Origin of the sequence: Ferroacidibacillus organovorans, from assembly GCF_001642725.1 — a bacterium.
GTDB classification, from domain to species: Bacteria; Bacillota; Bacilli; order Alicyclobacillales; family SLC66; genus Ferroacidibacillus; species Ferroacidibacillus organovorans.
Genome location: NZ_LSUQ01000012.1, coordinates 1 through 56,849, shown reverse-complemented (window position 1 = coordinate 56,849; position 56,849 = coordinate 1). Strand labels below are relative to the sequence as shown.

General features: G+C 51.5%; 67 protein-coding genes and 2 riboswitches (1 of these 69 running past the window's edge). Of the genes, 58 read left to right on the top strand and 9 right to left on the bottom strand.

What is annotated here, in order from left to right:
• From minD to zapE, 19 genes are all read left to right on the top strand, one after another.
• Nucleotides 1-653 carry the 3' portion of a septum site-determining protein MinD gene (minD, locus tag AYW79_RS06260; RefSeq protein WP_067563302.1) on the top strand. The gene continues 142 nt to the left of window position 1, outside the view, so 653 of the gene's 795 nt are visible here — the last part of the coding sequence; its start codon lies off the left edge, out of view; its stop codon occupies nt 651-653.
• Between the two features lie 113 nt (nt 654-766).
• Entirely contained in the window at nt 767-1,555 is a 789-nt protein-coding gene (locus tag AYW79_RS06255; protein WP_197460960.1) for a M23 family metallopeptidase, read from the top strand.
• Nucleotides 1,552-2,418 carry a M50 family metallopeptidase gene (locus AYW79_RS06250; protein ID WP_067563296.1) on the top strand — a complete coding sequence of 289 codons (867 nt, stop codon included), beginning with the start codon at nt 1,552-1,554 and terminating at the stop codon, nt 2,416-2,418. The genes AYW79_RS06255 and AYW79_RS06250 overlap by 4 nt, the downstream gene beginning before the upstream one ends.
• 123 nt (nt 2,419-2,541) lie before the next feature.
• Nucleotides 2,542-2,853 (top strand): 50S ribosomal protein L21, encoded by a 312-nt coding sequence (rplU, locus tag AYW79_RS06245; RefSeq protein WP_067563293.1) that lies wholly within the window; start codon nt 2,542-2,544, stop codon nt 2,851-2,853.
• Between the two features lie 5 nt (nt 2,854-2,858).
• On the top strand, nt 2,859-3,179 hold the full coding sequence (locus AYW79_RS06240) for a ribosomal-processing cysteine protease Prp (RefSeq protein ID WP_067563290.1): 321 nt from the start codon (nt 2,859-2,861) through the stop codon (nt 3,177-3,179).
• A 20-nt stretch (nt 3,180-3,199) separates the two neighbouring features.
• On the top strand, nt 3,200-3,502 hold the full coding sequence (gene rpmA, locus AYW79_RS06235) for a 50S ribosomal protein L27 (RefSeq protein WP_067563286.1): 303 nt from the start codon (nt 3,200-3,202) through the stop codon (nt 3,500-3,502).
• A 79-nt stretch (nt 3,503-3,581) separates the two neighbouring features.
• Nucleotides 3,582-4,859 (top strand): GTPase ObgE, encoded by a 1,278-nt coding sequence (obgE, locus tag AYW79_RS06230; protein WP_067563284.1) that lies wholly within the window; start codon nt 3,582-3,584, stop codon nt 4,857-4,859.
• 27 nt (nt 4,860-4,886) lie between these two features.
• Nucleotides 4,887-5,360: an NUDIX hydrolase gene (locus tag AYW79_RS06225; RefSeq protein WP_067563282.1), complete on the top strand. Its 474-nt coding sequence runs from the start codon at nt 4,887-4,889 to the stop codon at nt 5,358-5,360.
• Complete coding sequence (locus AYW79_RS06220; RefSeq protein ID WP_067563280.1) at nt 5,357-5,851, top strand: M67 family metallopeptidase; 495 nt, start codon at nt 5,357-5,359, stop codon at nt 5,849-5,851. Before AYW79_RS06225 ends, AYW79_RS06220 begins: the two co-directional genes overlap by 4 nt.
• Before the next feature lie 103 nt (nt 5,852-5,954).
• Nucleotides 5,955-7,037, top strand: coding sequence for a GspE/PulE family protein (locus AYW79_RS06215; protein ID WP_067563277.1), 1,083 nt, complete (start codon nt 5,955-5,957; stop codon nt 7,035-7,037).
• Nucleotides 7,009-8,007, top strand: coding sequence for a type II secretion system F family protein (locus AYW79_RS06210; RefSeq protein ID WP_067563273.1), 999 nt, complete (start codon nt 7,009-7,011; stop codon nt 8,005-8,007). Before AYW79_RS06215 ends, AYW79_RS06210 begins: the two co-directional genes overlap by 29 nt.
• A 20-nt stretch (nt 8,008-8,027) precedes the next feature.
• Entirely contained in the window at nt 8,028-8,411 is a 384-nt protein-coding gene (locus AYW79_RS06205) for a competence type IV pilus major pilin ComGC (RefSeq protein ID WP_067563270.1), read from the top strand.
• Nucleotides 8,389-8,880 (top strand): pilus assembly FimT family protein, encoded by a 492-nt coding sequence (locus AYW79_RS06200; RefSeq protein ID WP_179123058.1) that lies wholly within the window; start codon nt 8,389-8,391, stop codon nt 8,878-8,880. The genes AYW79_RS06205 and AYW79_RS06200 overlap by 23 nt, the downstream gene beginning before the upstream one ends.
• 45 nt (nt 8,881-8,925) lie before the next feature.
• A complete protein-coding gene (locus tag AYW79_RS06195; RefSeq protein WP_067563263.1) occupies nt 8,926-9,270 on the top strand; it encodes a hypothetical protein in 345 nt (114 codons plus the stop codon).
• Nucleotides 9,271-9,313: 43 nt separating this feature from the next.
• A complete protein-coding gene (locus tag AYW79_RS06190) occupies nt 9,314-9,748 on the top strand; it encodes a hypothetical protein (protein ID WP_143216154.1) in 435 nt (144 codons plus the stop codon).
• Nucleotides 9,732-10,118, top strand: a complete 387-nt coding sequence (locus AYW79_RS06185) for a hypothetical protein (RefSeq protein WP_067563254.1) — start codon at nt 9,732-9,734, stop codon at nt 10,116-10,118. The genes AYW79_RS06190 and AYW79_RS06185 overlap by 17 nt, the downstream gene beginning before the upstream one ends.
• 88 nt (nt 10,119-10,206) lie before the next feature.
• Nucleotides 10,207-10,722 carry a shikimate kinase gene (locus AYW79_RS06180; RefSeq protein ID WP_067563251.1) on the top strand — a complete coding sequence of 172 codons (516 nt, stop codon included), beginning with the start codon at nt 10,207-10,209 and terminating at the stop codon, nt 10,720-10,722.
• Nucleotides 10,723-10,750: 28 nt separating this feature from the next.
• Complete coding sequence (gene asnB / locus AYW79_RS06175; RefSeq protein WP_067563248.1) at nt 10,751-12,664, top strand: asparagine synthase (glutamine-hydrolyzing); 1,914 nt, start codon at nt 10,751-10,753, stop codon at nt 12,662-12,664.
• A 14-nt stretch (nt 12,665-12,678) separates the two neighbouring features.
• Nucleotides 12,679-13,605, top strand: coding sequence for an AFG1/ZapE family ATPase (gene zapE / locus AYW79_RS06170; RefSeq protein WP_067953067.1), 927 nt, complete (start codon nt 12,679-12,681; stop codon nt 13,603-13,605).
• A gap of 103 nt (nt 13,606-13,708) precedes the next feature.
• Here the strand turns inward: zapE and AYW79_RS06165 are convergent, their stop codons facing one another.
• Together AYW79_RS06165 and AYW79_RS06160 are read right to left on the bottom strand one after the other, a co-directional pair.
• Nucleotides 13,709-14,539 (bottom strand): YqhG family protein, encoded by an 831-nt coding sequence (locus tag AYW79_RS06165; protein ID WP_067563245.1) that lies wholly within the window; start codon nt 14,537-14,539, stop codon nt 13,709-13,711.
• A 14-nt stretch (nt 14,540-14,553) separates the two neighbouring features.
• On the bottom strand, nt 14,554-16,218 hold the full coding sequence (locus AYW79_RS06160; protein ID WP_067563244.1) for a DEAD/DEAH box helicase: 1,665 nt from the start codon (nt 16,216-16,218) through the stop codon (nt 14,554-14,556).
• A 175-nt stretch (nt 16,219-16,393) separates the two neighbouring features.
• Nucleotides 16,394-16,499: riboswitch (glycine riboswitch) on the top strand.
• Between the two features lie 3 nt (nt 16,500-16,502).
• Nucleotides 16,503-16,583, top strand: a riboswitch (glycine riboswitch).
• A gap of 93 nt (nt 16,584-16,676) precedes the next feature.
• Between AYW79_RS06160 and gcvT the strand changes: the two genes are divergently transcribed.
• Genes gcvT through efp form a run of 5 tightly spaced genes read left to right on the top strand, consistent with a single transcriptional unit; the run spans nt 16,677 to nt 21,706 of the window.
• Nucleotides 16,677-17,777, top strand: coding sequence for a glycine cleavage system aminomethyltransferase GcvT (gcvT, locus tag AYW79_RS06155; RefSeq protein ID WP_067563240.1), 1,101 nt, complete (start codon nt 16,677-16,679; stop codon nt 17,775-17,777).
• A 33-nt stretch (nt 17,778-17,810) separates the two neighbouring features.
• Entirely contained in the window at nt 17,811-19,157 is a 1,347-nt protein-coding gene (gcvPA, locus tag AYW79_RS06150) for an aminomethyl-transferring glycine dehydrogenase subunit GcvPA (protein ID WP_067563237.1), read from the top strand.
• Nucleotides 19,154-20,629: an aminomethyl-transferring glycine dehydrogenase subunit GcvPB gene (gene gcvPB, locus AYW79_RS06145; protein ID WP_067563235.1), complete on the top strand. Its 1,476-nt coding sequence runs from the start codon at nt 19,154-19,156 to the stop codon at nt 20,627-20,629. Before gcvPA ends, gcvPB begins: the two co-directional genes overlap by 4 nt.
• A 33-nt stretch (nt 20,630-20,662) precedes the next feature.
• Nucleotides 20,663-21,100: a type II 3-dehydroquinate dehydratase gene (gene aroQ / locus AYW79_RS06140; protein WP_067563231.1), complete on the top strand. Its 438-nt coding sequence runs from the start codon at nt 20,663-20,665 to the stop codon at nt 21,098-21,100.
• A gap of 48 nt (nt 21,101-21,148) precedes the next feature.
• Nucleotides 21,149-21,706, top strand: coding sequence for an elongation factor P (gene efp / locus AYW79_RS06135; RefSeq protein ID WP_067563228.1), 558 nt, complete (start codon nt 21,149-21,151; stop codon nt 21,704-21,706).
• A gap of 61 nt (nt 21,707-21,767) precedes the next feature.
• On the opposite strand, the gene AYW79_RS16255 is transcribed toward efp, so the two are convergent.
• On the bottom strand, nt 21,768-21,896 hold the full coding sequence (locus AYW79_RS16255) for a hypothetical protein (protein WP_269449049.1): 129 nt from the start codon (nt 21,894-21,896) through the stop codon (nt 21,768-21,770).
• 172 nt (nt 21,897-22,068) lie between these two features.
• Between AYW79_RS16255 and AYW79_RS06130 the strand changes: the two genes are divergently transcribed.
• The 29 genes from AYW79_RS06130 (at nt 22,069) to AYW79_RS05990 (ending at nt 45,740) form a co-directional block, all read left to right on the top strand.
• Nucleotides 22,069-23,076 (top strand): AAA family ATPase, encoded by a 1,008-nt coding sequence (locus tag AYW79_RS06130; protein WP_067563225.1) that lies wholly within the window; start codon nt 22,069-22,071, stop codon nt 23,074-23,076.
• Nucleotides 23,016-23,546 (top strand): stage III sporulation protein AB, encoded by a 531-nt coding sequence (locus AYW79_RS06125; RefSeq protein ID WP_067563222.1) that lies wholly within the window; start codon nt 23,016-23,018, stop codon nt 23,544-23,546. Before AYW79_RS06130 ends, AYW79_RS06125 begins: the two co-directional genes overlap by 61 nt.
• A gap of 29 nt (nt 23,547-23,575) precedes the next feature.
• A complete protein-coding gene (gene spoIIIAC / locus AYW79_RS06120; protein WP_067563219.1) occupies nt 23,576-23,779 on the top strand; it encodes a stage III sporulation protein AC in 204 nt (67 codons plus the stop codon).
• Nucleotides 23,780-23,785: 6 nt separating this feature from the next.
• The gene (gene spoIIIAD, locus AYW79_RS06115) at nt 23,786-24,172 is read left to right on the top strand and encodes a stage III sporulation protein AD (RefSeq protein WP_067563216.1); all 387 of its coding nucleotides are present in this window, start codon (nt 23,786-23,788) and stop codon (nt 24,170-24,172) included.
• 42 nt (nt 24,173-24,214) lie between these two features.
• Complete coding sequence (spoIIIAE, locus tag AYW79_RS06110) at nt 24,215-25,477, top strand: stage III sporulation protein AE (RefSeq protein ID WP_067952918.1); 1,263 nt, start codon at nt 24,215-24,217, stop codon at nt 25,475-25,477.
• A gap of 6 nt (nt 25,478-25,483) precedes the next feature.
• A complete protein-coding gene (locus tag AYW79_RS06105; protein ID WP_067563212.1) occupies nt 25,484-25,975 on the top strand; it encodes a stage III sporulation protein AF in 492 nt (163 codons plus the stop codon).
• A 20-nt stretch (nt 25,976-25,995) separates the two neighbouring features.
• Nucleotides 25,996-26,604 carry a hypothetical protein gene (locus tag AYW79_RS06100; RefSeq protein WP_067563208.1) on the top strand — a complete coding sequence of 203 codons (609 nt, stop codon included), beginning with the start codon at nt 25,996-25,998 and terminating at the stop codon, nt 26,602-26,604.
• A 34-nt stretch (nt 26,605-26,638) separates the two neighbouring features.
• Nucleotides 26,639-27,235: a SpoIIIAH-like family protein gene (locus AYW79_RS06095; RefSeq protein WP_067563205.1), complete on the top strand. Its 597-nt coding sequence runs from the start codon at nt 26,639-26,641 to the stop codon at nt 27,233-27,235.
• Nucleotides 27,236-27,387: 152 nt separating this feature from the next.
• On the top strand, nt 27,388-27,885 hold the full coding sequence (accB, locus tag AYW79_RS06090; protein ID WP_067563202.1) for an acetyl-CoA carboxylase biotin carboxyl carrier protein: 498 nt from the start codon (nt 27,388-27,390) through the stop codon (nt 27,883-27,885).
• A gap of 38 nt (nt 27,886-27,923) precedes the next feature.
• The gene (accC, locus tag AYW79_RS06085) at nt 27,924-29,264 is read left to right on the top strand and encodes an acetyl-CoA carboxylase biotin carboxylase subunit (RefSeq protein WP_067563199.1); all 1,341 of its coding nucleotides are present in this window, start codon (nt 27,924-27,926) and stop codon (nt 29,262-29,264) included.
• A gap of 16 nt (nt 29,265-29,280) precedes the next feature.
• Nucleotides 29,281-29,700 carry an Asp23/Gls24 family envelope stress response protein gene (locus tag AYW79_RS06080; RefSeq protein WP_067563195.1) on the top strand — a complete coding sequence of 140 codons (420 nt, stop codon included), beginning with the start codon at nt 29,281-29,283 and terminating at the stop codon, nt 29,698-29,700.
• 73 nt (nt 29,701-29,773) lie between these two features.
• Entirely contained in the window at nt 29,774-30,283 is a 510-nt protein-coding gene (locus AYW79_RS06075) for an Asp23/Gls24 family envelope stress response protein (RefSeq protein ID WP_067563192.1), read from the top strand.
• Between the two features lie 17 nt (nt 30,284-30,300).
• Entirely contained in the window at nt 30,301-30,531 is a 231-nt protein-coding gene (locus tag AYW79_RS06070) for a DUF2273 domain-containing protein (protein ID WP_067563189.1), read from the top strand.
• Nucleotides 30,532-30,568: 37 nt separating this feature from the next.
• Nucleotides 30,569-31,009 carry a transcription antitermination factor NusB gene (gene nusB / locus AYW79_RS06065; protein ID WP_067563186.1) on the top strand — a complete coding sequence of 147 codons (441 nt, stop codon included), beginning with the start codon at nt 30,569-30,571 and terminating at the stop codon, nt 31,007-31,009.
• Nucleotides 31,006-31,992 (top strand): tRNA (adenosine(37)-N6)-threonylcarbamoyltransferase complex transferase subunit TsaD, encoded by a 987-nt coding sequence (locus tag AYW79_RS06060; protein WP_067563183.1) that lies wholly within the window; start codon nt 31,006-31,008, stop codon nt 31,990-31,992. Before nusB ends, AYW79_RS06060 begins: the two co-directional genes overlap by 4 nt.
• A gap of 118 nt (nt 31,993-32,110) precedes the next feature.
• Nucleotides 32,111-33,127: an NAD(P)/FAD-dependent oxidoreductase gene (locus tag AYW79_RS06055; protein ID WP_143216156.1), complete on the top strand. Its 1,017-nt coding sequence runs from the start codon at nt 32,111-32,113 to the stop codon at nt 33,125-33,127.
• Nucleotides 33,128-33,181: 54 nt separating this feature from the next.
• Nucleotides 33,182-34,030: a bifunctional 5,10-methylenetetrahydrofolate dehydrogenase/5,10-methenyltetrahydrofolate cyclohydrolase gene (locus AYW79_RS06050; RefSeq protein WP_067563180.1), complete on the top strand. Its 849-nt coding sequence runs from the start codon at nt 33,182-33,184 to the stop codon at nt 34,028-34,030.
• Between the two features lie 13 nt (nt 34,031-34,043).
• On the top strand, nt 34,044-35,408 hold the full coding sequence (xseA, locus tag AYW79_RS06045; protein WP_067563178.1) for an exodeoxyribonuclease VII large subunit: 1,365 nt from the start codon (nt 34,044-34,046) through the stop codon (nt 35,406-35,408).
• Nucleotides 35,383-35,667, top strand: a complete 285-nt coding sequence (gene xseB, locus AYW79_RS06040; RefSeq protein WP_067563175.1) for an exodeoxyribonuclease VII small subunit — start codon at nt 35,383-35,385, stop codon at nt 35,665-35,667. The genes xseA and xseB overlap by 26 nt, the downstream gene beginning before the upstream one ends.
• Nucleotides 35,664-36,554: a polyprenyl synthetase family protein gene (locus AYW79_RS06035; RefSeq protein ID WP_156481812.1), complete on the top strand. Its 891-nt coding sequence runs from the start codon at nt 35,664-35,666 to the stop codon at nt 36,552-36,554. The genes xseB and AYW79_RS06035 overlap by 4 nt, the downstream gene beginning before the upstream one ends.
• Before the next feature lie 161 nt (nt 36,555-36,715).
• On the top strand, nt 36,716-38,626 hold the full coding sequence (gene dxs, locus AYW79_RS06030; RefSeq protein WP_067563172.1) for a 1-deoxy-D-xylulose-5-phosphate synthase: 1,911 nt from the start codon (nt 36,716-36,718) through the stop codon (nt 38,624-38,626).
• Complete coding sequence (locus tag AYW79_RS06025; protein WP_067563169.1) at nt 38,626-39,438, top strand: TlyA family RNA methyltransferase; 813 nt, start codon at nt 38,626-38,628, stop codon at nt 39,436-39,438. Before dxs ends, AYW79_RS06025 begins: the two co-directional genes overlap by 1 nt.
• Nucleotides 39,439-39,504: 66 nt before the next feature.
• Nucleotides 39,505-40,014, top strand: coding sequence for a hypothetical protein (locus AYW79_RS06020; RefSeq protein WP_067563166.1), 510 nt, complete (start codon nt 39,505-39,507; stop codon nt 40,012-40,014).
• 113 nt (nt 40,015-40,127) lie between these two features.
• Complete coding sequence (locus tag AYW79_RS06015) at nt 40,128-40,982, top strand: NAD(+)/NADH kinase (RefSeq protein WP_067563163.1); 855 nt, start codon at nt 40,128-40,130, stop codon at nt 40,980-40,982.
• A gap of 38 nt (nt 40,983-41,020) precedes the next feature.
• A complete protein-coding gene (ahrC, locus tag AYW79_RS06010) occupies nt 41,021-41,470 on the top strand; it encodes a transcriptional regulator AhrC/ArgR (protein ID WP_067563160.1) in 450 nt (149 codons plus the stop codon).
• A 15-nt stretch (nt 41,471-41,485) separates the two neighbouring features.
• Nucleotides 41,486-43,171, top strand: a complete 1,686-nt coding sequence (recN, locus tag AYW79_RS06005) for a DNA repair protein RecN (RefSeq protein WP_067563158.1) — start codon at nt 41,486-41,488, stop codon at nt 43,169-43,171.
• Nucleotides 43,172-43,327: 156 nt separating this feature from the next.
• Nucleotides 43,328-44,443: a SpoIVB peptidase gene (spoIVB, locus tag AYW79_RS06000; protein WP_067563154.1), complete on the top strand. Its 1,116-nt coding sequence runs from the start codon at nt 43,328-43,330 to the stop codon at nt 44,441-44,443.
• A 151-nt stretch (nt 44,444-44,594) separates the two neighbouring features.
• Nucleotides 44,595-45,404, top strand: a complete 810-nt coding sequence (spo0A, locus tag AYW79_RS05995; RefSeq protein WP_067563151.1) for a sporulation transcription factor Spo0A — start codon at nt 44,595-44,597, stop codon at nt 45,402-45,404.
• Between the two features lie 141 nt (nt 45,405-45,545).
• Nucleotides 45,546-45,740 (top strand): hypothetical protein, encoded by a 195-nt coding sequence (locus AYW79_RS05990; RefSeq protein WP_067952908.1) that lies wholly within the window; start codon nt 45,546-45,548, stop codon nt 45,738-45,740.
• A gap of 72 nt (nt 45,741-45,812) precedes the next feature.
• Here AYW79_RS05990 and AYW79_RS05985 read toward each other — a convergent pair whose 3' ends face one another.
• Both AYW79_RS05985 and AYW79_RS05980 read right to left on the bottom strand, forming a co-directional pair.
• Nucleotides 45,813-46,709 (bottom strand): PhzF family phenazine biosynthesis protein, encoded by an 897-nt coding sequence (locus tag AYW79_RS05985; RefSeq protein WP_067952910.1) that lies wholly within the window; start codon nt 46,707-46,709, stop codon nt 45,813-45,815.
• Nucleotides 46,706-47,710 (bottom strand): NAD(P)H-quinone oxidoreductase, encoded by a 1,005-nt coding sequence (locus tag AYW79_RS05980; protein ID WP_067563144.1) that lies wholly within the window; start codon nt 47,708-47,710, stop codon nt 46,706-46,708. The genes AYW79_RS05985 and AYW79_RS05980 overlap by 4 nt, the downstream gene beginning before the upstream one ends.
• Before the next feature lie 89 nt (nt 47,711-47,799).
• Here AYW79_RS05980 and AYW79_RS05975 point away from each other — a divergent pair, with 89 nt between their 5' ends.
• Both AYW79_RS05975 and AYW79_RS05970 read left to right on the top strand, forming a co-directional pair.
• The gene (locus AYW79_RS05975; protein WP_067952912.1) at nt 47,800-48,543 is read left to right on the top strand and encodes a sugar phosphate isomerase/epimerase family protein; all 744 of its coding nucleotides are present in this window, start codon (nt 47,800-47,802) and stop codon (nt 48,541-48,543) included.
• An 8-nt stretch (nt 48,544-48,551) separates the two neighbouring features.
• Nucleotides 48,552-49,322, top strand: coding sequence for an SDR family oxidoreductase (locus AYW79_RS05970; RefSeq protein ID WP_067563141.1), 771 nt, complete (start codon nt 48,552-48,554; stop codon nt 49,320-49,322).
• Between the two features lie 33 nt (nt 49,323-49,355).
• Here AYW79_RS05970 and AYW79_RS05965 read toward each other — a convergent pair whose 3' ends face one another.
• The 4 genes from AYW79_RS05965 to AYW79_RS05950 form a co-directional block, all read right to left on the bottom strand.
• Nucleotides 49,356-49,769, bottom strand: a complete 414-nt coding sequence (locus tag AYW79_RS05965; RefSeq protein WP_067563138.1) for a hypothetical protein — start codon at nt 49,767-49,769, stop codon at nt 49,356-49,358.
• Nucleotides 49,770-49,938: 169 nt separating this feature from the next.
• Nucleotides 49,939-50,907: a sugar phosphate isomerase/epimerase family protein gene (locus AYW79_RS05960; protein ID WP_067563135.1), complete on the bottom strand. Its 969-nt coding sequence runs from the start codon at nt 50,905-50,907 to the stop codon at nt 49,939-49,941.
• A gap of 72 nt (nt 50,908-50,979) precedes the next feature.
• Nucleotides 50,980-52,494 carry an MDR family MFS transporter gene (locus tag AYW79_RS05955; protein WP_269449048.1) on the bottom strand — a complete coding sequence of 505 codons (1,515 nt, stop codon included), beginning with the start codon at nt 52,492-52,494 and terminating at the stop codon, nt 50,980-50,982.
• A 28-nt stretch (nt 52,495-52,522) separates the two neighbouring features.
• Nucleotides 52,523-52,933, bottom strand: coding sequence for a hypothetical protein (locus AYW79_RS05950; RefSeq protein ID WP_143216159.1), 411 nt, complete (start codon nt 52,931-52,933; stop codon nt 52,523-52,525).
• 122 nt (nt 52,934-53,055) lie between these two features.
• Between AYW79_RS05950 and AYW79_RS05945 the strand changes: the two genes are divergently transcribed.
• The 3 genes from AYW79_RS05945 to AYW79_RS05935 all read left to right on the top strand — a co-directional run.
• Nucleotides 53,056-54,393, top strand: a complete 1,338-nt coding sequence (locus AYW79_RS05945) for an MFS transporter (RefSeq protein WP_197460938.1) — start codon at nt 53,056-53,058, stop codon at nt 54,391-54,393.
• 123 nt (nt 54,394-54,516) lie between these two features.
• Nucleotides 54,517-55,638 carry an o-succinylbenzoate synthase gene (gene menC / locus AYW79_RS05940; protein ID WP_067563125.1) on the top strand — a complete coding sequence of 374 codons (1,122 nt, stop codon included), beginning with the start codon at nt 54,517-54,519 and terminating at the stop codon, nt 55,636-55,638.
• Between the two features lie 125 nt (nt 55,639-55,763).
• Nucleotides 55,764-56,849, top strand: a 1,086-nt coding sequence (locus AYW79_RS05935) for an ATP-dependent helicase (protein WP_231884535.1), incomplete at its 3' end; no start/stop codon positions are given.

Sequence of the window (56,849 nt, the reverse complement as noted above, 5' to 3'; positions counted from 1 at the left end):
TTGTCATGGGTCTTGAGAATCGTATCGTCTATGATATTCTCGATGTTGCAAATGGGTCGGCCAGATTGGAACAGGCGTTGATTCGCGACAAACGGTTTGAGAATCTCAGTCTGTTGCCTGCAGCACAGACGAAAGATAAGCTCGCATTGAGTGAAGATTCCATGAGAGCGATTGTAAAAAAGTTAAAAGAACTATTCGATTATATTATAATTGATTGCCCTGCAGGGATTGAACACGGGTTTCGCGTTGCCACAACGGCGGCAGATCAGGCAATTGTCGTGACAACACCGGAGCAAGCGGCCGTTCGCGATGCGGATCGCGTGATTGGGTTGCTCGAAAAGGAAGACATACCGCAGCCGAAATTGATCATCAATCGAATTCGTGCTCACATGGTTAAAAACGGCGATATGCTAGATATCGATGATATCGTTCAGATTTTGTCACTCGATCTACTGGGCGTCGTTCCGGATGACGAGCAAGTTATCAAGGCGGCAAACTCCGGTGAACCGACGGTGGTTCAGCCGAATTCACGCGCTTCGATCGCCTATCGCAATATTGCCCGACGCATCGTTGGCGAATCGGTTCCACTCATGTCGCTCACGGAACAAGAAGGATTCTTTTCAAAGTTTAAAAAAATGATGGGAATGCGTTAATGTGACGATTGCGTTTGCTTGATCTCTTGAAGGTCAAAGTTATAAATCACTCTGTTGTGTCATAAACGTGGGACGAGAAGTAAACACGGATGATGCGGACGGGGTGGTTTTTTATGGAGGACAAGCGACCGGAAGAGATGCTTCACGTTCGACCAGAATACAGTATTTCTCCTGATGACGATGTGTACGGTTCACCGCGTTCGTGGACAGGGGCGCAACTCCCGGTCCGGCGCGAATCGCGTGAACAGGAGAATCGACGGCGCGAAAATGTTCGCGAGCGTTCCTATTCCCGCGGATTGAACGATCGTCGCTCTACGCAAAAACAGCATGGAATGTCGCTCTTTGTACTGCAGTCGATTGGCGCCGTTTTCTTGATTGTATCCATTGCGATTCTCAGTCACAGCAATCGCAACTTTGCAGTTTCTTCTACAGCCTTTCTGCGACAGTCTTTGACGTATCAAGACCTTGCGCAGCATCTTCCATCGCGCATCGCACAATGGCTTGGCGTGCCACCGACTGCATCGCCGAGTGTCGGCGTGGTCTCGCAAACGGTCGACGTGGTTCCACCACTGCGCGGGACGCTCGTGCGACCTTTTTCCATGTTGAACCCAGACATCATCATTCGCGGACATCGCGGATCTCCGATCATCGCCGCGGCAGAAGGATTGGTTACCCAAGTAGGAGAATCGGCCGCCAATGGATGGTATGTGACGATCGATCACGGCGCGATGGGGCAGACATTCTACGCGAAAATGGCGCGCGTCGTCGTCAAACCGCGCGAGTACGTCACGGTTGGCGAAACAATCGGTTATCTACCTGAGCAGAGTCCAGAGTTGACCTTTGGCTACATTCATAATGGTCGGTATGAAAATCCTGCGACACTGATCGGTCTTCACGCGTGATTCGATTTTTTGGCGTGCGCGTTCGTTTGAGTCCCCTGTTTCTTATTGTCATTCTTGCCGCCTATTTAGGGCATGTCCTCGATCAAGTGGCGGTTCTTTTTGCCGTCGTTATTTCACACGAAATCGGGCATGTCCTTGCGGCGCACCGCTTTGGCATCAAAACCGAATCCATTGAACTCTTGCCGTTTGGCGGAGTTGCTGTGATGCGCGGACGACTCGGATATGACGTTCGTCAAGAAACGTTGATTGCGGCGGCAGGGCCACTCGTCAATTTGTTATTTGTCATCGTGGCACTTCCGCTGCGCGCGAGCGGTGTATTAAATGATGCGTGGACGAATTCCTTTGTATCGATCAATCTGTCGATTGCGCTGTTCAATCTGCTCCCGGCGCTCCCGCTTGATGGCGGGAGAATCGCGCGCGCGGGGCTTGCGATATCCCGAGGGTATCACTCTGCGACAAAGGTAGTGACGCGCGTGTCCTTCTTGATCTCCGTGGTTCTTATGGGAATTGGCGGCATCTCCCTCATCCTCGGTTATGCGGATCTTGGCATCTTTGCGCTCGGTCTATTTTTACTGTACTCTGCGTTTTCCTTGAGCCGTCAATCTCGGTACGATACACTTCGCTTTCTTGACGCACTTCGTCATCACCAAGGGACATCTTTACGACCCATTCGCTCCATGCTTGTGCAAGAAGATATGAAACTCGGTGATGTTGCGAGTCAATTCTCTCCCGGCGCTTACCATATCATCTATGTACAGTCTTCTTTTTATAAGGGGTCACGTCCCATCACACAGGATGAAATTCTCGATGCCATTTTTGAGTCATCAGGGTGGAGTTTGCCGCTTCGCGCGTTGCTCTCCTAAGCAACGTGTGGTATTCTACTTCAGTGGCGCATTTTCAATGTGTCAACCGCATGGATAAGGCTTCAAATCGGCGCTTCGCCGTGCCTTACAAACAGCGAGTCTACTCCAGGAGGTGCGTATAGGATGTACGCAATTGTTGAAACAGGTGGCAAGCAGTTTAAAGTAACGGAAGGTTCTACCCTTTACGTAGAAAAACTTGAGGCGGCAATTGGCGATCAAGTGGTCTTGGATCGCGTGTTTCTGGTTGAAAAGGATCAATCGATTACGGTGGGAACTCCTCACGTACCCGGAGCAAAAGTGCAAGTCACTGTGCTTGATCACGGTAAAGCCAAAAAAATCATTGTTTTTAAATATAAATCGAAGAAGAACTATCGCCGTAAACAAGGACACCGTCAACCGTTTACAAAAGTTCGCGTTGACGCTATTACGCTTTAAGAGCAATGATTCGCGTTACTGTGACACGCAACGAAAACCAAACCATTGAGCGCGTGGTGGTTTCTGGACATGCTGGCGCAGGGCCGCTCGGTTTTGATCTCGTATGCGCAGGTGTCTCAACACTCGTCGTAACGTGTGTAAACAGCATTGAGCGACTCACAGGTCTGCACTTGAATGAAGTTGAACGAGACGGCTATGTTCGGTTTGATGTGCCCCAAAGCCGTGACGCGCAACTCTTGGCAGAAGGTATGCTGATTGGTGTGCAAGACATGGAGCGGGAGTACGGAGCGCACATTACACTCCGCACAATGGGAAAGAATAAATAACGATTTAGGGAGTGATATTCATGTTGCGGTTAGATCTTCAACGGTTTGCTCATAAAAAAGGGGTTTCCTCGACACGAAACGGTCGAGACAGTCATTCCAAGCGCCTTGGCGTGAAACGCGCAGACGGTCAGGTTGTCAGCGGAGGCAGTATATTGGTTCGCCAGCGCGGCACGCGGATCTATCCTGGTCTGAATGTGGGGCTTGGCAGTGACGATACGCTTTTTGCAAAAGTCGAAGGACGCGTCAAGTTTGAGCGCTGGGGACGCGACCGTAAGCGCGTAAGTGTTTATCCTGTGGTTGTAGAAACTGCTGCGCAACAATAAGTGAGTCGAATTACGCGTGACCCAGTCGCAGCTGCGGCTGGGTCACTTCATTATGAAGCGATAAAAGGAGGCGATCAAAATGTTTATTGACATTGCAACAGTCGAAGTTCAAGCAGGGAATGGCGGAGATGGGATGGTTGCGTATCGACGAGAAAAGTACGTTCCGCTCGGTGGTCCTGCCGGTGGAGATGGTGGCAAAGGCGGCAGCGTTATCTTTTTTGTCGATGAAGGATTGCGCACACTCATGGATTTTCGCTATCAACGCCACTTGCGAGCAAAGCACGGTGAAAAGGGGCGCCCCAAAAATCAACACGGAGCGAATGCGTCTGATTTGATGGTAAAAGTACCACCAGGTACGCTCGTGCGCGATGCAGCCACGGGGAAACCGATTGCAGATTTGACACGTTCAGGACAATCGGCAGTCATTGCGCGCGGGGGACGCGGGGGACGCGGCAATGTGCGTTTTGCAACAGCCAAAAATAAGGCGCCTGACATGGCAGAACGCGGCGAGCCAGGCGAATATAAAACCGTTCAACTGGAGCTCAAATTGATTGCAGACGTCGGACTGGTAGGCTTTCCGAGCGTTGGGAAATCCACACTGTTGTCTGTCCTGAGTGAGGCGAAACCAAAAGTTGCCGCATATCCCTTTACGACCCTGACGCCCAATCTAGGCGTCGTGATGGTCGATGATGACCCTGGCAAGACGTTTGTACTCGCCGATTTACCAGGGTTGATTGAGGGGGCGCATGAAGGGCTCGGGCTTGGACTCGCCTTTTTGCGGCATGCATCGCGAACGAAAGTGATTGCTCACGTCATCGATATGGCTGCCGTTGAAGGCCGCGATCCATTACGTGACTATGAGATTATTTTAGAAGAGCTGCGCGCGTACGATGAGGAATTGCTCCGTAAACCTTCGATCATTCTCGCAAATAAAATGGATGATCCAGAGGCGAATCTTCACTTGGAACGGTTTTGCGTAGCGTATCCTGACATGCGTGTACTGCCGATTTCGGCACTGACGCGCACAGGACTAAATGAAACGGTCTATCAAATGTATGACATGGTTGAAAAAGCAATCAAGGAAGTTCCTGTCGATGATGTCGATGCTGTCGTTCAGGTGAAAATTGAAGATCGCGAGATTCACTTTGAAATCGTTCGCGATGACGAAACGTATGTCGTGATGAGTGAGGAACTCGATCGACTGGTGCACGCTACAAATTTCACACAGTATGACGCTGTGAAACGATTCCAGCGAATTTTGCGGCGCTCTGGAGTGGATGACGCGTTGCGCGCGTATGGCGCACAAAACGGCGACCAGATTCGGATCAGCGACATGGAGTTTGACTTTGTCGATTGATGGAGCGCGATAGGAGAGTGTGCATCGATGGAGCAAGGTCATCCGAAGCTCACGCGTGATTTTGTGGCGACTGCGATTATTGCAAATGGTGGACGAGCTGTACTGCTTTTTCACAAAAAACTGAAGCGCTGGCTTCCTCCGGGTGGGCATATTGATCATCCAGAACTGCCGGACCAGGCAGCCGTTCGCGAAGCGCGTGAGGAGACGGGCTTGCGAATCGCGCTCATTTGTGATTATGAACCCGCAGGGTTTGACCACGCGCTTCCTCGCCCAGCGGGCATTCAATTGGAAAACATTTCGCCAGGTCATCAACACATTGACCTAATCTATCTTGCTTATCCGATCGATGGGACGACGCTTGTGTCAAATGATGAGTCGACTGCGCTTGGTTGGTTTACACTCGAAGAAATGGCGACCATGGGTGTTTCTGATGAGGTGCGGGCATGGTGTAAAAAGGCGATCGATGCGGAGCGAATGTTGCGCGGGGGGGAACAGGCGTGAGCGATCGTTTTTTACTTCGCATCGCGTTCGCTGGGAAGCCGTCACTTCTTCTCGAGCGTGACATGGCCGAGGAGATGCTTCAATACGCTGTAGAGCGGCTTCCGTACGAAGCGGGTGGGCTGATTGCCGGTCATCGCGCAGGGGATGGAACGCAGTGCGCATCACGCTTTATTGCGTTAGAGAGTGCGTTTCTTTCAGAAACGCGGTATACTGCGCGAGCGTCCCTCGCAGTGCGCGCCGTTTTTGCGACGGAGCAGCGCGGAGAATGCATGATCGCGACGGTTCACAGCCATCCGCAAGGGGATGGCTTACCTTCTGAACGGGATATCCGTGAGGCGTTTGGATACACAGATCTTCTTCACATCATCATTCATTTTGCGCAGGGGAAGGCACAACTTCGTTTTTTTTCCTATCAAACAAGTGAGAACGGATTTTCTTATCTTGAAGGACACCCCTCTTTTGACGATTTCATGTTTGACACTCCCCTGTAGTCCACTCATACAAAACAAATACTTTCCTATCCAACAGTAAAAAGGTTTAAGCATCGCCACCGCGAACAGACTCAGCATGAACAGCTGGGGGTGAAGTGGTGGGATGCTTGTTTCCGATTTGACGGATGAAATCATTGCGACAGGTTTATTTTTAAATGCCTCAGACATTCATCTCGACCCGATGGATGACCAGTGGAGGCTGTCGTATCGCGTTCACGGGCGCGTGTTTCGCGCATCAGAGGTCAGTGACTTGGAGGACGATGTATCACGTGTCGTACCACAGCGTCTAAAAGTGTTAGCAAAACTTTCGCTTGGTGAACAGCGCAAAGCGCAAGACGGACATTGGCGATCCTCTACGCGTCACGGTCAATGTGATCTCAGAATTTCAACGATACCGACCATACGCGGAGAGCGAATGGCGATCCGCTTGATTCCAGTGGACAACCCGTTTCTGACGCTTGATGATCTTGGCTTGATGCGAATTGATTTGGCTGTCATTCGCCGAATGGCATCGTGCAAAGGGGGATTGATCGTTGTTTGTGGACGCGCAGGGAGTGGAAAGAGCACGACACTGCACGCCATTCTTCAAGACCAACGTGTGAAAGGCCGCACGGTGATCAGCATTGAGGACCCGGTTGAGCGCCTGATTGATGGATACAGTCAGATCGAAGTGGATGAACGAAACGGAGTCTCTTTTTCAGAAGCGCTGCGAGCAACTCTGCGGCAAGATCCGGAAGTGGTTATGATCGGGGAAATTAGGGATGAACTGACCGCTGAGATTGCGTTGCGGGCGGGCTTGACCGGCCATTTGATTGGAACTTCACTGCACGTTGAACATCCGAGAAGTGTGGTGACGCGCTTGCTTGACCTTCGTCTGCCGCTGCTCTCCATACGCGAAGTGATTCGCCTGATCGTTCATCAGGAACTTGTTCCAATCTCATGTAGCAGCTGTCGCGGAAATGGGTGTCAGACCTGCTCACAGACAGGCGTGATTGGTCGCAAAGCTCTGTTCCGTCTCCTGTTCGGCAATGACCTTTTGTCACTATTGAATCAGGGTGGGTCACAAGGAGCTAAAGATGCTCAAGCGTTTCACAAGCGGGAGGAGTATGAGGATGTGGTTGCAGAGAAAATCGCAGAATCGAACACGGGCAATGAGTATGGAGATACTTTTTACGGATCTCCATGATTTGCTAGATGCGGGGATTGACATCCAACTATCGCTGCAGATCATGCGCGAATCGGTGGTCGATCTGCAATTAAAAACGTGGATCGAAGTCATTCATGATGGGTTGCTTGAAGGATTAACAATCTCTTCACAATGCGACGCGTTACAGTTTCCGTTGATTTATATCGCGATCATTCAGTCTGGTGAAGCGATTGGTGATCTCGTTGAAGCGTTGGATTTGTGCAGTGGTTATATGATCCGCCGAAGAATCATGAGGGAGCGATTCCAAAAGTTAACTCTCTATCCGACCTTCTTGTTTTTGCTCACATTAACCGTGATGGAAACGATGTCGTTAACGGTGATTCCAAACCTTAAAAGAATGTCGAATGCGCTCAACCTAGAGACTGTTTCGTCAAATTTTTGGTACGACTTTTTTGGACTCTTCGCGATTTATCTGCCGATTAGTGTGGGCGGAATTGGTATTCTTAGTGTTTTTATCGTCTGGAAGCGGAAATGGTTTTTCCCACGGATGATTCACTTTTTACTGCAAAAAAAAGTGACACGTACATTTACGCAGTTGATGCTCTCGAGTCCTGGGCTCGATATGTTGACATTTTTATTACGCGGGGGTACGGATGTGCTGCGCGCTTTGAATATTGTTAGCGAGCTTGATGCATTGAATACGGGGGAGTGGTGCAAGCTGGTTTCCCGCGATATTGAACAAGGAATTCCTTTCTCGGAGAGTCTTAAAAAAATTGATCGCATGCCAACGCATGTAGCGATGATTATGGCACACGCAGAGTCAACAGGCTTGTTTGCGGAAAGTTTTCAACGCGCTTCTGAGAGCGTCACGCGCATGCTTGAACGCCATGTGGAGCGCATGGCGAAATGGGCAGAGCCGATATTGATTTTTTTCTTGGGGGGAATGGTCATGGCGAGTACTATGATGCTTTTACTCCCCATGCTTTCGCTTGTGAGACAGATGTCCTAAATGAAAAGGGGAGCGGAATCGTGCGTACAAATTTTCGGTGGCGCCATCGTGAACGAGAGCGCGGATTCACATTAATTGAAATGGTCGTAGCGCTGTTTATCGCAGCCGTTATCATGGCCATAACCTTACCCAATTTGCAGGTGGCAGGTCAGAAGGCGGCTGAAACAGCGTGCGAAGGAAATCAACGCGTGATACGAGCAGCCCTCACCGAATACGATTTGACCTTTCATACATTTCCCGTAGAAGCAACGTCTGCACTCGTTATTACAGATTTAAAAAATGCAGGGTTTTTGGATTCCACCCCCGATTGTCCGAGTGGGGGGAACTATATTATCACGATTGCTCCTAATGGTACAACTGCGACGGTTAGCTGTTCTGTTCATGGGCAACTTGGCAATCAATGACATGGTGGTCATGAAGAAAATGACGTTAGGATCGAGTGCGAAAGGGTACTCGCTCTTGGAGTTGATGGTCGCAATTGCGGTAATCACCTTTGCGCTCGGGATTGCGTTGCCTGATATGCTTCACTCACTTCAACGGGCAAATGTGAAGAGTACATCTGCGATCGTTGCGAGTGATCTGCGCGATACACAGGTGCGTGCTGAATGGTCTGGGCGATTTCAAGATTTGAGATTCGATCCACAAGGAACACAGTATTATCGATACGATGCACTAATTGGTGCATTCGGAGCAGCCAAGTTTGCGCCGTTTGTCGTGTTTGAACAAGGGTATCTTCACTTGCAAAACTCCACCATACGGTATTATGCGTCAGGAGATGTGAGTGAGTCGGGTACGGTCTATTTTCAAGATGCATTTGGTGACCTCAGTGGGTTCACCATTTATCTCGGGCGAGGCGAAATACGCAATCGTTGAAAGAATGGGCATTGCGTTACCCGGGTTAGAAGGGAGGGTTAATGCATGACATTCATGGAGATTCTTCTCGCAATGGTTGTGATGTCACTTGTCAGTATGCTCACTGTGGCGGGAGGAGAGCAGAGTATGCAGGCGCTAAGGAGAACCATGGCTGATCAACAAATCATGTTTATGACGCAAGGTGAGCTTGAGCAAGCCGCACGAGCCTGTCAGGAGGGATTGCCGATTGCGCAGGTTTCATTTCTCACGCTGGATGGAACATCATTTACAATTTATCGGAACGCCATTCACGCTGGCGCCCATTTATACGAAATTGTCTGCACAGTGCAATCTCCTCAGAGTGACACAAGCCCTCCACACAGCCTTTTCGTGTGGCAGGAAGGCCCATAGGACTTCCGTTGCAAGGATGCTCCGTGATCCATGTGGACTCACATTGGTTGAGGCGATAATGAGCCTGTCACTCACCGTCGTTTTGATCAGTGCACTGCTTCCGCTCTTGTTTTTTTCAAGTCAAGAATTAGAAAAGATTCAATCCCTATCCGCTGTTCAACACGATTTGTGGAATGTGAGCATCGCTTTTGAGCATGATCTTCGCGCTGCAGATCAGTTGACCTATTACAACAATGGACAAATTTACTTCACCATGCCAAACCTTGTCGTGGATGAATACCGCATCTCTCCATATTCTTCTCTTTTGATCGAAGCTAAAAATGGCGCGGGGACACTCGTCGTGGCTTCGACACTAAAAGGCATCTCTTATTCATTAATGCAGGGGGGAGGCGTTCGCGCGACACTCTTTTATGGATCGCGTCCGCCCTATCACTCTGCAATCTGGGAGGGGTCCTTCGGGATTGGAACGACAAAATGAATACGGATTTGCTCTACCTGTAAGCTTAGGTATCCTCTTCATCGTTGCCGTTGTCACAGCGACAAGCGTCTATCTGGCGACTGCTGACGCCAAGCAAACAGCACTTGAATGGCAAATGATACAGGCAAAAGATACGGCTCGCTCAGGAATCGCAGTTGCGCTATCTCAGTTGAGGGGAGGGAAGATCATTCGCCAACAAAGAATTCGATTTCAGAGCGGGTATGCAGATGTTGTAGAGACTTCCAATGCAGTTTCTACGATCTATAATCTATTGTCTGTTGCACAAACAGTGTATGGCGCAAGCGCGACAGTTTTTACAACGTATAACCAAACCGCTCAGCGAATCGTTTTTGTTCAAGAAACGCCGTAATTGAAAACAGGTCATTCAGGACTTCCTCATCTTGCGAGATGCAAGATGAGGAAGGGTGTGTTACGATAAATTGAGGGGTGTAGACGTGATGTGGATTTCTTTGATCGGCTTTACCGGGTCGGGCAAGTCAACGGTAGGTCGCGCACTAGCGTACACCTATGGACTCCTTTGCTATGATCTTGATGCATGGATTGAGCGAAAAGAGGGGGAGCGTATCTCAACACTCTTTGCGAGATACGGTGAAACGCATTTTCGCAAATTGGAACACGAAACATTGACTGATTTGCTGAATCACTATCCACCTGGTGTACTCGTGACAGGCGGTGGAGCAATTTTAATGGAAGCGAGTCGTCTACAAATGCGCGAAAAATCATTTGTTGTTTCTTTACACGTCCCACTCGCGATTGTCAGGGAGCGGTTGCGAAATGACCGCCAGAGGCCACTTTTGCAAGGTGACAATTTTGATGAACGATTGAATTCACTTTTTTATGAACGAGAAAAACAATATCAATTCTCACATTTTTTGCTGAATCGAATCGACATTGAACATGATATTCACAAAATCTACGGCAGTTTTTTAGATCACGTCGTACAAATTCGCTGATTGAGCCATTCTAAAAGGGGCATTTATTGTGTGTGGAATAGCTGGATTGTATCATCGTGTCGGAGCGCCGATCGAGCGCGAAACACTCGCTCGCATGAACGCCGCGATCATCCATCGGGGTCCAGATGATGACGGGTTTTATTTTGATGGTCCTGTTGGGCTTGCTTTTCGGAGATTATCCATCATTGATTTGGAGGGTGGACATCAACCGCTCTCTAATGAAGATCAGACGGTGTGGGTCGTCTTTAATGGTGAGATCTATAATTTTAAAACACTTCGTGAAGATCTCGTAGAGCGTGGGCATTCGTTTGCGACAGACAGCGACACGGAAGTGATCGTTCACCTCTATGAGGAGTATGGTTTTGATTTTGTCAACCATTTGCGCGGAATGTTTGCGATTGGACTTTACGACCAGAGGCGTGATCAATTGCTCTTGGTACGCGACCCGTTTGGCATTAAACCGCTTTATTATACAGTGCTTGATGATGTGGTTGGGTTTGGCTCAGAGATTAAAAGTCTTCTAGAGATACCGGGAATCTCTCGCGATGTGGATCGCGAATCGTTTTGGCATTACTTAACTTTCCAATACGTCCCCGACCCTAATACGATGATTTCGTCCATCAAAAAACTGCGACCTGCGCACATGTTGATTATCCGCGGAAGGGATATTACTGAAAAAAGGTACCAGCATGTGACGTTTGAGCCCGTTTTGCGACCGATCGAATCCTATATTGAAGAGACGCTCGATGTATTGAGAGACTCTGTCAAGGTTCACATGAACAGCGATGTTCCAAGAGGCGCCTTTTTATCTTCGGGTGTTGATTCAAGTGCGATTGTTGCATTACTCAAAGAATTGGAGGACGTTCAGACCTTTACGGTAGGGTTTGAGGGAGCAGGCGGGCAATCAGAGATCGAATACGCGCGTGAAACGGCTTCGCTATTGGGTACGACGCATCGAGATACCATCATATCTGCGTCTGAGTACCTCGAAATGTTGCCGCGGCTGATTTATCAACAGGATGAACCAGTTGCAGATCCTTCTGCGATCGCCCTTTATTTTGTTTCACAACTTGCGAGTCAGTATGTTACCGTAGTGCTTTCTGGAGAAGGGGCGGACGAGCTGTTTGGCGGTTATACCATCTATCGCGAACCTCTTTCGCTCAGGATGTTTGATTACCTTCCGATGAGCATGCGCAGGAACCTTGGACAATTTGCGCAGCTTATTCCTGAAGGCACAAAAGGGCGCAGTTATCTGATTCGGGGTTCCAAAAAAGTATCTGAACGCTTCTTTGGAAATGCTAATCTTTTCACAGAAGATGAGAAGCGGGCGTTTGCCTTTGAACCAAGACCAAAGATACGTTCTACTGAAATTACAGCGCCTCACTATGAACGCGCGTCTGGGCTGGATGATGTGACAAAGATGCAGTATGTCGATCTGCACACGTGGCTGCCCGGAGATATCCTGATGAAGGCTGACAAGATGACGATGGCGAACAGTCTTGAATTGCGTGTTCCTTTTTTGGACAGTGAGGTGTTTCGCGTGGCTCGTCAGATTCCTGCGGCGTATCGGATGATGAATGGGACAACGAAGTATGTGCTGCGACAAGCAGTAAAGTCATTGCTTCCAGAACCTGTCTACACGCGAAAAAAACTCGGATTTCCTGTTCCGACGCGCACGTGGCTTAGAAATGAGCACTATGCGTTTGCGCGCGATGTTATTTTACAGAGTGATGTACCCGAGCTTTTTGACAAGGATGAAGTCTTGCGGATGCTTGAAGATCACAGGGCGGGAAGAAAAGATCACGCCAGAAAGATTTGGTCAATCGTAATTTTTTTACTCTGGCACGATGTTTACATTACGAGACGGCGACCGTTTGTTTCGGAAATTCCGGTCTCCGTTCATATGCGTCGAACAAGTGAAAGTATGAAAGTGACTGTATAGACAGGAGTGAGGTCATGTCATTTTCAAGCATGAATTCATTGCTTTCCAATCGTATTCCGAAACCGCAGAAGAGATCTGTCAACGAGTGGAGAAAGCATTGGGGACAGCTTGATCAACTGGGTGTTTCAGATGAGGCGATCCGCGCGGCGGAACCTCAATTGATGAGTTTGCTCGAGCAGGAACGCATTTGTGGCGCGTGCCGCGGGTATCCTTTATGTGGAAAGCTGGGGGATGCCAAAGGGATGCGCGACCAACTGGATTATCACGATGGGAACGTACAACTTAAAACGGGCTATTGCGCGCCATATCTTGAGCATCAAGCCATTCGGCGTGCCGCTCGGTATAGCACGTACTCGATTCGCGGAGAGCGTGAGCGAAAGCTTAGTTTTTCAAATTTCCCACTAGAACAGCAAAAGAGAAAGCCACAACTATTTGAGGCGGCTAAAACGTTTGCGCTTTCCTATCGCGCAGGTGATGAGGAAAAAGGAATTTACATTTTTGGCCCTGCGGGCGTTGGCAAGACGCATTTGTTACACGCCATTCTCAATCAACTTGAAGAACGTCGCATTCCAAGCATTTTTGTTCAGGCAGAGTCTCTTTTTGATCGACTGCGCTCAGCGATTGGTCGGGATGAAGAGTTGGAACCGATCCTCGAGGCGTTTTCTTCCGTTCCTGTGCTTGCGATAGACGAACTGGGACATGAACGCGCCAATGAATTCACACTCGAGAAAATGTTTCGGATCATAAACCAACGTTTTGTTCGAAACCTTCCAACGTTTTTTACTAGCAATTTTGAACCTCCGGCGTTGTACCATCGCTTATCGAGTGATCTTCTGCCGTTGGTTGATCCACTGCGCAGTCGAATTATCGGTATGACGAAACTAGCGTATCTCGATGGTGAAGATCACCGCATTGCGACAATGGACGTTTTGGACATGTGATGTCGTCATAACTCTGATTCAGGAGATTGGCTGCTTCCCGAGTTAGAACATCTGGTAAAAGGGTTCGCAAATCGGTTGATGATCTTTGTATGCCGCACTGCGTTTAAGGACCTGGGGCGGTGGCGAGATAAACGAGCGCAAATTGAAGTGGACGCACTTCAATTTTTGGCTCAAACCGCCAAATGGTTTCTGCTTTGCGGAGTTCATACTCTCCTGCCATACTTTTTTGTTGTACCTCATTGGTCTCCAACGTTTCGTTTTCCATACTCTTGTAGTAATTTTCTAGCCGGGAGAGTTCGTCCGTGAGCCGTTTGCGTGCTTCGACAGCCCACATCCCGTCTTTTCTTGAGATATCCATTTTTGTACATTGGAACATAATTTGAAAGAGAGCATCGACGTCAAGCGGCAAGGACATGATCTGGCTCTGTGGCGAACGTGAACTCATAAGCTTTTTTCTCGCCAAGCGAGTCATCGCGTCTGGATACACGCGTTGATCTCGAAGACTGATTGCATAGCTTTCTAAAAAATCGATTCGCCGATCAGACACGAAAGAAATTTTGACTACAAACACGACGTACGGATGCAAAACGGCCCCTTGTTCATAAGCGACCGCAAACGCCCCGCGCTTTTTTGCGCTTGCCTCCATACGCAGCATGCGATAACAGCCGAGCGCGATGCGTTCTTTCTGAACGTCTTGCGGCAGATCTTCTGGAAGCGGAGCATCGTCAAACTGCAAATGAAGGATCGTTTCAGGTGGATTTTCATTCATGGCTTCTGCCCACATCCAAAAGAAGGGCCGATCGGTGAGTTCTTTATCGATCTCCCTTGGCAATTGTACACGTAGTGAATTGGGGGAAGACGGGTGACGCACCGCATTCACACTGTCGAAAAAACGTATCGCCCAGTCCATGAGCGCTTGTGATTCGGATGGCAATCGAAACCCCTCCTTTACGTTGCAGTTCCCTGATGATTGGATGTATCTGAACGTTTCACCCGTTTTGACAGGACGTTCAAACGCGCTTTGATCTCTGATTCATCTCGACTCTCAAGGAGCGCCTCAAGAACATCTTCCTCAAAAGCGCGCGGTCCGAGGATGACATCCAGTTCGCCAATGACTTGCTCAAACATCTGTATTTTGTCTTGAAGCATGCGCACGATGTGCTCTTCAATGGTTCCTTTTGTGCTGAAATTTTGAATATATACAGGACGCGTTTGTCCAACACGGTGAACCCTGCCAATTCGCTGCTCGACACGCATAGGATTCCAAGGGAGATCGTAATTGATCACCTGATTGCAAAATTGCAAGTTAATTCCCTCGCCGCCAGCCTCTGTCGCGATGAGAACCTGAGCTCGCCGCTCAAATAAATCTTTCATCCAATCCTTTTTTCCGCGCTTGTAACCACCGCGAAAAAGTACGGCCTTGATATTGGATTGTTGCAGCATATAGAGTAAAAAGTCCTGTGTCGCACGGTACTCTGTAAACACGATGACTTTGTCATTGATGGACTTAATCAATTCAATGACTTTGGAAATTTTCGTGTATCCAGGCACCGCTTCAGCGAGATGGTAAAGCTCCTGAACGCGCATCGCTTCACTCGGTGTGAGACGGCCTCGTTTCAGCATGCCTTCAAGTGTACCCAACGCAGCGTAGGAACTACTGCAAATTTCGCGTTGGAGTGTTATCAACGCGAGAACACTCCGCTTGCTTTCTTTTCTTCGCATAAACTCCTCGCGCACAAACGATGTGACAGCATCGTAGAGTTCGCGCTCTTCTGTGGAGAGTTCTAGGGGAACGATCTTTACATGGCGCTCTGTGAAATCGACAGCACTTTCGACCCGTCGATTTCTCACCATCACATCAGATAGCGCGTGACGGAGGGCTACCGGATTTTTGGGAGATCGCTTTGTACTTACATGCTCTTTCGTGAAATGTTTGGGATTGCCTAATTGCCCCGGTCGCAAGAGATTGATGAGATTATAGAGTTCTTTCATATCGTTTTGTACAGGTGTCGCAGTCACCAATAACAGATACTTTTTTTGGATCTCATTAATCAATTGCCAATTTCGCGTGCGACTGTTTTTTAGTTTGTGCGCTTCATCGACGATCAGCAAATCGTACGGTTGGGAGAGCACCGCAGCTCGGTGCGGATCTCGCTTGGTCGTGTCAAGAGACGCGACAAGCACGTCATAGGTCGTCCACGACCACTCGTTTCGTTGGGCAAACGCGCGCACCCCAAATTTTTCGTTTAACTCCCGCGTCCATTGAAGGACAAGAGAGGCTGGGACGAGGATAAGCGCTTTTTGCACAAGTCCGCGCACAATGTATTCTTTTAGAATGAGTCCCGCTTCAATGGTTTTTCCAAGCCCCACCTCATCGGCCAAAAGTGCGCGGCCGTGCAGTTCATGAATGACTCGCTTCGCTGTTTCGATCTGATGAGGAAATGGAATGAGATTCGGCAAAACGGATAAACAGCTCAGATCATCCAGGGAGTGTTGGGTCGACCGCAATTCAGCTTCATAGGCAAGCTGAAAAAGCTCAAAACTGCCAACAGGTAGACCACCCCGCTCTTTTAGCGCGCTCAAGAGGTCGTCATGTTCAATGTAGTGTGTCACACGGCACCTCCACAATTTGATGATGATTGTGCCTGCATCTGCATTTTAGCTGTGATGGAAAGAGAGATGCGTCATGGCTGTTTTGCTGCAACACCGCATAGATTACCCAGCAAGACTAGAAATCATTTACGCATCCGCGTATACTACAAGTACATTGTCATAGTGTCATGAGCGAATGAACATCGTGGGAGAGTGCGCAAACACTGCGCCGCCGAAGGAGCAAGGGAAGGGGAGCGGTCCCTAACCGGAATCTCTCAGGTATAAAGTACCGCGGTGGGACGCCACTCTGGAGAGTGTCGACGCTTTGTCGACCACCCACGGGGAACACTGCGAAAGCAGCCGAACTCTCAGGTTAGAGGACAGAGAAGACCCGAGCTTATTCGGTGTCTTCTTTTTGCATTTTAGTGCCATACGCAGCACGCTCTACAGTACGATGATCCTTGAGAGGGGAATGCTTCTTGACATTAAAACGCACACCACTCTTTCCTTTGTATGATCGCTATGGCGGAAAAACAGTGCCATTCGGCGGGTGGGATATGCCTGTTCAGTATCGCGATGGCATCCTTCAAGAACACATCGCTGTGCGCACGCGGGTCGGACTGTTTGATGTTTCCCATATGGGTGAGTTTGAGTTTTCAGGTGAAAATGCGGAGTCAGCGATCAATCGGCTCATTACGAATGACGTGACGCGCCTTCAAATTGGGCAGGCGCTCTATTCACCTGTGTGCCATGAAAACGGCGGAACGGTGGACGATGTCCTCGTCTATCGACTCGCCGAGGATCACTTCATGGTTGTCGTCAATGCGGCAAACATTGAAAAGGATTTTAACCATTTTCGAGCGTGCGAACCAAATGCTGTAATCAAGGATCGCTCAAAAGAGTTGGCTCTTCTCGCACTTCAGGGACCTCAGGCGGTCGACTTCCTTGAGACAGTTGCAGATCAATCGGTCAGGTCCATTCCCTATTACCACTTTTTACAGAACGTCTCGGTTTTCGGAATTTCGTGCCTGGTATCGCGGACGGGGTACACTGGGGAAGACGGGTTTGAACTTTACGTTCATCATCGTGACGCGCAGGCGTTGATGAGCGCCATTTTGGAACAGAAGGAATATCCCGTTATCCCTGTCGGACTCGGCGCGCGCGATACACTTCGCTTAGAAGCACGTTTGCCACTCTATGGACATGAACTGGGAGACGACATTTCGCCGCTGGAGGCTGGGCTGTCCCCATTTGTCAAACTGGATAAGGAAACGTTTGTGGGACGTGATGCACTTCTCGCTGAGCGCGAAAAGGGTGTCGCGCGTAAACTGGTCGGCTTTGAACTGACGGAGCGGGGGATTGCCCGCGCCGATTGTGACGTATTTTTTGAAGGGGAGCGAATTGGTTTCGTCACCTCAGGCACATTCTCGCCTACGCTTCAAAAAAGCATCGGTCTCGCGCTCATCGATGCGCGCTTTGCCGAAGTGGGACGAACATGTGAAATCGATGTTCGCGGGAAGCGTTTGCAGGCCGTTTTTGTGAAGACACCTTTTTATCGCCGACCAAAAACCATTTCGTAGTGCAGAAAATTGTAAAGCAGGATGGAGATGGATATGCAATCATTTAGCTATATTCCAAACACGGAACAGGATCGCCGCGAGATGCTAGCGACGATCGGCGTCGATTCGCTTGACGCGCTCTTTTCAGATATTCCAGATGCGGTTCGCTTTAAGGGGTTACTCAATCTTCCAGACGCCATGAGCGAGTATGAAATGATGAACGAACTCAAACGGCTTGCCCGCCAAAATGTTTCACTGGAGGATGCAATATCGTTTCTCGGTGCAGGCGCTTACCAGCATGTGATTCCAAGCGTCGTCGATGCAATGATCAGCCGCTCAGAATTTTATACAGCCTATACGCCCTATCAACCGGAAATCAGTCAGGGAATTCTACAGGCCATCTTTGAATATCAGACGCTTATGGCAGAATTGACCGGTCTTGACGTGTCAAACGCCTCACTCTATGACGGTGCGACTGCGATCGGCGAAGCGGCGATGATGGCTTGCTCACACACAAGACGCAATCGCGTACTCGTGAGTGCTACGGTCAACCCGGATTATCGCGCAGTGCTTGATACGTATGCGCGCGGGCAGCATGTGGAAACGGATACCATCGCAGAGATTGATGGCGTTACAGATCACACTGAGCTTGTGGCAAAACTGCAAGACGATGTCGCGGCGGTCGTCCTTCAATATCCTAACTTTTTTGGCACGATCGAAGACGTGCGCGCTGTTTGTGAATTGGCTCACGAAAAAAAGGTGCTCGTGATCGTATCGACAAACCCAATCGCGCTTGGACTTCTGGAGTCACCTGGGGCGCTTGGCGCGGATATTGTCGTTGCAGAAGGGCAGCCACTCGGGAATTCGCTGTCTTTTGGCGGTCCCTATCTCGGCATCATCACCGTCAAAGAAGCACTCTTGCGCAAACTGCCGGGGAGAATTGCCGGACAGACGGTCGATCGTGAAGGCCGGCGCGGCTTTGTACTCACACTTCAGGCGCGCGAACAGCATATCCGGCGCGAGAAGGCCTCCTCAAACATCTGCTCCAATCAAGCGCTCAATGCATTGGCCGCATCGGTGTATTTAAGCTATATGGGACCAGATGGACTGTATGATGTCGCGAAGCAGTGTCTGGCGAAGGCACACTATGCGCGAGACTGCTTTATAAAAGCTGGTGCGAAAGCGGTTCATCAGGCAGCTTTTTTCCACGAATTTGTGCTTGATCTTGGACCTCGCTCAGAGCAAATACTCGACACGCTCAAAAAAGACAACATCTTTTTCGGCGTTCCTCTTCGCAGTTTAGGGTCGCGCTATGAAAATGCAGTACTTCTGGCTGTGACAGAAGTTCACGCCAAAAGCGCGATTGACGAAGTGGCGAACCGATTGGAGGGATTGTTGTGAGTCGACAGGCAGAAAACTTTCCGCTTATTTTTGAGCGAAGCAAACCAGGCCGCAAAGCGTACAGCCTACCCGTGCTTGATGTGCCAGATGTTGAATTGTCTACCGTGGTTCCGGACGGCTACCAACGAAAGGAAATGGCGGCACTCCCTGAGATCAGTGAGGTTGATCTGGTTCGACACTATACAGGGCTCTCGACACGCAATCACGGCGTAGACTCTGGATTCTACCCGCTCGGGTCCTGCACGATGAAATACAATCCGAAGCGAAACGAACTGGCGGCGCGACTGACAGGATTTTCGCAGATCCATCCGCTCCAACCGACAGAGACGGTGCAAGGGGCGCTTACCCTTCTTTACCGACTTCAAAATCACCTCTCTGAAATAACAGGGATGGACGCAGTCAGCCTTCAACCGGCAGCCGGTGCGGCGGGTGAGTGGACCGGTCTCATGATGATCCGCGCGTATCACGAGGCGCGGGGTGAAAAACGCACGCGTGTCATTGTGCCCGATTCGGCGCACGGGACAAATCCGGCAAGCGCGGCAGTGGCCGGATTTACGACCATTACGATCCCGTCCAATGAGCGCGGAGGCGTCGACCTCGAGGCGCTGCGCGATGCCCTTGGGAACGATACGGCGGCGCTGATGTTGACAAATCCGAGCACGCTTGGATTATTTGAGGAAGACATTGTGGAGATCGCAGATCTCGTTCATCGCGCAGGTGGCCTGCTTTATTACGACGGTGCGAACGCGAATGCGATTCTCGGGCAGACCAGACCTGGCGATATGGGGTTTGATGTCGTTCATCTCAATCTTCACAAAACGTTTACGACGCCACACGGCGGCGGTGGACCAGGCGCGGGGCCTGTCGGTGTCAAGCGCGACTTGATTCCTTATCTTCCTGTGCCGCGCATTGTACTTCGTGAAGATAACCTTTACGATCTTTCGTTTGACGCCAAAGCGTCAATTGGCAAGGTCAAAGGCTTCTATGGAAATTTTGGCATTCTCGTACGCGCCTATGCGTACATTCTCACGATGGGACCCGTTGGACTCAAACGCGTTTCTGAAGATGCGGTGTTAAATGCGAACTATCTGATGAAACGACTTTCCGAAGCGTATGATGTGGCGTTTGAACGCATCTGCAAACACGAATTTGTGCTCTCCGGACGCACCTTAAAGAAAAACGGTGTCAAAACGCTTGATGTCGCCAAACGGATTCTCGATTTCGGATACCATCCGCCGACGATCTATTTTCCGCTTAACGTTGAGGAAGCGATGATGATCGAACCGACTGAAACGGAAAGCAAAGAGACGCTTGATGCATTCGTTGAAGTGATGCTGCAAATTGCAAAAGAGGCAGAAGAGACACCGGAAATTGTAAAGAACGCACCGCACCAAACCGTGATCAATCGATTGGACGAGACCCAGGCAGCGCGTGCGCCTGTGCTTCGGTATCGGAAACCGACGGTTCTGTGATACAATCATTCGAGACTTACGGGGAGGTCTAGCATGCAACACATTCTTGTCTTGCACGGGCCTAACCTGAATTTGCTCGGAATGCGAGAGCCTGAAGTTTATGGTCGTGAAACGCTCGCTGATCTTGACGTCAAGTTGTATGCGCTGGCAGAATCTCTCGCTGTGCGTGTGTCATCCTTCCAGTCAAACAGCGAAGGGGCACTGATCGACGCGCTCCACAATGCGCGATTGACATGCTCTGGCGTGATCATCAATCCAGGCGCGTATACACACTCCAGTTATGCGATTCGCGATGCAATCGCCGCGATCAACCTACCGACGATTGAGGTGCATCTGTCAAACATTCATGCGCGTGAAGCGTTTCGCAGTACGTCCTTGATTGCACCGGTCTGCGTGGGGCAAATCGCGGGACTCGGAATGATCGGCTATGAACTCGCTTTGCGCGCACTGGCAACTCGTCTCGGCGTTTGAACGTGAAGTGTCTCCACTTGATTTATACAGGAAGGAATGGGTTTTGCGATGATTTCAAGCAATGACTTTCGCACCGGAACAACCATTGAATACGACGGCCAGATTTGGCGCGTCATTGAATTTATGCACGTAAAGCCAGGTAAAGGCGCGGCATTTGTCCGCACGAAACTAAAAAACATCCGCACAGGCGGCGTAAAAGAAACCACGTTTCGCGCGGGTGAAAAAGTTGCGCGCGCGCGGATTGAGAATCGCCAGATGCAATACCTCTACTCTGATGGGGACAACTATACGTTCATGGATAATGAGACGTTTGAACAGTTGAACCTTTCGCGGGAGATGCTTGAATACGAGATTAACTTCCTTAAAGAAAACATGGTTTGCGTTGTCGTTCTATACGATGGACAAGCGATCGGATGCGATTTGCCAAACACGGTAGAATTAGAAGTCGTCGAAACTGAACCGGGAATTCGCGGCGATACGGCGACAGGTGGAAGCAAGCCGGCAAAACTTGAAACAGGATATACGGTTAACGTGCCTTTCTTTATCAATCAAGGGGATCGTCTCTTGATCGACACGCGATCGGGTCAGTATATCTCTCGCGCGTAAACGTATTGCGTGCAGTCTAGTGTGGTTGAAACGTGAAAAGGCGTCCTGTGGGGCGCCTTTTTTACGCCGTGATCACACCTTGTGATTTTGCCGCAGGTTTAAAAAAACTGAGTACGAGAATCATGCAGAGTAGAAAAATAACCAGAAATACGACAATCCATTTCGTAATTGTTGCCACCCCAGAGCCCATTGATAACTCTCCTTCACACCACGCGTTCCCCTCATGATATGCATGTGCGCTACAAGCGTCTCAGGCAAAAGACCAGCGCTTGGCGAGTCTAGCAGTGAAAGATTCGATTGGTATAAACCTTCAACCTGTCCCATATACATGGACTAACCTTCGAGAGATGGGGGGAAAAACCTTGCCTCACCCATCGATAGAATGCCGTGATCACGCGCTGCGCAGCGTCTTACCGTGGCTTCCGCAGGACATTGCTGACGAACTTATGCGCCTTCCATCGGCGATTCGTGAAGGAATGGAAGAGATTCGCCTGCGCGCGGAACGCCCCCTTGAAGTGAGTGGCATCGAGCAAATGCTTCTCAAAAAGGTGACACGCGCACAGATTTCACATGTGGTTCAGGCGATCACAGGTTCTTCACTCTATGCCGTTGAGGCGGAGTTGCGACGAGGGTATATCACCCTTCCGGGGGGGCACCGCGTAGGACTCGCGGGACACGTCTCTCAGAGTGCACAGGCGCAAATTGAAACGATGACACAAATCGGATCGTGCAACATCCGCCTTGCGCGCGCTGTGCTGAATTTTTCGCGCCGACTCGCGCCTATTCTTGTAAAACCACAAGGCAGTGGAATTCGCTCAGCGCTGATTGTGGGACCTCCACGCACTGGTAAGACAACGCTTTTGCGGGATTTGGCAAGAACGATTGGCAGCGGTTCGTTTGACCGCCGACTACCGCGCTTACGCGTGGCAATCGTTGATGAACGGTCTGAAATCGCCGCGTGTCACGAGGGCGTACCACAGTTTGATGTGGGGATATCCACAGATGTGCTTGACGCCGCTCCAAAGATCGCTGGCATGTCGATGATGCTGCGCGCGATGTCACCTGATGTGATCATCACGGATGAGATTGGCGATGCGGGTGACGCGGGAGCGGTTGCCGACGTAACGCGCGCAGGCGTGTCGTTTATCGGCTCGATTCACGGAGGATCACTAGCAGACGTGCGCATCCGCCATCTGCTCGCGGATCTGAGGGCGTCTGGCGCCGTGGAACGATTCATCTTGATCGGTAGATCGGGCAGCGAATTTGCGATACAAAACGTCTATGATGAAACCCTTCGCGAGGTGACAGGATGGGCATCTCCATCGAGCAGTGGGTGGGAAGCGCAGCAGTACTTGCTGCGACAACCCTGATCGGACAGGCGCTCGCCAATCGCATCCGCGATCGTCCTACCAATCTGCGCAGGCTTTGCTCAAGTTTGCGCGTACTCCAAACAGAGATCGGGTTTCGGCGCGCTCCACTTCGCGACGCACTCACACGGGCGGCAACGGCTGCGCGCGGCACACCTGTCGGGCAACTGTTTCAGGATGCGGCCGAAACGCTCACAAAGCCAGGGAGCACGGCTGTCGATAGTCTGGTCGCCGCAGTTCACAAGCATCGCCACGCGTGTTCTATGGAAATGGAAGATGCGCAGGTGATCCTCGATCTCGCGCAGTCACTGGGCGCGACTGGTGCGAGTGACCAAGTGGCATCTTTACAGGCTTCGATCGCCATGCTTGAGGCGCGTGAGCGGGAAGCACTTGCGGTGCGCGATCGGTTTGCGCGCGTCTATCGAACACTCGGTATTTTGGCGGGCGTCGTCGTGGTCATCTTGCTGATCTGAGCGTTTTGCACATAAGGAGGACCACACACATGGGTCTTGATCTACAATTGCTGTTTCAGATCGCGGTCATCGGGATCGCAGCGGCGATTCTTGGAACGCTCCTCAAACAGTCCGGGCGTGATGAGATTGCGACGATGGTCACCATCACATCGCTCCTTCTTGTGACAGCCGTCGTCGTTACACATATCAGCTCGCTGTTCTCACAAATTCGCGCTGTGTTTTTTACCCAATAAGTTGCGATGACCATTTTACCTATTGTTCTCTTCGCCGTAGTGGGTGCGTTTCTCATCATGGTGTTGCGAGAAATCGCGCCGCAGGTCGCCTTCCTCTTGTCACTTGTGATCGCCGTTTTGCTTTTCATTGTGGCGCTTCACCAGGTGACGGGTGTACTTGCACCGCTTGAGAAATTAGCCGCAAGCGCCAATGTCAATCTCGTATTTTTTTCGACAGTTTTAAAGATCATCGGCATCGCCTATGTTGTCGAGTTTGGCGCGCAGATCGCACGTGACGCGGGCGTCGGCAGCATCGCGTCAAAGGTTGAACTGGTTGGAAAGCTGTTGATCATCCTGCTGGCGCTTCCGATTGTGAACGCTGTGATCGACGCTGTCACCCATTTGTTGCCGTAATGGTCAGATGGAAATCAATACGCCACGCAAGGAGGTGAAGCGATGAGAGCCAAACGCTTGCGGCGTATGGTTGTCAGGAGTTTGTTGACCGTCATTTTTTTCGGCTGGTTTCTTGTCGCATTGCCAGCGCACGCGGCAGGGCAGGCGTATGGCGTCTCCGGTCCGCCGCCGCCCGCCGCGCTTGTGAGTTCATCCTCACAGGCGATTCCATCTGCAAGTCTTGACGCGAAGCTGCTTGAGACAAATACGCAGACCACTGCGCTCACGTCCGCGTGGAATAAGCTTGGCGTCGATTACAACGGGTATATTCCAGGCATTTCACAGGGACAGTTGGTCTCATCGTTTTCACCCGGATCGACATCCTTTCCAGTGATCAGCCAGCTTCAAGGGCTCTTTCGTTACTTTTTTAACGCGCTATTCTCGGATGCACGCCTGATCGGCTCGATCGTCATATTGACAGTTCTCGCAACGATCCTTGAGACGATGCAGTCTGCATTCGCGAATGAATCGGTGAGCAAAATCGCATTTTACGCAGTTTATCTCGTGCTCTTTGTGATCGCGCTCTCTTCGTTTCACATCGCGACCGCTGACGCCAATCAGGCGATTGGAACGATGACATCAGTGATGTACGGGTCTCTCCCCGTCCTCCTTTCGCTGATCGTGGCATCGGGAGGACTCACATCGGCCGCCGCGTTTCATCCGCTCATCCTCTTCATTGTCAATACGATGAGTGTCATCGTTCAACACCTTGTGATGCCGCTCATTTTGTTCACGACGGTGCTCTCGATCATCAGTGTCTTGTCAAAGCAATACAGGGTGTCCGAACTCGCCGGCTTTTTGCGGACGACCGCACTCACCATCCTTGGTGTGGGGCTCAGCGCATTTCTTGGCATTATGGCTGTACAGGGACAACTGGCAGGCGTCGCCGATGGCATTTCGCTGCGCGGCGCAAAGTATGTCGCGAGCAATCTGATCCCGATCGTCGGGAAGGCGCTCTCTGACGCGAGCGAATCGATTGCCGGTGCGTCCATCCTCGTCAAGAATGCTACGGGCATTGCAAGTGCTGTTGTACTGCTTCTCATTTGCGCGTTTCCAGCCCTAAAGATTCTTGCGTTATCGGTCGTTTACAACGTGTCTGCGGCCCTTTTGCAGCCGCTTGGCGACACGCCGATCATCTCGCTGCTCTCGACAATGGGGAAAAGCTTGACCCTCGTATTCGCAGCGTTGGCAGCCGTTGGCCTGATGTTTTTCTTCTCACTTGTCATCGCAATCTCGACGACGAACACCGCTGCGTTTGTGAGGTGATGGCGCATGCTACCTGCCGCATCTGATTGGATAAGGCACCTGATTGTGACCATTCTTTTAGCCACGGTGCTTGAGTGGGTACTCCCAAGCGGGGCGATGCAACGCGTTACCAGAATGGTGCTCGGTCTCGTCGTCACGTTGATGCTTCTCAGTCCACTGCGCGCGTTTATGCTCGCGCACGGCAACTACAACCAATTTCTCGCGACGTGGTTTGGTCCGACACTCACCGCACAGGCCATGGGAAATTCCACTTCGTCGTCCTACGCAAACGAACTCGCGCATACGCTGAAAGAAGACTTGTCCCTTGGTCTTTCTGTGAATGTACAGGACGTCGTCGTGGTGACGGGCAATCAGGTTGACAATTCGTCACAAATCACAGGCGTGCGCGTACTTTTGGGGCCATCCTCCTCGCCTAAACAGACGGCTGCCATGGTGACGCAACAGATCGCAACACAATTAGGGTTGAACCCGAGCGCGGTTCAAGTCATTCAGGGATAACGATAGGTGGGGGTGAGGTTGTGCAGGATCTCGTGCGACGCGTGCTCGCCAACAAATGGCTTGTTGCACTTTTGGCCATCGGACTCCTCCTTCTGGCGTTCGGCGCGTCGGGTGGTACAGGCAGCGGGGGCTCGCCGGGAAACGGTGCAACACCTGTGTCTGCGGTGACAGTGGGGCAAACGACGGCGACAAGCGGAACCTCATTTGGTGGCAATGCGGGCATGCGGTCGATCGTTTCGTACGAGAATTATTTAAACGGGAAGCTCACACACATGATTGACCAGATTTCAGGGATCAGTAACGCGCTTGTGATGGTGACCGTTGACTCTACGCCAATTGCGCAGTATGGGCAGAACAGCACGACAAGCCGGCAAACCTCGTCCCAGCAGGGAACAGGCGCGCAGACTTCGACGACCACGATCACAAATTCCAATCAACTGGTCATGTCATCCACCGCGTCGGGCGGAAATACGCCAGTGATCATTGATGAACAGATGCCGCACATTTCAGGTGTGTTTGTGATCGCAAAAGCGGCAGATACGATTCAAATGCAAGCAGAAATCACGAATGCGGTGCAGGACGCGCTTGGCATTCCGAGTTACGAGATTACCGTATTGCCGCGCCGCTAGGCGCGAATCCATGACACTAAAGGAGAGATCTACATTGGTTAAACGTCAAACGGTATGGCTGTCTGCAATGATGGTTTTTTCACTGATGCTCATCGGGTATTATACGCTTGGCACGGCGCCTGCGACGCCTGGTGGAAATTCAGTTTCGATAAACGGCGGCAGCAGTGGCACGCCGCAAACGTCCGTCAGTGCAGGTTCGAGTGGAACAAAAGTGACGACGTCGCCTGCGGCATCGACACCTGTAAAATCGCAAACGGTTCCTGTTTCGTCGAACAGCGCGTCTGACTGGTTCGTCTCGATGCAGATGAACCTTGAGAACTCACAGTCCAAACTGATTCAGACACTGCAATCGACCATTGGCGATCCGCGCGCCAGCAACACGGTCGTATCGCAGGCGTACAGTGAACTAAACGCGCTTCAGTCGCAGCAAGCGGCTGAAGGGAAGGTACATGAGCAACTCGTTGGTGCCGGGTATCCGGATTCCGTTGTGATCTATAACCCGCACGGCCGCATCCATGTCTATGTGCAGGCGTCTAAACTGACCGCGCTGCAGGCGGTGTCGATCATCAACACCGTTTCCCAAACGACCGGTGTTCAGTCGAACTTGATTACCGTTTCTGCGCACGCGTGAGAAGTGCGCAGAGAAGAGGACGTCACATGGGCGTCCTCTTTTCTTGCCACCGAAAATGCGTAAATATGGTATACTGAAATCAACTGGACCAGTCACCAGGATTTGGTGGTGATGGTCGACATCTCGTGCATATTCGATTTGGAGTGAACCGTTTGATTAAGGTCGGCGATATTCGTGAATTGATTCGACTGCTCGATGAGACGAGCTTGCATGAATTGCAACTTGAAGCAGGCGAAGTGAAGTTAATCCTCAAAAAGGCAGACATGGCGGCACCCGTAGTGCTTTCGACGTCTCACGTTACGCACGCTGCCCAGCCGATCCAAGAAGTTTCGCTTCCAGCCGCTTCGCCACAGCCTGTGCTTGAAGTGCCGAAAGAGCGTGAGCCTGCGGCGGTTGATCCGGAAATCGGGACAGTTTTGGTCAAATCGCCGATGGTTGGCACCTTCTACCGCTCGTCTTCGCCAAGTACCGCTCCCTATGTTGATCAGGGGAGCAAGGTCACGGAAAAGTCGGTGGTGTGTATTGTTGAAGCGATGAAGTTGATGAATGAAATTGAGGCTGATGTGCGCGGTGAAATTGTAGAAGTACTCGCCGAGAATGGACAACTTGTCGAATTTGGCCAGCCGCTTTTTCGCGTTAAACTCGCGTAGACTTGGCGAAGCTTCTTATCTTTGAACGGGAGGTTCCCATGTTTAAAAAAGTGTTGATCGCAAATCGCGGCGAGATCGCGGTGCGCATTCTTCGCGCGTGCCGTGAACTTGGCATTGCAACTGTTGCAATTTATTCAGAAGCGGATCGCGATGCGTTGCATGTGGCGATGGCGGATGAAGCCTATTGTGTAGGGCCAACTTCGAGCCGACAGAGTTACTTGAATATCGCGAACATCATGGCCGTTGCGACGTCCGTCGGCGCGGACGCGATTCACCCCGGGTACGGATTTTTATCTGAGAACAGTGATTTTGCAGAAGTGTGTGCCGCGGTGGGGGTTAAATTTATTGGACCGAGTCCACAGGCCATTGAGCAGATGGGCGATAAAGCGACTGCGAAAGCCACGATGAAACGCGCAAACGTGCCCACCGTTCCTGGAACGGAAGGACTCGTCGAGAGTGTGGAAGATGCCTTGGCGGTCGCCGATGAGATTGGGTATCCGGTGATCATCAAAGCGACGGCAGGCGGTGGCGGAAAAGGGATTCGCGTGGTACACTCGCGAGATGAGTTGCGCTCTGCCTTGTCGCTTGCCCAGTCCGAGGCTGGATCGGCGTTTGGAAACGCTGGCGTCTATCTCGAGAAGTTCCTCGTTCGTCCGCGCCACGTAGAGATTCAGGTGCTCGGCGATCAACACGGGCACGCGATACACCTGGGTGAACGGGACTGCTCTGTTCAACGCAGGCTGCAAAAATTGGTGGAGGAGTCACCTTCCCCTGCGCTTACGCAAGAGATTCGCGAGCGAATGGGGGCGGCGGCGGTCGCTGCCGCAAAGGCGGTACAGTATGAAGGTGCAGGAACGATCGAGTTTTTGCTTGATGAAGACGGATCGTTTTATTTTATGGAAATGAACACGCGGATACAGGTTGAACACCCTGTGACAGAGTGGGTGACAGGCATCGATCTCGTTCAGGAACAGATTCGAATTGCCTATGGCCACCCACTGCGCTATCGTCAAGAAGATGTAGTACAGCGCGGGCACGCGGTGGAATGTCGCATAAACGCAGAAGACCCTGATAAAAATTTCATGCCTTCTCCGGGGAAAATTATAGGCTATGTTCCTCCAGGCGGCTTTGGTGTTCGGGTGGATAGTGCGGCGTATACCGGGTATACCGTGACGCCATTTTACGACTCGATGATTGCAAAGCTGATCGTATGGGCTCCAACGAGACAGGAGGCGCTCGATCGAATGAAACGCGCTTTGCAAGAGTTTCAAATTGAAGGCGTGCGCACGACGATTGGCTTTCATCTGCGTCTACTCGAACATCCCGCATTTGTTGCAGGAGATGTCAACACGCGCTTTTTGGAAAACCACACGGTGTGACGGAGGGGATACAAAAATGGCGATTGAATCGGGTATTGTGCATGCGGAAGATACAGGGTTGCAAGGAACGGGGACGACGCAGATCGCGAATGAGGTGATCGCCGTCATTGCGGGACTCGCGGCGACAGAAGTGCGCGGCGTATCCGACATGAGCGGCGGCATTGTCGGTGGTATCGCAGAGCGTCTCGGACGCAAAAATCTCAGCAAAGGTGTGCGAGTTGACGTCACTCCTGACGAACAACAGTGCACGATTGACCTTGCGATCATTGCGGAGTATGGATATCGCATCCCGGATGTCGCCCGTGAGATTCAAGAAGGTGTAAAGCGCGCGATCGAATCAATGACAGGGCTTGAGGTATTGGGGGTCAATGTGAGTGTACTCGGCATTTCTTTTCGTGTCGAGGAACGAACAGATGAAGAGAAGGTTCGCGTCTAGCGCGGTGGGGGAATGCGCTTAAAAAACTCATTCATACGAAATGAGACGTGAACGCGAGAAGAGGGATGCAGATTTGGGTGCGTGGTATACGAGACTCTACGGCATATGCATTTTGCTGATCCTAGCCTGGTATGTGCTTGAACTGGTAAAGGTCCCCTTGGTAGTTGGCTTAACGCACGATATGCTCGTCGCGGTGGGACCCATGTGGATTGTGCTTGGTGTCTTGCTTATTATGACGATTTTGCTCTTTTTTGCACCGGCGCGTTCGACGAAGGTTCACAGTTTTGTCAAGGCGACACCGACGGGTGAAGTGCGCATTGGCTTTGCCGCGGTGCGTGATGTGGCAAGCCGCACCGCGCGGCAAATCTCCGGGGTTGATCGATTGAAGACGACGATCTCCGACACGGAAGGCGGACTCGTCATCTCGATGCGTATTCGAGCAACGGCGGGTGTCAATCTCACAGATATGTCGGAAACGATTCAGGCGCGCGTGATGGATGCGGTTAAGAATGCGACTTCGCTTTCGGTCTACGCCGTTCACGTACAAGTGTCAGAACTCTCTCCAGAGCCCACTAAGGCTTAAAATGGAGGTGCAATGCCGTGGAGCGTTTGTGGGAACGGATCAAACGGCTGCGCGTTCTGCCCGGTCGCTACAAGGGTATGGCGCTTGGCGTTTTGGTGTGGGTTTTTATTGAATTCTTCGGTTTTTTTTCAACCCTTTTATTGGCTGCGCTGATGGTCATAGGATTTGCTGTTGGACGCATCTTTGATCGGCCGCACGAATGGGAAGAATGGGTGAAGCGATTGCTTCAATCTGATCCGTATGAATAATTTGCTGTGGTTTTGCAGGTGAAGTGGAGGTAGGAAGATGAGTCGTCACGGCTCGAGGGAATTGGCGTTGCAAGCGCTCTATCATTTAGATTTGAACCGTGTCGAGTGGGAGCAAGCTGTCGCAATGACACGCGCAATGATTGAGAGCATTGATTACGATGAAACGTATCTGGCGCAGTTGATGAACGGCATTACAGATCATCAAGAAATGATTGATAAAATTCTCGATCGCTATAGTCAGGATTGGGACGTGGATCGGATGCCCGGCGTTGATCGCAACATTCTTCGCATCGGTGCGTTTGAATTGCTCTATGGACAAGATATCCCACCTGCTGTCGCGATGAACGAGGCTGTTGAATTGTCTAAGACCTACGGCACGGAGCGTTCTGCGCGCTTTGTCAACGGCGTACTCGCAGGAGTGCTGCGCGATCTGTCAGATCTTCACGGCGAGACTCAGGTAAACGGTCAAACACCATGAGGGACGCCGCGATTTTTATCGGTCTTGACACTAGCAATTACACGACCTCTTTTTGTGCTGTATCGGCAAGCGGGGACATCGTTTTTGAGAAACGCCTTCTCCTTGATGTGCCAAACGGCGCGCGCGGTCTTCGCCAGTCTGAGGCGCTGTTTCAGCATGTTCAGAGACTGCCGTCCTTTTTTTTAGCTTGTTCGGAACACCTAGAGGGGAAATGGATCGCAGGCATCGCGTGTAGCGACGCGCCGCGCAGAATCGCGGGTTCTTATATGCCTGTGTTTCTCGCGGGACGTTTGGGGGCGGAGGCGCTGGCGCTAGGGGCTGGCGTGGAATGCTTAAAAACATCCCATCAATCCGGTCATTTGGCAGCCGGCGTAAAGACGGTGGGGTGGATGCGTGATGGGGGGGTTCAGCCCTTTCTCGCGATCCACGCATCGGGTGGTACGACCGATTTGCTTCACGTCTCGTTTGACGGAAGCGATTTTTGTGTCGAAACACTCGGTTCTAGCCTTGATCTGCATGTCGGGCAATTTGTTGATCGCATAGGTGTCAGTCTCGGATTGCCATTTCCGGCGGGCGCAAAGCTTGAGGTATTGGCGCAGGCGCACCCGGACGATCTTCCACTGCTCGAATTGCCGAGTGTGGTAAAGCAAGGTTCTCCAAGCTTTTCAGGTCCACTCGCGGCGCTTGAGCGTGCGCGCAACGCTAACGTAACGGATGCACAACTTGCGGCATCTGTTTTCCGCGTGATTGCCAATACCTTTGAAAAGATGATTCGTTTCGCCGTTGAAAAAACAGGAACACGCCGCGTCTTGCTCGTGGGTGGGGTCGCTTCAAATCAACGCATCAAAAACCGCTTGCAAAAACGGTTTTTTGTTCAGAACAGCGGACACGGCGCGATTGACCTTCAACTGTGCGATCCATTCTATGCTTCTGACAATGCGTACGGGGTGGCGTTACTCGCGGCGTGGCAGAATCCTTTGTGACACCTGCGTGACACTCGCGATTTTTGTTCAAAGACGCGAGATATCGTCACAGTAGAATCCTGTAGTATACTACTCGCGTGCATGATCGTATTTTTACGTGATCTGGAGGGGACGGAAGATGTCAACACCGATGGAAGTTAAGGATCGCACTGATACGAAAGTCTATGATATCACAGTGATTGGCGGCGGCCCAACTGGACTTTTTACTGCGTTTTACGCAGGCATTCGCGATGCGAGTACAAAGATTATCGATAGCCTCCCGCAACTCGGAGGGCAACTCTCAGAATTGTACCCGGAAAAGTACATTTACGATGTGGCCGGATTTCCCAAAGTCAAGGCAATGGATTTGGTTGATCAACTTGTTGAACAAACGAAACAGTACCACCCGACCCTTTGTTTGAGTGAGAAAGTGACCGGACTTGTCAAACGTGACGACCAAGTGTTTGAGTTAACCACGGATCGCGGTGTTCACTATTCAAAAACAGTGATCATTACAGGTGGGATTGGCGCATTCACCCCGAAGCCGCTTCCGGTTTCTAATGCCAAAGCGTTTGAAGGCAAAGGTATTTATTATTATGTTGATGACATGAAAAAGTTTACAGGTAAGCGCGTCGTGGTCGTCGGTGGCGGAGATAGCGCGGTTGATTTCGCATTGATGCTCGAGCATGTAGCAAAGCAGGTTATTCTTGTGCATCGCCGCGATCAGTTTAGGGCGCACGAAGAAAATGTAAAGACGCTTCACGCTTCGGGCGTCGACGTAAAAACGTTCTATGAAGTTCAAGCGCTTGAGGGTGAGAATTGGCTGTCGCACGTGACGCTCGTCGAGAATCGCAGCAAGGAAACGATTCGGGTTGAAGCTGACGCGATTGTGAGCAGTTTGGGCTTCTCCGCATCGCTTGGCCCGATTCTCAATTGGGGCCTTACGATTGAGGATAATGCGATCGTTGTGGACACTCGAATGGGGACAAACATTCCTGGCGTTTTTGCAGCGGGGGATATCGTGACGTATCCAGGTAAGATCAAGTTGATAGCGACAGGATTTGGCGAAGCGCCAACGGCTGTCAATCACGCAAAAATCTATCTTGACCCAGCTTCAAAGCTGCATCCGGGGCACAGCAGCAGTCGCAAAGGTTGAGTGATGGGGCGATCGCAGTTGTGATCGCCCCTGAGCCGTATGGAGGGGATTTGAATCGGAACGATCATTGATGGTGCTCACTGGGCGGATATCAGCCGTCAAGAGACAGCGCAAAAGGTACATGCCTTAAAAAAAGAGGGAGTCACGCCGCACCTCGTTGTTCTACTGATCGGGGATCATCCCGCATCCGCGAGCTATGTCCGCGGGAAAGAGAAGGCCGCACAGAGTGTTGGCATCGCGTCTGACATCATGCGTTTTCCGGCGGAAACAGAGGAGCAAGTCATTCTTGACACGCTTGATCGGTTGAATCAAGATCCGCTCGTACACGGCATTCTGGTGCAATTGCCGCTCCCGGCGCACATGAACGAACAACGCGTAGTAGCGCGCGTCGCGTTTGAAAAAGATGTGGACGGTTTTCATGAGCGGAATGTTGGCGCACTTTCGATTGGAACGAACCGCATGGTGCCTTGTACACCGCTTGGCGTTATGGAGCTTCTACGCTATGAGCAGATTGATCTTGCAGGAATGCATGCGGTAGTCATCGGGCGCTCAAACATCGTAGGTAAACCGATGGCCAATCTTCTTTTACAGGCAAACGCCACCGTGACCATTTGTCACTCTCGAACAAAAAACATGCGCGATTGGACGAGACAGGCGGATCTGCTCGTCGCGGCGGTTGGAATCCCGCGGTTTGTAACAGCCGATGATGTAAAAAAAGGCGCTGTCGTCATCGATGTAGGTATCAATCGCGTCGATGGTAAAATTTGTGGAGATGTCGATTTTTCATCGGTTGAATCTGTCGCTTCAAAAATCACGCCCGTTCCAAAAGGCGTGGGTCCAATGACCATCGCGATGCTGTTGTCAAACACGGTGCGCGCGGCACAGATGCAACAGCAGGGGTAAGGGGTTTTTTTCCATGGAACGTGTCCTCAGTGTTTTTGAATTGACGCAAACCGTGAAGACCGTCCTCACGCGCACGCCTGATTTGCAAAACGTATCTGTGCGCGGTGAGATTTCGAATTTTAGTAAGCCGCAGAGTGGGCATCTCTATTTTACATTAAAAGATGCACTATCGCGCGTTAAAGTGGTCATGTTTGTCAGTCGTACGCGCGCCTTGCGCGTCGAATTGCGCGATGGCATGAGTGTGGTCGTGAAGGGCTCTATCGACGTGTTTGAACGTTCAGGCGAATATCAAATGTATGCGGATGAAATTGTGCCAGACGGCGTTGGCGCACTTTATATCGCGTATGAGCAGTTAAAAGAAAAATTGCAGGCAGAAGGTCTGTTCGAAGCGTCGCGCAAGCACGCATTGCCGACGTTTCCTACCCGCATCGCACTCGTCACGTCGCCGACTGGTGCGGCGGTTCGCGATATGCTGACAACGCTTGGCAGACGCTTTCCGCTCACGGAAGTCGTGATCGTGCCGGTGGCGGTTCAAGGCGCGGAGGCATCTGTACAGATCGCGGAGGGTATTCGGCTCATATCCGATCACAACCTTGCGGATGTGATGATCGTAGGGCGAGGCGGCGGTTCCTTTGAGGAACTGTTTGCGTTTAGTTCAGAATTGGTTGTGCGCGCTATCGCGTCATCGCGCATCCCGGTCATTTCTGCGGTCGGTCACGAGACTGATGTGACGCTTGCCGATTTTGTCGCCGACCGGCGCGCGCCTACGCCGACTGGCGCGGCGGAACTCGCGACGCCGGATGGCGGTGCGCTACTTCATCACCTTGAACAGGCGCAGACGCGCATGACATCTACCGTGACCCTGCATATCAAACAGGCGTACGCCCGATTTGAGCGGGTGGCTTCACGCCAAGTCCTCGCAGAACCGCTGCGCGCGTTTGACGGGTTTCATCAGCGTGTTGATCATCTGGAGCGACAACTCGACGGCGGTGTGAAAGGTCGAATTTCGGGAGCTGTCCGCCGCTTGGATGGTCTGGAGCTTCGCCTTTCGAAAAGTGCCCCGTTTGACCGCGTCGCACAAATGAGACGAACGCTTGACCACTTGACAGAGCGCCATGAGCGAGCGCTGCAAAGGTTTCTTGAGGCTGCGCACCAAAGGATCACGCGGGCAAATGCGTATCTCGAATTGCTCAATCCGTTGGCGGTACTCGATCGCGGGTACGCGGTTGTTCAGAGTAGAAAAAAGGATGAACAGGTGATTACGTCCATCGCGCAAGTGCAACCAGGGGATGCTGTGACACTGCGTATGATGGATGGCACGCTGGACTGCCAGGTATGGGGGGTTTTTGACGATGAAGCAACAGGAGAACGACGCTGATCAAGCGACATCTTCGTCTCTTGATGAACAACAGGTGCCCTTTGAGTCGGCGCTGGCGCGACTTGAAGAGGTTGTGAGAATGCTTGAGAGTGGCGAATTGTCACTGGATGCGGCTCTTTCAACCTATCAGGAGGGAATGCAATTGGTCGGAATTTGCCGAGCGCGTCTGCAGAATGCAGAACAGCGCGTTGAGCAGGTCACATCTTCAAAAGGGGAACTTTTACGCACTGCGTTTTTGGTGGAGGAGATCAAGGGTTGATTCAGACGGTGGAGCAGCAATGGAGCCAGATGCGTGATGTCATTGAGAAATCGCTTCTCTCGTTTCTCCCTGAGCGGAGTTTGAGCGCCGCGCGTTTGCTTGATGCCATGACGTATAGTTTGCTTGGCGGCGGAAAACGACTCCGACCCACACTGCTTCTCATGACGGCGCGCGCGTGCGGGCTGCCTATCGATCGTGTACTGCCAACTGCCTGCGCAGTTGAGATGATCCACACCTATTCACTCATACACGATGATTTGCCGGCAATGGATAATGATGACTATCGTCGCGGTAAACTGACAAACCATAAACAATTTGATGAGGCGACCGCCATTCTTGCGGGGGACGCGCTACTTACGCTCGCATTTGAAACCATCTTGCTCACCGAGGTTGACGCGCAGACGCGTTTGTTTCTCGTACGTGAGCTTTCCCAGGCGAGCGGGGCGCGCGGTATGGTGGCGGGCCAAATGCTTGACCTCTTGGCAGAGGGAAAGCGTATTACGGATGAACAGCTTGTGGAGATTCACGCGAAAAAAACAGGCGCCCTTTTGCGCGCGTCTGTGCGCATGGGCGCGCTCGCAGCCGAAGTCAATCAGGAGACGTTATGCGCCCTTACGATTTATGCGGAGTCGATCGGGCTGGCGTTTCAAATTCAGGATGACATTTTGGATGTCACGGGGGACGTCTTGCTTCTAGGAAAACAGACTGGTGCCGATCTCGCGCTGCAAAAGGCTACATACCCAGCGCGCTATGGCCTTGCTGGTGCGCGAGACCGTGTAAAGGAACTCACACAGCGAGCGGTCAATGCGATTCAGGAACCAAACCTTGACTTGGAGGCGAGCACGCTGATTGATCTCGCATACCTTTTAACAGAGCGCGTTTTTTAAGTGGAGTTTCATCACGCGCGCAAGGGTTGCGTCGACCCTTGCCTGTGCTATACTTTTATTCGTAAGTTTATGTTTTTAGCGCGTACAATTTCTCGAAGATGAATGCTTTTAACTGCGATGATATGCACTTTGTTGTACAACTGAAAGGACGGCGCTGCCGGATGCTTGAAATCATAAAGGATCCTTCGGACGTAAAAACATTATCACGTGACGAACTCCAGCAACTCGTCGCTGAAACCCGACAATTTCTCATTGAACAAATCATGGCAGTCGGCGGTCATTTTGGATCGAATCTCGGTGTCGTGGAGCTTACTGTAGCGCTGCACTATGTATTTGATTCACCGCGTGACCGCATCTTGTGGGATGTAGGGCACCAAGCGTATGCGCATAAAGTACTCACTGGAAGACAGGCGCAGTTTCCCACACTGAGACAATACGGCGGCATGGCGGGGTTTCCAAAGCGCAATGAGAGTCCGCACGATTTTTTTGGCGTCGGTCACGCGAGCACGTCGATCTCGGCCGCGCTTGGGATGGCGGTGGCTCGCGATTTGCGTGGTGAGAATCACCACGTCGTAGCGGTCATCGGCGATGGCGCGATGACAGGTGGTATGGCGTTTGAAGCGTTGAACCATGCAGGAGATCTCAAAAAGAGGCTCATTGTCATTCTTAACGACAATGAGATGTCGATCGCGCCAAATGTCGGTGCGGTGTCGCAGTATTTGACGAAACTGCGCACGGACCCACACTATGGTCGCATGAAGAGTGAGATTGAGACACTACTTAAAAAAATTCCCGCGATTGGCCATAAACTGGCAGGCGCCGCAGAACGCGCAAAAGACAGTCTTAAGTATTTCATGGTGCAAGGCGCGCTGTTCGAAGAGTTCGGCTTTAAATACTTTGGCCCTATCAACGGTCACGATCTGTCATCCGTGCTCTCTATTCTTGAACAGGCGAAGGAACTCACAAGTCCTGTGCTGATTCACGTGGTCACGCAAAAGGGAAAAGGGTATCCTTCTGCAGAAACAGCGCCCGACAAACTTCACAGTGTAGGCGGTGCGGTGACAAAACCGAAAAAAGCAACGCCGAGTTACACGCAAGTCTTCGCGGATGCGCTGACTGAACTTGCACGCACGGACGAACGGATCGTCGCGATCACAGCTGCCATGCCGAGCGGAACGGGGCTGAATCGCTTTGCGGCAGAATTTCCAGAGCGCTGCTTTGATGTCGGCATCGCAGAGCAACACGCGGCAACGTTTTGCGCTGGGCTTTCCACGGCGGGTATGAGACCTGTTTTCGCCGTCTACAGCACATTTTTACAGCGTGCCTACGATCAGGTCATTCACGACATCTGCATTCAAAATTTGCCTGTCGTCTTTGCGATTGATCGGGCAGGGTTGGTAGGTCCTGACGGTGAAACGCACCAGGGCGTCTTTGACGTGGCGTTTCTTCGCACAGTGCCTAACATGACGATTATGATGCCAAAAGATGAGGGTGAGCTTCGACACATGCTGTTTACGTCGCTGACACTTCAGGGGCCAGTGGCGGTTCGCTACCCGCGCGAAGACGGTCGCGGTGTCGCGCTTGACCAACCGTTTATGCGACTGCCAATCGGCGTGTCAGAAATTGTACGCGAAGGGTCTGATGTAGCCCTGCTGGCGCTCGGACCGATGGTTGCGGTAGCCGAGAACGCAGCGCTTATGCTCAATCAGCGTGGAATCTCTGCGCTCGTGATCAATTTGCGTTTTGTAAAGCCGCTCGATGAAGCGATGCTTTTGCGCCTGGCACACTCTGACATGCCGATCGTGACGCTCGAAGAGGCGAGTGCGGCAGGCGGTGTGGGCGGTGCCATTCTCGAATTCTACGCGACGCACGACCTGTCGGTGCGGGTACATCCGATTGGTATCGCGGATCATTTTGTGGAACACGGCTCGCGTGAAGAACTCCTTCACCACGTTGGCTTGACGGCAGATCATGTTGCCCGCGAGGCAGAGACTTTGCTTCATCGACCGCTGAGTGAGGCGCAGACGCGTGTCGAAAAGCGCAACATTTCGCCGCGTCTCGTGAAAAAATAATGGAAAAAGAACGTGCCGATGTGTTACTTGTTCGCGCTGGATTGGCCGAGACGCGTGAAAAAGCGCGCAGATTGATCATGGCAGGTCTCGTCTATCAAAAGACGGAGCGCGTGGACAAACCCGGAACTAAACTACCACTTAATCAAGATCTCTCCATAAAAGGTGAAGTCCCTCGCTACGTTAGCCGAGGTGGACTAAAACTTGAAAAGGCGCTCAACGTCTTTGACGTGGATGTAAAAGATCAAACGGTTCTCGATGTAGGTGCATCAACCGGCGGATTTACTGATTGTGCTTTGCAACACGGCGCAAACTGTGTGTACGCCGTCGATGTGGGCTACGGTCAATTAGCGTGGAAAATTCGCCAGGACCCACGTGTGGTTGTCATGGAGCGAACCAATTTTCGCTATGCAGATGTGACGCGGTTTGAACCGCATCCCACCTTTGCGGTGATGGATGTATCTTTTATTTCAATTGTGACGCTCATGCCAAAATTGTGCGAGATTTTGCGAAAAGGGGAGTCCCTGGTTTCACTTATTAAACCGCAGTTCGAGGCGGGTCCGTCTCGCGTCGGTAAGGGTGGCATTGTCCGAGAGGCGAGTGTGCATGCGGCTGTGCTCCACGAAATCATTGAAGGTGCAGCGCGCGTGGGCATGCGCTTGCTCGCCCTCGATTATTCTCCAATCACGGGGGGAGACGGTAATCTAGAATTTCTAGGACATTTTGTCTGTGCAGATCCACAGGAAATCCGCGCAGACCCTGTGCAAATCGATAGCGTTGTCCAAATGGCGCATAACCAATTTGTTCGATCGTGAGTGTGGCGATCCCATGCAGGATTTTTCCAGATGAATCGCGAACAGGAATGGTCTGGGGGATGAATCATGGCTGTGATCGCGATTTTGACAAGCGTAACCGTTCTCTACCTTTTTTTACGTTCTCGTTTTCGCAATGCGTCTTGGGAAAGCGATCAGCCCGAGTCACAGCGCGAACGCTTTGTGTACGCATCTGAAGTTTTGCAAACGATAGGGTTTAAAATACTTGACGAACGCATCGCTCACGAGGCGATCACGTACTTTGGCCACCGTAAGTTTTCGAGTTATCTTCTCGCTGATTTTATTGTGGAAAAAGATGGACAGCCTTGTCCTGTGCGAGTCAAACGACTGCGCGATCCGGAGCGCGTAAGCGGTGCTTGGCTGCGATCGCATGTGATGCCGCTTTATGTGATTTATGACGCGCCTGTTGGCCTCTTGCAACCAGAAACGCATGAATTGACATGGGTCGATTTTTCGCTTGAAGTTTCGAGTCGTTTACGTTATCGAAAGTGGAGAATGCGCTTACTCTGGCTGTGTATCGGTGCTGTGCTCGGCTTTGCGCTTGCGCAGTCTCATTGATGGGGAGATTACTTTCGGACCTGACTTTTATCCGTCTATTGTGACCATTCAAAGGCGTGTGGATTTGTTGTTTCGCGGCAAGTTTGAGACGGAGCGTGGGAAGGGGTTTACGTGTGACTCAAAAGATTGGTGTGCTGTGCAATCATACGAAGCAAAACGCGATAGAAGTCGCTTCTCGAATTGTTCATGCAGTTCAACAGTGCGGCGGTCTCGTCTATACGGATCCACGATGTGCGACTTCCCTTGGTCGTGAAGAACTCGCCATGAACCCTGAACAATTCGCAGATCACGTGGACGTCCTCTTTGTTTTAGGGGGAGATGGAACGCTGCTCGGAGCAGCTCGCCAATTTTCGTGCTATGAGATACCGATGATTGGCATCAACATTGGGCATCTGGGATTTTTATCAGAGGCAGATCCGGGCGATTTAGAGAAGGCGGTCTCGCGCGTCCTCAAGGGAGACTATACGCTTGAGCGACGCATGATGATTGAGACAAAAGTGTGGCGTGACGGGCAGTATGTCCACAAAGGCGTTGGACTAAACGATGCGGGGATTGGCAAGGGTGCGCTCGGCAGAATGATTGGGGTTCGCGTCGCGGTAGATCAAGAAGTGTATGAAGAATTCACAGGGGACGGTCTGATCGTCTCGACGCCAACCGGATCGACCGCGTATTCTCTCTCATGCGGTGGTCCGATCGTTTTGCCGCACCTTCAGGTGATCTTGATTACACCGATTTGTCCACACAAGCTCGTGGCGCGTCCCTGTGTGATTGACGCGAATCAGCGCGTTTCAGTCACCGTGTTTGCTAATCACAATGATTTTGGACTCACGGTAGATGGGCAGGTTGGATTCGCGCTTATGTCAGGCGATCGAATTGATATTACGCGCGCATCGTGCGATACAGTATTGGTACGCTTGCATGATCAATCTTTTTTCTCCATTCTCCAATCCAAACTGCGCGGAGATTGAAATAACCACAATGGAAAGATAGAGGGTAGGTCGATAACGTGAAGGGTCAACGACTTTTGAAAATTCGAGAAATTATAACCGAGCGCGTCATTGAAACACAAGATGAGCTGGTGGATGCTTTGCGCGATGCGGGTTTTCAAGTAACGCAAGCAACCATTTCAAGGGACATCAAGGAGATGCATCTGATCAAGACGCCAACTGCGGACGGAGGGTATAAATATTCACTTCCTACGGCTCCGTCCACGATTCAACCCGATGTAAAACTTCACCGCCTGCTCAATGACGCGTTTGTGGCGATTGACAGTGCGATGAATCAGGTGATCATGCGCACGATTCCCGGTAATGCGCACGCAGTTGCCTTTTTATTTGACACGTTGGACTGGCCGGAGGTATTAGGCACAGTGGCGGGGGATGACACCATCCTTTTCGTCTGTCGCTCGAATGAAGCGGCAGAAATGGTCATTGAGCGTGTGAAGGGGTTGCTTTAAAAAGGGGGATCGGGTTTGCTGCGTCATATTCGTGTTACCAATCTGGCGTTGATCGAATCACTCGAATTGGCGTTTGAAGAAGGGTTTACCTGTTTAACCGGTGAAACGGGGGCGGGGAAGTCCATTCTCCTTGACGCGGTCGGCCTGCTTCTTGGCGCGCGAGCGAGTAGTGAACTCGTGAGAACGGGAGAAGTGCGCGCGCATGTCGAAGGCATTTTTGATCTTCGCGATGATGTTTTACAACGTATGGAACCGCTACTCACTGAGCAAGGTATAGAACTGGATGACAAGGAATTGTTGATCTCACGCGATGTGAATGTAAACGGAAAAACAGTGGCTCGCGTCAATGGCCGCCTCGTGAGTGTGCAAGTTCTACGCCAATTGGGTCAGATGCTTGTAGAGCAACTCGGACAACACGACCACACGTCACTCATGCGCAAGGAAGAGCATCTTGTCTTGCTTGATACATACGGGCGGGAGTCGCTCGAACATCTGTTGGAATCTTACCGTGAAGCGTTTTCACATCTTCACAGTCTTGAACGCGATTTGAAGAGAGCGATTCAAAGTGAGAAGGAGCGCGTGCGTAAGATCGATCTTTTGCAGAGTCAGATCCGCGAGATTGAAGATGCGCGACTCAAGCCAAGTGAGGATGTGCGGCTGCGGGAGCTTCGGACAAAAATGCGTCACGTGGGTAAACTACGCTCAACGATAGACGACGTGTACGAGTCGATCTATGAAGGGACCCATGCGGCACAAGGAATCGAAGCTGCACTTTTCACGCTGCTTGAAGAGATCCGTAGCGTGCTCGAGTTGGATCCATCCCTTCGCGAGCTGTTATCGCTGTTAGAAGTCGCTCAGGTGAATGTATCGGAGGCAGCTTCGTTTATTCGCGCATATCGCTCATCCATCGATTTTCAACCGGAAAAGTTGTCTCGGCTTGAAGATCGTCTTGCACTGATCGAACGTATGCAGAAAAAATACGGTGACACGACGGAAGAGATCACGAGGTTTGCAAAACAGGCGCAAGAAGAATTGGACGAACTTATTCATCACGAGGAGCGTATCAAGACACTTCGCGATGATTTACTGCAAGCACAGGCGAGCGTTGCAGTGATCGGAGAAGCGCTTCACGAGGAGCGTATCAAGGTGGCGCGTGAACTTGAGCGTGAAATTACCGATGTTCTCCACGCGCTCGTGATGCCTAATGTCGCGTTGACATTCTCTATTCGACGTGTAGAACCGCGCGCAGATGGTCTGGATGATCTGGAACTGCTTTTTAGTGCGAACCGTGGAGAGATGGTCAAACCACTCACAAAAATCGCGTCTGGCGGTGAACTGGCGCGTCTCATGCTCGCGCTTTCAGCGGTCATGACAGGGAAGAATCCCGTGATGACGCTGGTATTTGACGAGATTGACACAGGGATTTCTGGCCAAGCTGCGCAAGCAGTGGCAAGGTTTATGAAGCAAATCGCTACGCGCCATCAGGTGTTTTGTGTCACGCATCTCGCGCAGACTGCAGCAATTGCGAATCACCATTTTCATATTGAAAAGACGACGCATGAAGGACGCACCAAGACATCGGTGCGCGAACTCAAAGAAGAGGACCGCGTTGAAGAATTGGCGCGCATGATGGGAGGATTGAACGCTTCTGATACGACGCGCGCACAGGCCATGGAAATGCTCGGTCACTCTTCTCATTGAAATGGAAAGATTGCTTCAGGGAAAGAATACGTACACTTCAAGGTTCCGTCAAGTTCTGATGGTTTCTCCTCATTGAACCATGTTTTGTGCATCATTCCCCTCGCAGCGTCGGGCAGACTAAGCGCACGATGAACAACACGCTGAAGGGGGATCCAAATGAAGCAGATGATCCGTATGCTCTCAATTCTTCTTTGCGCCACCCTCTTCATGATGGGATCTGCGCCTCAGGCGACACACGCCGCGAGTGGATGGACGTGGGCACCTCACTTCTGGTCGCATGCGAGTGCAGCGCCTTCTTCCTATTATGCCGTGCCTGGAGGTCAATCGATTGGTATTAAACTTCACGCGCAGGGTGTACTCGTCGTCGGGTATCATTTCATCCATCAGGGTAAGGTTTCGTTAAGTCCAGCACAGCGTGCGCACGTGCGCATCGGCGACATGATCACGTCCATTGATGGACAACCTGTCAATGCAATTGAACAAGTTACGCAGTGTGTAAACAATGCGGCCGCGTTGCATCGCACCGCAACGTTTCACGTCATCCGCCAAAAAGCGCCGCTAGCCATCCATGTAAAACCAGAGTTTGACGATGACTCAGGCGGATATCGCATCGGACTGTTCATCCGAGATACGGCATCAGGCGTTGGAACGCTCTCGTTTTATCTTCCAAAGACGAATCAGTTTGGGGCGCTTGGGCATGTGATCACAGACGTTGACACAGGGGAACCGATCCTTGGTCGGGGACAGATCGTGCACGCATCAGTGACTTCAATCGAACGTGGGGAGAGTGGGCAACCGGGTGAAAAGAGAGGATCGTTTGTCAATGATCATCGGGTGCTTGGAACCATCGAGGACAATCACGAATTCGGGGTTTTTGGCAGACTGATGAGTCCTCCGGGTGACACCGTTTTAAATAAACCGATCGAAGTCGCACGACTCGAACAAGTCCATGCAGGTCCTGCTCAACTTCTAACAGTCATCTCTGGTCAGCGCGTCGAATCATTTCGCGTTATGGTTGTGCGCACGCTTCGTCAAGACCACCCGGAGAGTAAAGGATTAGTCATAAAAGTGGTCGATCCTGTGCTTCTCGCCAAAACGGGTGGAATTGTGCAAGGCATGTCCGGAAGTCCTTTGCTGCAAGATGGGCGATTGATTGGAGCTGTGACACATGTTTTCGTGAATGACCCAACCCAAGGGTATGGCATCTATGCTTTGTGGATGGTGCAAAAAGCTGTTCACATACATCTTCAACACCCGCGAGAGGCAGCCTGATCGGGCACCTCTCTTTTTTTAAACCATCATTTTCTACACGTTTGTCGAATATTGTCTGAATCCCCCGATAAATTTTTTCGCGAAATGGCAAGGAAGGAAGAATTGAATGTCGAATTAGAGAAGAGTCAGGCATTTAGGGGGCTCAGTCATCGTGGAAAGCATACGTGTACTCATTGCAGACGACAATCGGGAGTTTGCCGATCTGTTAGTGGATTATATCGGTGAACAAACCGACATGGATGTCGTTGGCGTCGCAAACAATGGACTCGAGGTATTATCCGCCATTGAAACCATTCGTCCGGATGTCGTCGTTCTTGACATCATCATGCCAAACCTCGATGGAATCGGGGTGTTGGAGCGTTTAAACGCAAATCGTAGTGTGCCACTTCCAAAAATCATTATGTTGACCGCGTTTGGGCAGGATCGTGTTACGCGCAAAGCGCTCGACCTTGGCGCACTGTACTATGTCATCAAACCGTTTGATCTTGATGTCCTTGTGAGCCGCATTCGCGATGTGGCCACATCGTATTCGCCATCGGGGAGAATGTCCAAAACTTCAGCGTCAGAATTTGAGAGTCGCCCTACATACGGAACGACAAGACCTCGTACGCTTGATCAACTGATTACGACGATCATTCACGAGATCGGCGTACCCGCACATATCAAAGGTTATCAATACCTACGTGAGGCCATAACGATTGTATACGACGATGTCGATATTCTCGGATCGGTCACAAAAATTCTTTATCCTAAGATTGCTGGCAAATACAGTACGACGTCTTCGCGTGTGGAGCGAGCGATTCGCCACGCGATTGAGGTGGCGTGGAGCCGTGGGAATACGGAGTCCATCTCGCGAGTGTTTGGGCATACGATCAGCACAAGCAAGGCCAAACCGACAAACTCGGAGTTTATCGCGATGGTTGCCGACAAATTGCGCATGGAGATGTACACCGCAGTTTAGCGCATAAGTATCCTACCTCGCAGTGCACAGGTTGCGCGTGTCGTCGCGCTACAATGATTCCCTCTCGCGCGATGCATAGGGAGTGCTCCATTCGCGCATGCTATGTCTTGCGTACCACGGATGAGAGAGGGGATGGTTCCGTTGAACGAGTACCATATGCGCAAAGCTGGACGAGAGTTTTCCAAAGGCGCGCACAACGCACAAGACAAAGCTCAAAACGGGCAGATGTTGAATGCGGCAGGTGAAGCGATTAGCGGAACGGCGAATGCTGCCGTCGAGCTTGGAAAAAGTGCAGTCGAACGCGTCTCAGCTGTTGTAAACCCGGATCATCGCTAGTGAACGCAATGCGCCGCTCTCCATAAGGGGGGCGGCGTTTTTGAGATATGCCTTGGATGGTTAGAAAAATGCTTAGGGTCGTGTGAGGGTACCGCGATAGACAGGTGTGACTTGTCCACCGACCTGGATCAGGTAGTTTTCTGCTTTACGCTCTCCTTCAAGGTAGAGCAGACTTGGACGTTTTAAGGCGTATCCCTGTTCGACAGTGGCCCGAAAGTGCCCCTGCCTCTTTGCGTCATACTTGCTTAGATAGGCACACAGGCAGCCGTTTGCGCTTCCTGTGGCAGGGTCCTCAGAAACGCCCAATTCTGGTACGAACACGCGAACGTGATAGTCGTGATGATCGACTGTCTCTGCTGTATAGATGAGAAAATTCGGGAGTTCTTCTCCACGAAAAGCATCTTCAAGAGCGGCTTCGTAAATTCGCGCGCGTTGTGCCCCCGCAAGATGCTTTAAGGGGACAATTAAAAAGGGCAATCCGGTCGACACAATTTGAATCGGCATTGCATCATCGATATCATCTTCTGTCAGTGACAAAATGGGCGCGATCGCTGCGCGCGAATACGTTTGCAAAAAGCTCGGCTGGTTCTGTGTCATCACAAGTTGGCGCAAACGATCGCCATCATACCTCAAATCAACAGGGATGATCCCCACTTTCATTCGCAGATTGACCGAGGGAAATGCCTGTTTAAGGAACTCCTGTTGAAAGACATAGGCTGTCCCAAGGGTGGGGTGACCAGCGAATGGAATCTCTGCGGCGGGTGTAAAGATGCGCACATCTACAGTCGGAACACCGTCGATGGCGGTGATCGAATCGGACATCATAAAAGTGACTTCTGATAAATTCATCTCACGCGCAAGCATTTGCATCGTTTTGTCGTCATACGACTCGCCCTTGAGAAAGACGGCGAGTGGGTTGCCTGTATACAGCCCCATGTCAAACACATCAACACAAATAAAATCTGTCACGGTCGATTCTCATCTCCTCTCCCTATAGTTAGCACAATCTTTCCGATGTTTTGATTCGTCTCCATGTACGCATGCGCAGCGGCGGCGTCACGCCAATCAAACACACGGTCGACAATTGGTCTTAGGACGCCCCTTTCAAACAGCGGTGTGGCATAAGAGAAAAAGGAGCGCGTCAACGCGATCTTTTGTTCCTGTGAACGCGAGCGCAGCGCTGTCCCCAAAATCTGTAGGCGCTTGCGCAAGAGGTATCCGAGATCGACATTTTGCGCGATGCTACCTCCCATGGTTCCGATCAAAATAAGTTTGCCGTCAAATGAAAGCGAAGCAAGGTTTTGTGAAAAGTAAGGCTCCCCGATGAAATCAAAAATGATATCTACGCCGCGACCATTCGTAAATGTTAGAACAGCCTCCACAAAAGAGCCATCGTGGTAATTGAAAACCCTATCCGCTCCGAGTTCTTTGCAAAACGATCGTTTTTGCGAAGAGCCAGCAGTGATCATGCAGTTCCCATTCATCTGTTTCACGAGTTGGATCGCCGCCGTTCCTACACCGCTTGCACCTGCGTGAATCAAAATGGATTGACCTGGCTGAAACTGTCCCAACCAGACGAGATTTGAATAAGCGGTCAAAAAAACTTCCGGTAGCGCCGCCGCTTCTTCAAAGGTAAGCCCACTCGGGATGTGTGCGAGCATATCCTCGTGCACAACCACCTCTTCTGCGTAGCCTCCACCAGGCAGGAGGGCGCACACTTCATCTCCCACAGTGACAGCTGTCACCCCTTCGCCTAGCTCGCATACGACTCCGGACACTTCTAATCCGAGAATCTCGGATTCTCCGGGAGGAGGTGGGTATAACCCGCGCCGCTGAAGAAGGTCTGCGCGATTGAGCGCTGTTGCGCGCACTGCCACGCGCACGTGGTGTGGGCGAAGAAGGGGAGGGTCACACGTTACCATCGTCAATACGGATGGCTCGCCAGGTTCTTTAATACCGATTGCGCGCATGAAATCGCTCCTTTGTCATACATTGCCATGAATCTATTGTATACTAGATTCTAATGAATGAACCATGATGGTATACGGGAGGATTTACGTTGAAACCAGGCATCCAGCTCTATACGTTGCGCCAACAAATGGAAAAGGACTACCTTGGAACACTCGCGCGCGTCGCCGAGATTGGTTATCGGGATCTTGAATTTGCAGGCTATGGCGGATTTTCGGCAAACGAATTGCGCGAGCATTGCCACGAATTGGGGTTAACGCCGCGCTCCACGCATATCCCGTTTGACCAATTGAACGAGGATGAGATGGCATACGCGAAGACACTCGGGGTATCCTATCTTGTCTGTCCTTGGTTATCCCCTGAGATGCGCACATCGATACAAAGCTTTGAACGCGTGGCAGATCGTCTGAATGAGGTTGGCGAAAAGGTGAAGTTGTACGGCCTGACGCTGCTTTACCATCACCATGATTTCGAGCTGACCATGAAGAATGATGCGGGTCAGACTGCGCTCGACGTGATGCTATCGCGCGTCCCGGCAGATCGACTAAAACTTGAAATGGATGTTTACTGGGCAGAGTACGCAGGGTATTCAGCCATCTCACTCCTTAAGACATACGGTGACCGCTGCGTGGCGCTTCATGTAAAGGATATGAGCGCGTCAGAAGATCGGGAATACTGCGAAGTGGGCGCTGGTGTACTTGATTTTGCAGAAATCTTTTCTGTAGCCCCGCACATTGATGCGCACTTTGTGGAGCAGGACCAGTGTCCCGGCGATCCGTTTGTCAGCATTGCGCAAAGTTTTGCCTATTTAAAAGACACATTACACGCATTTTAGGAGGTTTTATGAAACGTCCTGTGGTCGTGATTACAGGGGGAGCAAACGGCATCGGCCGCTGCTTGTGTGAGACCTACCTTGATGAGGGGTACGATGTCGCGATTCTAGATCAAGATGAAGAGGCGTGCGCTGAACTGATTGCTCAGGTTTCCAAAAAAGAAAATCTGTATGTTGAGTGTGGAGACGTCTCCTTGGAGCAGGTGGATCAGCGTTTTATTGATGAAGTCATTCATCGTTTCGGGCGCTTGGACATATTGATCCACAATGCTGGCATTGGGCACAACGCATCGCTGTTCGAGCGCCCGATTGAGGCGTTTGATCGTGTCATGGCAGTCAATGTTCGCGGGGCTTATCTGATGAGCTCGCTTTGTGCGCCTTACTTGGGGCTAGCCAATCCTGGTCGCATTATACTCATGGCATCCACGCGCGCGCTCATGTCTGAACCGAACACAGAACCGTATTCCGCTTCAAAGGGTGCAATCGTATCGCTTACGCACTCCCTTGCCGTGTCACTCGGTCCGCGCGTTTTAGTAAACGCCGTCAGTCCGGGGTGGATCGAGGTGTCTGAATGGCAAAAAGAAAGCAGGCGCTCCACCCCTGTTCATCGGGAGATCGATCGCATGCAACACCCGGCAGGGCGCGTAGGCACACCACACGATATCGCGCGCGTGTGTCTTTTTTTGACGGCCCCTGAAAATTCGTTTATCACGGGAACCAATCTCGTCGTCGATGGCGGCATGACGATCAAGATGATGTATGCGCCAGACGATGAAAGTTAGCCTATCGCGTGCGCGGTAACGCTTGTGTGGCGGTCAATTGCCGTTGTCATCTCCGCCGTAGGATGTCGCAGGCCGTGCGGCGAGCTGCGCGTCGGCGCGAGATAGCGCCGCTTGGTACTGACTGAGTCTTGTGCCATAGAGTTGCTCAAGGGTAGACACATTATGATGGTTGCTCGCAATAAGTGTTGTTACTTCGTTTCGCAGTGTATGATTTTCATCGAGCAGTCGTTTGAGCGTCAGCGAGGCGGCATTGATGACGGTGAGTGATTTTGAGGTGGCGACGATATCTTCACGCAGTTGCAATGGATCACTGGATTCTGTGACTGAAGATGTGTGACGAGGCGGTGCGATGTACCCTGGCGCTTTCAAGATGTAGTGTGTTCCATAGAGCATTCCGGTGACGCCAAGCGCGATTAGAATAGGAATGCGCCCTGTTGCAATCATCATTTGAAACATCCTCCTTTGATAAAGTGATCGTAGCATGGCGAAGCGTTGCGAGAACACTGGCTATTTTTAGGTTTCGCTCATTGTTGACCTTTTTTGTCGTAAAATGAAAATACGTCTCGCGCGGGATGGAAAATCTCGCCTGAGACGTATTCCTGTTGTGTGATTCAGCCTACGTCCACCAGATGGTTTCCAGACGTTCGCGTATCAATAATCCGTTTAAGAAAGACGCTGCCTTTAAAAATCCTTCTTCAAGCGCCATCAGACTGTCTTCGTGTTCAATGCTAACGGCACCCGTGTAGCCGACCAGTTGCAAGGCACTGATGATGTTGCGCCACGTCTCTTCGCCGTGCCCATAGCCCACCGTACGAAAAATCCAAGAGCGCTCCAATTCGTTTCGGTAACTCTTGGTGTCAAGCACACCGTTTTGACTCATATTTTCGCGGTCAAAGCTCGTATCCTTCGCGTGGACGTGGAAGATTGCATTCGCTTTGCCCAGTGTTTTGATCGCGGCGACGGGGTCCATTCCCTGCCAGAAGAGATGGCTCGGATCAAAATTGACCCCGATGCGCGGCCCACACGCGTTGCGCAAGCGCAGCATGGATTCGGTGTGATAGACGACAAACCCTGGATGCGCTTCGATTGCGACGCGCATCTTGTGAGCCTCTAGAAAATCGTGTTGTTTTTTCCAGTAGGGGATGACCTTCTCTTCCCACTGCCACTCAAGAACCTTCGCGTATTCCTCAGGCCATGGGCAGGTCACCCAAGCAGGGTTCAGAGAGTGGTCTGACTCACCGGGACACCCAGAGAATGTGACAACCGTATCGACACCGAGCATTTCAGCGAGCAGCACCGCTTGTTCAAACTGGCGATGGTGTTCCTTGGCAACTTCAGTGTTTGGGTGCAGCGGATTGCCGTGTACACTAAGTGCGCTGATCGAGAGTCCACGGGACGTAATCGCGTGCATGAACGCATCGCGCGCGCGCTCGTCCACAAGGAGTTGATCGGGATCGCAATGCGCTTTGCCAGGGTATGGTCCACAACCGATTTCTACAGTTTGCAGTCCAGCGCCAACAATCAGGTCGAGCGCCTCTTCAAATTTTCGATCTCCAAACAAAACTGCAAATACGCCGAGTTTCACAAACATCTTCCTTTCGATTTCTGGTCATCTAGAATGAGGGTGTCACTCTGCGCGAAAGCGCAGGGGAACGGATCAGGCAGACGTTTTAGATGGCGAATGCATCTGCTCTGGGAACTTTGTAGGCAAAAAGAATGTGAGCACAAATACGATGATGGACACTGCGATGACCATGATGAATACCGCGTGTAATCCATCATACAACACAGCGCGCATCGACTGCACGAAGGATGCATTAAAATGGGATGCGACCGCAGGGTTGAGCAATCGCCCGAGCGTTCCGGCGTTGCCGTGCGTCACGCGAAAGAGTGCGGGATTCATCAATTTTTTTGCCACTGTGTCATTCAGCCACAGGCCAAAAAGTGCAATCCCGAGTGTCTGTCCGATGTTTCGCATAAACTGATTTGTTCCAGTTGAGGTGCCCCTCATTTGCCAATCAACCGCTGACTGCACTAAGATCGTAAACGCGGTAAAGGCAAAACCAAAACCGAAACCGACGATGACCATGATTAGAATAAACGGCCACTGGCTTGTCCCCATGGGCAACAAGGAGAGCCACGCACAGCCGAGAACGAGAAGGAATGCGCCGAGGACGCTCGTGATGCGCGGCCCGATGCGAAACATGATCCGTCCGCCTACAGCGGCGCCAAGGGGCCACCCAATGGACATTGGCGTGAGGGTGAGACCTGCGCTGGTTGCGGATTGTCCCATGATCCCTTGTACGAAGAGCGGTATGTAAACAGACATGGCAATGAGCATCGCCGCACCAAAAAGACTCGCGAGGTTGGCGATCGCAATGCCTGGCAAGTGAAAGAGAGAAAGCGGAAGCATCGGTTCTTTCGCGCGCGACTCGACAAAGAGAAAAAGCGCGAGGAGAACTGCGGAACTCGTCAGCAACACAATCAGCAAAGGCGAGTTCCAGGCGAGGGTTTGCCCTCCACTCAAAATGGCGTACAGCAAAGATGAGATGCCGCAAAGAAAGAGGAGCGCGCCGAGTATGTCGATACGGTGACTCTTTCGCTCGAATTTCTCGTGCAGAAAAAACCACAATAGAGCAATGGAGACGATGCCAATCGGAATATTGATATAAAAGATCCAGCGCCATGAGATGACATCGACGAAAAAACCGCCGACAAGAGGTCCAACGACACCGGAAATCCCCCACACGGCGCTAAACAGTCCTTGGATGCGCGCCCGCGCTTCCCCTTGATAGAGGTCGCCAATAATGGTGAGGGTAATCGGAAAAACGGCACCCGCTCCAATTCCCTGAAACGCGCGAAACAGGATCAACTCTACCATCGTTTGGGAAGCGCCAGAGAGGGCGGAACCAAGCAAAAACAGGATCGTTCCAATCGTAAAAATAAGTTTTCTACCGTAGAGATCAGACAATTTCCCGAAAATGGGCGTCGTTGCAGCGGTTGTCAGCACATAAACGGCAAACACCCAACTGATCAATTGAATCCCGCCTAAATCACTCACAATCGTCGGCATGGCTGTGCTGACTACCGTGTTGTCCATTGCTGTCAAAAAGGTTGCTACCATAACGGCAATCGTGACACTTCGACGATTGGTCGGGCGCATACTCACCATCCTTTCTCATCCACAGAGCGATGATTACCTAGTGCAGCGAGACGCGTATGATTCCGGCATAGACATCAAGCGTATGCCCAATCAGTTCAAAGTCAGGTTTGTCGGCAATTGCCGTGCGCATGTCTGCGAGGGATGCAAAGAGGGTTCGATTGATAAAATACAAGGTTGTCTTCTCGTGGGAAAGTTCGATTTTTCCAATGAAGTAATGCTTGCCGTTCGGGGTGACAAACACGTCGAGCACGGCAATTCTGCCTTTTTCGTCATTCATTCGAAGTTTGTGATGGATTGCGCGCAATTCCGCGTGAACGTTGCCCCGCGCTTGCGGGAGTAAAAGGTTGTCATAAAGGGGGTGCATCACTTCTGCAAACGCGGAGCCGGAGACGAGAAGGAGAGAGAGGACAGGGAGCGCGGCCAAGGCCGTGCGAAATTTTTTAGTCACCGGCAACACCTCCACAAGAACATTTCCCTCGGGTTGACTTTCTAGTAGAATTATCCTTTGAAATGAACGTTTTGACAAGTTCCAATCACAGTTTGGTTAAATGCAAAGGGGCGGTGTCACGCGTGCGTGTCGTCATCGAAACATGGCGGGGGATCGGTCGCCTGAATCCAGTGGCGAAGACCCTGATCCTGACTCGCTTCATGCGCAGCATCGCACAAGGCGCGATGGGGGTGGACTTTACCCTCTATTTGCGCGCGCGTCACTGGAGTGCGCCTGAGATTGGTCTTTTGCTCATGGCGGGTGGTCTCATCGGATCTCTGCTCAGCCTTTGGATCGGTATTTCAAGCGATCGCGTCGGCCGCCGTCGTTTTCTTCTCGTTTATGAAGCTGGACTCGCCCTTGGAACGCTTCTGGTCATCCTCGTTCCGAGCGCCACGTTGCTCGTGCTGGTGGGTGGGGTCTTTGGCTTTGGGCGCGGCGCCAATGGCGCTTCAGGACCGTTTGCCCCCGCAGAACAGGCGTGGCTGGCTCAAGTGATCGACACGAAGCGGCGGGGGAGTGTGTTCAGTGCAAACGCAGGACTACAGTTTGCCGGGATGGGCGTAGGGTCACTCTTGGCGGCCGGACTGCCCCATGTTTTGCCGGTTAAAAATGGTGTGATGTCTTATCTTCCCCTCTTTTTCTTGACGTTGCTCGTCGCGGTGATCAACGCGGTGCAAATTTATCGGATGAAAGAGGTACGCGCAGACACCCAATCGTCAACCGGTGCTGTCAATCGGTCTCACCAGGATGAGAAAATACTCGCCGCGCGCGGCTCTACGCTTGAAGATCAGATTTTTAATAAATTTGAAACACTTCCTGACGCAGCAGAACAGGAGCGCAGCGCGCGCCGTCGCGAGAATGGGGCACTCTTGCGCCTCAGTATTGTCAATATGATCAACTCGCTCGGAGTAGGTGTGATCGCGCCACTTTTTCCGTATTGGTTCAATGTAAAATTTGGCGTAGGTCCGGAAGCGATCGGTCCCGTCTATGCAGTGACCTTTTTCCTCACTGCCGCATCATCGCTCCTTGTTGGCAGGCTCTCGCGAACCTACGGGTTGATGCGCGCAGTCGTCATTCCGCGCATCGCAGGTCTTGCGCTTTTGATTGCGATTCCATTTTCGATGAATTTTTCTGTCGCCGCGGTCTTATACGTTCTACGCTCGATCGTCAATCGAAGCTCGGTCGGTGCGCGTCAAGCGTTTGGGGTAGGTCTCGTGCGTGATTCGCGAAGGGGGTTTGCAAGCAGTTTAAACGCGATTTCCTGGACGGTGCCAGCCGCGTTTGGACCAGCGCTTGGCGGTATGCTCATCGGTATAGGATCGCTTGCGGAACCGTTTGTCGCAGCGTTTGCCCTGCAACTCGCCTATATTGTGCTCTTTCCACTCCTCCTGCGACGATACACGACAGAGGCCGTGTGAATGGTAAGTCGGGGCTACAGTTGGCGCAGAACAGCTGGGTGTTCAAAAAGCAGTCTGCTTGGGCGGTTTGCTGTAACAACGTCAAATTCGATGAACGCCAGATGAGAGTGGAGAGGAATTTTTGTGCGTATTAAGCATGGGACGCTGCGGCGCTTGCAGATGCCGTTGCGTGAACCGTTTGTCACATCGTATGGACGAGAAGACGCACGCGATCTCATTCTTGTTGAGATAGAGACGACAGATGGAGCGATAGGGATTGCAGAATGTGTCGCAGGACATCTGCCACTCTATACAGAAGAGACGACAGACGGCGCGTGGTTTGTCCTGCGTGATGTTCTTTTGCCGATGCTGCGCGGTGTGACTGTCGCCACGCGCGCAGATCTCTCATGCGTGAGCGACCGCTTTCGGTCGGTACGCGGGCACGCGATGGCAAAGGCGGCGATCGAAATGGCGCTTTGGGATGCATTTTCTGCTGAACAAGGAATCCCCCTTCGAAAACTTCTCGGCGGCACAAAGCGTCATGTTCCAGTCGGGATCAGCATCGGCATGCAGTCGAGCCGGGAGCAGTGGATCGCGCGCGTGAGCGATTCTCTCGAACAGGGCTTTCAACGTGTCAAGGTCAAAATTGCCCATGGTCACGATATTGCGGTCTTGCGCGCACTGCGCAACGCGTTCCCGACACTCTCTTTGGTGGCAGACGCCAACAGTGCATATACGCTTAACGATGTTGAGATTTTGCGACAGTTTGACGCGTTGGAACTGGCGATGATTGAGCAGCCGCTCGGTTGGGATGATTTGATTGATCACGCGGCGCTCGCAAAAGAAATTCGCACGCCAATCTGTCTTGATGAGAGCATCCGCAGTGACGACGATGCGCGCAAGGCAATCGCGATTGGCGCGTGCCGAGTGATCAACTTGAAACCAGGGCGTGTAGGCGGGTTTGCCGAAGCGCTGCGCATCCATGACCGCTGTGTGGCGTCCGGTGTCACGCTGTGGTGTGGCGGGATGCTTGAAACGGGGATTGGGAGGCTGCATAATCTCGCGCTTTCAAGCCTGCCCGGATTCAGTTATCCGGGAGATATGGCGCCAAGCGCGCGCTATTTTCGTGAAGATTTGATCGACCCTCCAGTCGCATTCGCGCACACCGGACACATGGCTGTAGAAGACCTTTGCGGCGTGTATTCGCGCGTAGTCGCGTCACGTGTTCTGCGTGTTCAGTCGGACGTGAGCGTGGTGCCGTTTTAAAAAAGTGGATCATGGGTTGCGCGCTTTTGTACGCGATCATCGCGCACATTCCTGCTTTTCGATTCATTGCCATCCGTGATAAGCTCATGTACGTTTTCTAGCGCTTGATGTACGGAGGAACAGGCATGCCGACGATGACAAAGCAACTCGACGCAGATCAACTTCTCGCTTCTCTAAACGATCCGCAACGCGAAGCGGTCGTGACGACCGATGGGCCGCTACTCTTGCTGGCAGGCGCGGGTTCAGGCAAAACGAGCGTAATGACACGGCGCATCGCGTATCTGACAAACGTAAAAAAACTAGACCCCTGGAATATTCTAGCCATCACATTTACAAACAAGGCTGCGCGTGAAATGAATGAACGCGTGCGGCAGTGGATCGGTGACGCGGCGGATGACATGTGGATGTGCACGTTTCACGCGATGTGCGTAAAAATTTTGCGACGCGAGGCGCGCCACCTCGATTTTACACCCACCTTTACCATTCTTGACGCGGACGATCAAGCGTCCATGATCAAGCAGTGTATGCTCGATCTAAACCACGACATCAAGAAGTATGACCCCGCCTCTGTGCAGTGGATCATTTCTGCCGCAAAAAATGAGTTGCTGACGCCGGCGACGTTTGTAGCGACCGGAACTCGTCCTGTCGACACAATCGTGCGCGGCGTATTTGCGGCCTATGACCATCAGTTACGCCGCGCTAACGCACTTGATTTTGACGATCTAATCGGTAAAACGGTTTCACTGTTCGAGACGTTTCCGGATGTTTTAAAAACATACCAAGAAAAATTTCTCTACATTCACGTCGATGAGTATCAAGACACGAATCGCGCGCAGTACCAGCTGATTCGCATGCTCTCAAAAGAGCATCACAATGTGTGTGTCGTCGGGGACGCCGATCAGGCGATCTATCGCTGGCGCGGCGCGGATCGCGCGAATCTTGATTATTTTGAGCGCGATTTTCCAACGCGCAAAATGATCAAACTGGAGCAGAATTACCGCTCGACAGATACGATTTTGAAAGCGGCCAATGCGGTCATTCAGAACAATCAGAACCGCGTGGAAAAATCACTGTGGTCAACGAAGGGCACGGGTGAAAAAATCGCGGTGTACGCGGCGCAAGATGCAGAAGATGAGGCGATTTACGCACTCTCAAAGATTCAGGCGCACGTCGGGGAAGGTGGACGTTTTTCGGATTGCACGGTGCTATAC

Bases quoted from the DNA above. Each gene is read 5' to 3' on its own strand.
- AYW79_RS06255 (WP_197460960.1), top strand. From the start codon at position 767: ATGGAGGACAAGCGACCGGAAGAGATGCTTCACGTTCGACCAGAATAC.
- rplU (WP_067563293.1), top strand. From the start codon at position 2,542: ATGTACGCAATTGTTGAAACAGGTGGCAAGCAGTTTAAAGTAACGGAA.
- AYW79_RS06240 (WP_067563290.1), top strand. From the start codon at position 2,859: ATGATTCGCGTTACTGTGACACGCAACGAAAACCAAACCATTGAGCGC.
- rpmA (WP_067563286.1), top strand. From the start codon at position 3,200: ATGTTGCGGTTAGATCTTCAACGGTTTGCTCATAAAAAAGGGGTTTCC.
- obgE (WP_067563284.1), top strand. From the start codon at position 3,582: ATGTTTATTGACATTGCAACAGTCGAAGTTCAAGCAGGGAATGGCGGA.
- AYW79_RS06225 (WP_067563282.1), top strand. From the start codon at position 4,887: ATGGAGCAAGGTCATCCGAAGCTCACGCGTGATTTTGTGGCGACTGCG.
- AYW79_RS06215 (WP_067563277.1), top strand. From the start codon at position 5,955: ATGCTTGTTTCCGATTTGACGGATGAAATCATTGCGACAGGTTTATTT.
- AYW79_RS06210 (WP_067563273.1), top strand. From the start codon at position 7,009: ATGGAGATACTTTTTACGGATCTCCATGATTTGCTAGATGCGGGGATT.
- AYW79_RS06200 (WP_179123058.1), top strand. From the start codon at position 8,389: ATGGGCAACTTGGCAATCAATGACATGGTGGTCATGAAGAAAATGACG.
- AYW79_RS06195 (WP_067563263.1), top strand. From the start codon at position 8,926: ATGACATTCATGGAGATTCTTCTCGCAATGGTTGTGATGTCACTTGTC.
- AYW79_RS06180 (WP_067563251.1), top strand. From the start codon at position 10,207: ATGTGGATTTCTTTGATCGGCTTTACCGGGTCGGGCAAGTCAACGGTA.
- zapE (WP_067953067.1), top strand. From the start codon at position 12,679: ATGTCATTTTCAAGCATGAATTCATTGCTTTCCAATCGTATTCCGAAA.
- gcvPA (WP_067563237.1), top strand. From the start codon at position 17,811: ATGCAATCATTTAGCTATATTCCAAACACGGAACAGGATCGCCGCGAG.
- aroQ (WP_067563231.1), top strand. From the start codon at position 20,663: ATGCAACACATTCTTGTCTTGCACGGGCCTAACCTGAATTTGCTCGGA.
- efp (WP_067563228.1), top strand. From the start codon at position 21,149: ATGATTTCAAGCAATGACTTTCGCACCGGAACAACCATTGAATACGAC.
- AYW79_RS16255 (WP_269449049.1), bottom strand. From the start codon at position 21,896: ATGGGCTCTGGGGTGGCAACAATTACGAAATGGATTGTCGTATTTCTG.
- AYW79_RS06125 (WP_067563222.1), top strand. From the start codon at position 23,016: ATGGGCATCTCCATCGAGCAGTGGGTGGGAAGCGCAGCAGTACTTGCT.
- spoIIIAC (WP_067563219.1), top strand. From the start codon at position 23,576: ATGGGTCTTGATCTACAATTGCTGTTTCAGATCGCGGTCATCGGGATC.
- spoIIIAD (WP_067563216.1), top strand. From the start codon at position 23,786: ATGACCATTTTACCTATTGTTCTCTTCGCCGTAGTGGGTGCGTTTCTC.
- spoIIIAE (WP_067952918.1), top strand. From the start codon at position 24,215: ATGAGAGCCAAACGCTTGCGGCGTATGGTTGTCAGGAGTTTGTTGACC.
- AYW79_RS06105 (WP_067563212.1), top strand. From the start codon at position 25,484: ATGCTACCTGCCGCATCTGATTGGATAAGGCACCTGATTGTGACCATT.
- accC (WP_067563199.1), top strand. From the start codon at position 27,924: ATGTTTAAAAAAGTGTTGATCGCAAATCGCGGCGAGATCGCGGTGCGC.
- AYW79_RS06080 (WP_067563195.1), top strand. From the start codon at position 29,281: ATGGCGATTGAATCGGGTATTGTGCATGCGGAAGATACAGGGTTGCAA.
- nusB (WP_067563186.1), top strand. From the start codon at position 30,569: ATGAGTCGTCACGGCTCGAGGGAATTGGCGTTGCAAGCGCTCTATCAT.
- AYW79_RS06060 (WP_067563183.1), top strand. From the start codon at position 31,006: ATGAGGGACGCCGCGATTTTTATCGGTCTTGACACTAGCAATTACACG.
- AYW79_RS06055 (WP_143216156.1), top strand. From the start codon at position 32,111: ATGTCAACACCGATGGAAGTTAAGGATCGCACTGATACGAAAGTCTAT.
- xseA (WP_067563178.1), top strand. From the start codon at position 34,044: ATGGAACGTGTCCTCAGTGTTTTTGAATTGACGCAAACCGTGAAGACC.
- xseB (WP_067563175.1), top strand. From the start codon at position 35,383: ATGAAGCAACAGGAGAACGACGCTGATCAAGCGACATCTTCGTCTCTT.
- dxs (WP_067563172.1), top strand. From the start codon at position 36,716: ATGCTTGAAATCATAAAGGATCCTTCGGACGTAAAAACATTATCACGT.
- AYW79_RS06025 (WP_067563169.1), top strand. From the start codon at position 38,626: ATGGAAAAAGAACGTGCCGATGTGTTACTTGTTCGCGCTGGATTGGCC.
- AYW79_RS06020 (WP_067563166.1), top strand. From the start codon at position 39,505: ATGGCTGTGATCGCGATTTTGACAAGCGTAACCGTTCTCTACCTTTTT.
- spoIVB (WP_067563154.1), top strand. From the start codon at position 43,328: ATGAAGCAGATGATCCGTATGCTCTCAATTCTTCTTTGCGCCACCCTC.
- AYW79_RS05980 (WP_067563144.1), bottom strand. From the start codon at position 47,710: ATGCGCGCAATCGGTATTAAAGAACCTGGCGAGCCATCCGTATTGACG.
- AYW79_RS05970 (WP_067563141.1), top strand. From the start codon at position 48,552: ATGAAACGTCCTGTGGTCGTGATTACAGGGGGAGCAAACGGCATCGGC.
- AYW79_RS05965 (WP_067563138.1), bottom strand. From the start codon at position 49,769: ATGATGATTGCAACAGGGCGCATTCCTATTCTAATCGCGCTTGGCGTC.
- AYW79_RS05955 (WP_269449048.1), bottom strand. From the start codon at position 52,494: ATGGTGAGTATGCGCCCGACCAATCGTCGAAGTGTCACGATTGCCGTT.